Origin of the sequence: Pseudomonas sp. EL_65y_Pfl2_R96 (assembly GCF_963970905.1) — a bacterium.
Classification (GTDB): domain Bacteria; phylum Pseudomonadota; class Gammaproteobacteria; order Pseudomonadales; family Pseudomonadaceae; genus Aquipseudomonas.
This window is the reverse complement of the sequence record NZ_CAXAQH010000011.1, coordinates 57,672-113,946: the sequence shown is the minus strand read 5'-3', so window position 1 is coordinate 113,946 and position 56,275 is coordinate 57,672. Positions and strand designations below refer to the sequence as shown.

Here is a 56,275-nt window from a genome sequence, read left to right as displayed (position 1 = left end):
CGGGCGGCGATGTGGTTGCACCTGACGAACAGTCGTGACCGCTTTTCGGCTGATCGGTAGTCGCCGTTGGTCTCCTCGATAGCACCCTGTTTGCGGGCTCGTTTCCAACCTGTACGGCCCAGATTCGCGATTGGCCTACCGCAACGAGCGATAGGCAATGGGGTCGATGTAAGCCGACTGCAGGTCCCGTTCCGGGATTTCCCAGATGATTTGCTTTGGCGGCGTTTCCTTGTAGGCCGGGTTGTTGAGGTAGCTGTTCGCCGCGCCAGAGAACGCGCCGCCGTCTTTGGCGAAGTTACCCACGGGGGCGCCCAGTGCCTGCTGCACAAACCCTGCGAAGTTGGAGTTGCGCGAGAATGAAGTGCCGATGAGTGCGGTGTTGGGGAGGTCGGCATCGCCAAAGAGGTCGGCCTCAGTGTCAGGGCTGTCGGCTGACGCAACGGGAAGTTCGTGGGTGCTGGTTTGGGCGACCATTTCGGGTGCGGGTTGCCATTTGAGCGGCAGCCAGTCGATGCCCGCCAGATGGACCAGGTCGCCAGGTCGCACCGCGAGCGGCGCATGACTTTCGTTGAACGACCTGCGTGGCATTGCGCTGATACCCAGGGTCTTCAGGCGCTGTGTGATGGCATCGGCCGCCGCCTTCGCGCCGGATTCGCTCCAGTGCGTATCGGTGCGCAGATAGGCACTGGCCCCCAGTGGCGTCAGCGCACCGGTGAGGTCCAGATTCGCCACACCACCCACATCCAGCTTCGAGGTCCAGGCCTGGATTCGCCCCTCGAGAGCGGCGGGGCGGAGCAGTGCGCAACGCTGCTCGGAAGCAATGCGGCTCTTGTCTGGAACGATGACCACCAGCAGGCTGATGTCACGTAGGGAGAGCTGCTGCTTCAGATCAATCACTGCCTGGACTTTGGCATCGGCATTGCGCTGCGCTTGATGATTGACCTTGAGCTCATCGACCAAAAACAACCAATCAGGACAACCCGAGCGAACCCTCGGCCCGGTGTCTTTGAGCAGCAGCCAACTGACACCGCGCTCCAGCTTGGCGAAGGTCGTGGGGAGCTGAGCGTTCGACAGTTCCTTGGCGATCCGATGCGTGATATCGCCGTCAAAAATCTGCGGGGTCAGCACTTTATCGGGTAACAGCGAGATCTGCCCTGAAACGATCAAACGGCCAGAGGACAGCAGTCCGACGAACAGGAATATCAGCAGCGCCACGCCGGCCAACCGACTGCTGCGTGTCGCCAGATCATCTGCCTGAGTGGGGGGCGGGGTGTGCTTTAGGCTCGTCATCAGAATTGGAAGTACAGGAAGGGTACGGTTTCGCGACTGGCAATCAGTGCGAACGACAGCATGAAACCGGCGATGGGCCAAAGGGCGCCGGTGTAGAACACAAGGCCGCCCAGTCGTTTCTCACGGTAAGGGCGCAGCAGCGGTGCGATGACACCGAACACACCCAGCAAACCCGCAAGGCCATGTACCGGGCGCAGGGTTGCGGACAGTTCGTCACCGAGGGCGATGCCCTGCAGGCCGAACTGTCCGGCATACAGGCTCAGCGCGCTATGAAAGTCGGGGGCGCGGAACAGTGTCCAGGCCAGGCAGACGAACAGCAGTGTCAGCCCATGGGAAAGCACCGGCGGTACCGGGGGCAGGGTAGAGCTGTTCCAGACACGGTTCACACACAACGCAATGCCATGGGCGCTGCCCCACAGCAGATAATTCCAGCTGTCGCCACCGTGCCAGAGACCGGCGATGGCCATGATCAGGAACAGGTTGCGATACGTTTTCCAGGTGCCGTTGCGATTGCCGCCCAGCGAAATATACAGATAGTCACGTAACCAGCTGGACAGCGACAGGTGCCAACGACGCCAGAAGTCCTGGATGTTGTTGGCCAGATACGGACGGTCGAAGTTCTCGGGAAAGTGAAAACCCAGCATCAGTCCCAGCCCAATGGCCATGGCACTGTAGCCGGCGAAGTCGAAGAACAGTTGCAGGGAGTAGGCAAGGCAGCCGATCCAGGCGTCAGAGAAACTGGGGTTCGGCAAACTGAACGCCACATCGACCAAGGGCGACAGGGTGTCGGCCACCAGGACCTTCATGCACATCCCGACCATGAACCTGCGTGCGCCCAGCGAGAAATTCTGCAGGTTGAAGTAACGCTGATTCAGCTCGCGCCGAACCCAGTCATAGCGAATGATGGGGCCGGCGACCGAATGGCCGAACATCGAAATGTAGGTGGCGTAATGGATGAAGCTGCGTTCGACGGGCACGGTGCGGCGGTGCACATCCACCAGATAGGAAATCGCCTGCAAGACGATAAACGATAGCCCGGCCGGCATGATGACCCGCTGCCAGTCCAGCGGCATGGCGCCATACCCGGCGACGGCATCGATCAGCGTGCCGGCGACGATGTTGGCGTACTTGTACCAGCACAGCACCGCCGTGTTGAGCACGATCAGCATCGCGAGTAGCCGCACGCGGTCCTTGCCTTCTTCCCGCAAGGCGTCAATCAGCAAGCCGCCGGCCCACGCTGTGATCGTCAGCAGTACATGCACAGCAAGGAACCGAGGGCTCAACCAGCCATAGAACAGCCAGCTGCCGATCAGTAGCGTGACGTTGCGCCAGGTGGCTGGGCACACTGCATAGGCACACAGGAACAGCGGCAGGAACAACGTCAGAAACTCGAGAGAGGCAAAAACCATGGTGATGGCGCGATCCGATCAGTGGGCCAGGACGTCAGTCGCGAGCAGCAGGTAAGGGCCATTTGCGCCAGGTAGCAGCACAACGCTGTAGCGTTCGCCGGCCTTGAGCTGGCCCAGGTCAAGGGGGGCACCGACGTTGGTTTGGGCGCAAACCAATTGAACCGACAGGCTGACCGGGTTGATCGTTCGGCGTTGCACGCTGCCGTCGGCCACCTCCTTGAACAGGTCGGCGTTCTTCCCCGCTGCGCGCAAACCGGCCTGGGTGCACGCTGGATCGGCGCTGATGAACGCCAGCGAAGCCTTCAGGCTATTGAAGTCGTCGGGCTGCTCACGGATGACGACCTGGCGGATACCTTGAGCGCTGTCTGGCAAAGCGATCACGCTGGCGAATTCGCCTGCTGCCACCTGGATGTCCAGCGGCTGGCTTTTGCCGTTGCGTTCCAGGGTGCCCTTGATCGGCTGGTTGGCGGGCACGGGCAGGTAGTCGGACACGGCATTCGAGCCCTCGAGTCTGAGGCTTGCCCGAGAGCCTTCGGCCAGCAGCTGCAAGGGGCGGTCGGCGGCGTTGATAAAACGCAGGAAGGCCGAGTCTTGATCCGGGCCTGTCGGGTACAGGGCAATGTTGGCGGCCTGGGCGTGCAGGCTCAGCATCAAGGGCGCGAACAGCGCCCAGCCACATGTGGATCGGGTCATTTGCCGGCTCCTGTGCTGCTGACGGTGTTGGTGGGCAGTTTGGCCAGCGCACCGCCAATCGCAGTGCCCCATACTTGATAACCGGCGACGGTGAAGTGCTGCCCATCAGTGGTGATCCATTGACCGGGTTTGGAGAGCGTCAGCGAATCGATATAGGTGCAAGGCGCCACGTTCGCGGCCAAAAACTGCGACATCAACTGGGTGCGCGCATCATTCTTCTGGTACATGCCACCGGCTTTGCCCCAGGCCGGGCCCACCCAGGCGCAACGGGTCCCGGTGGCCGCGATGGCCTTGGCCAGGCCGGTGACGCTTTTCCATGCCCAGGCCTTCGGAAACACCGGCTTGTCATAGGACGCCATGGTGTCGCCGATGACCAGTACCACCAGGTCGGGTTTGTCGGCGGCGATCAGGTCCTGGATCGGTGTGGTGGTTGCCTCGCGCCCTTTGATCACGATCTTGTCGTTGCCTTTGCGCTCGGCGCCGCAGTCGACCTTTTTGCTGATCAGCCAGTCGCCGGCGCTGGCACCGCAGGCACCGATGGAATGAACCTGCGCGCCTTGGCGAGTCAGGTTGTCGTGCAGCGGCTCCAGCAAATGGTCCGCGAGGCTCATATGGCTCTCCCCAAGAACAAGAAGAGTCAGGCCGGCAAGGGCAGAAGTAGGCATCGAAAGCTCCAGAATGATCAGTTGGAATAAGGCGAGGTGTACGGGCTGACCGGCAGGCTCATGGGGCCGCTGATCTCCTCGAACTGGTAGCGCAAAAACAAAGCACCGCTGAGTTGTTGGTAGTCGCGGGCGTTGTCCAGGCCCAGATTGGCGCCCAGCAGGAAGTTCGAAGCGACCTTATATTCAGCCGCCGCAGCGACGCTGTAGCCGATCCCGGTTTTATTTTGCCCTTCGTAGCGCAATCCCGAGGCCGCCTGCAGGGCTTTGTCGTTCGGGAAGTAGTCGGCGCTGTCCTGCTCGAAATGCTGCACGCCGACCGAGCCCTTGACTTGATACTTCAAGCGCCCGGTGCGTTGTGCCCAGGTCACTGGCACGCCCAGGGCGAAGAACGTCTGCGGGCTGAAATAGCCGCCGTGGCCATAGGTGAAATAGTCCTGATTGTTGGCGTAGCTCATGCCGGTCATGCTCAGGCCGACGGTCAGCTTGCTGTCCGTCGCGTTTTGCAGATACCAGTACACACCGCTGCCCAGTTCACTGCGGTTGTTGGACTCGACATGGTTGCCCAATAGCTTGTGCCAGGAGGCGTAGCCATAGACGCCGACTTCGTTGTCGTCATAGCTCAACTGTCCACGCCCGCCGTTGGCGCTCACGCCGCCCCAAGACTGCCCGCTGCGTTTGTCCGTGGTGCCGGCAAACGAGGTGACGCTGTCAGTCACCGGGCGCCGGGAAACGCTCACGCCGTAACGGACATTTGAAGTGTCGCTCACCGGGCGATCAATGCTGATGCCGCCGGTGGCGGTGGTGTACTTGAAGCCGAGCGGGGTGGTACCGAGATCGGCTTTGAGCCCATCGGCGGGCCGTTGAATGGCGACGGAAAGGCCGACACCCTCGGCTTTTTGCGAGCCGACGCCGTCGCTCTGCGCACCGCTACCGAAACGCTGCAGTGCCTCGCCGCTGGCACTGCCGGCGTTCAGCGAGACCGGCGTCACGCGCAGGGCGACGCGGCTTTCATCCAGCGGGATATTGATTTCCAGCGGTGTTTCAATGTCGGTCAGTTTGCTCAATCCCGACTCACTGTTGTTGCTGCGAATGCTCACGCCCTGGGTGACGTAGGCACTGCGCTCTTGAAGGATTTTATTCAGCGCCAGTTGCGCGGGGCTGATGTCCTCGCTCACCAGTGCTGCGCGCGGCAGCTGCGACTCGAATGCATTGCTCGCCTGCTGCGGCCTTGGCGGGGCGTCGATGCCAAAAGGGGGGTGAGACCTCACGCTGCCCGGCATCGCTTGAGCCGGTGGCGGGATTGCTGCCAGCAAGGTATCGCGACTGACTTCGTTACGTGAACCCGACACCCCGGCAAAAGGGTTGGGCGCCACCGTCGAACCGGCCAATTGACCGCCCTGGCTTCTGCGTTTCTCGCTCTGTTCAATGGCCACCGCTTTGCGCAGCAGATCGGTCGCCGTGCCGGTCTTGCCCATGTTCTGGTAGAGGCGGGCGGCCTCTGTCAGCGTTTGAGGGTTGCCGGATTCGGTCTTGAGCAGTTGTTGCAGTGCCTGTTCGACAAAGGCAGTGTCATGTGCCAACACCGCCGCGTTGGCGGCACCCAACAGCAGTTGCGGGTCATTTGGCTGACGTTGTAACAACGGTTTGTAGAGTTCGAGGGCTTTTGCCGTGTCGCCGTTGGCCGAGTACATCCGCGCCAGCGCCGCGACGGCAGCGCTGTCACCGGGACGTTGCGCCAGTGCGGGCGCCAGCGTGTCATAAGCGCTGGCCAGATTGCCTCGTTCACGCAGCTGGTCAGCCTGGCGGATGCGATAGAGATAGAGCAGGTCGTCGAAACGCTTGCGAGCCGGCGCGTTCAAGGGCCTGTTCTGAAGGTCGCGCAGAATTTCGTTGACCTGTGCGTCATCTCCGGTTTTTAGCAGGACAGCGGTGTATTGCAGGATGAAGTCCGCCGAGGGCGCCGTGGTGTGTTGCAACTGGCCGCGCATGAGGGCCAGTGCACGGGTCGGTTCGCCGATGTCGACATAGGCCGAAGCCAGGCTCGCCGTGCGATCCGGACTGTTATTGGCCATCGGCTGAATACGATCGAGCAAGGTCAGGGCTTCCTGGCGCTGTCCGCGCTTGCCCAATTCGATCGCCTGGCTGAGTTGCAGGTTGAGGCTGACATCAGCGGCCAGCGCTTCCATGTCCGGGGTGCGCTGGTCGGGGCGCAAGCGTCCCAATGTTGTCTGGGCGGCTTTCCACTCACCCATCTGGACCGACAGCAAGGCGCTGACGTAAAGCGCATCGGCATTGTCGGGGTGGGCCTGGAGCATGGCGTTGATCAGGTCCCGAGCCTTTTGCGGTTCGCCCATCGCCAGGTTCAGGCGGGCCAGGGCGAAACGCGTCCAGACGTTGTCCGGCTCAACGCGCAGCGCGTCTTGCAAGGCGTTGCGGGCAGCGGGCAGGTCGTTGCGTTGTTCGGCGAGCGCGGCCAGTTGCGTCGTGCGCAAGGCTTGCAGGCGTGCGGACTGGCCGATCTTTACCTGTCCGGTGGCGGGCAGGCTGTTGATCAGTTGCAGGGCTTCATCGTTCTTGCCGCTCTTGAGCAGCACATTGACCAGCCCTTCCAGTGCTTGAAGGTCGTCACGGCGCAGGTTCAATATCTGGCGATAGGTGCGCTGAGCATCATCGAACTGCCCCGCGCTGGCCTGAATATCCGCCAGGGCGAGGCGAGCGTCCATCCCGTTTGGATTGAGCCGCAGCGCCTGGTTGACCAAGACCTGTGCCTGGGCTGTCTGGCCTTTGGCCTGGGCGTCGCGGGCCTGCTGCAACGCAGACCAGTAGCGCACTTCGTTCAGCGCAACTTGCCAGTGGCTGCCGTCGTGTTGTCGTGTGGCCTGACTCAAGAGCTTTTCCGCTTCGACCAGTCGGTGTTGCTGCTGGCGAACAACCCCAAGGCCGCCCAGCGCGTCAGCATCATCGGGCTGGCTTTTCAAGCGTGCTTGAAAAGCCTGTTCGGCGGTGGCCTGATCGCCTTCTTTGAGCGCCTTCAGGCCGCGCGCGACTTCGGCGGGCGGTTGCCATTCCTTGCTGGCCGTCGTTGCCAGCTGTTGCTTGCCCTTGTTCATCTGCGCCCGGATTTCCACGTCATCCGGATGCGTCTTGAGGTACGCCTCGAACAACGGCACTTGTGCCGGGTTGGGCGGACCGATCCAGGTCAGCGCCAGGCGCCAGCTTTCGTCGGCATCACCGGCAATGTCGGTACGCTGGGTCAGCGCCGCCAGGGCGCGGATGCCCTCGGCACGGCTGTCTTCATGACGGACCAGATGCTTGGCGTAAAACAGCGCGACGATCGAGTCGTTGGGCATCTCACGTTGCAGGCGCTGAAATCCACCGCGTGCTTCAGCCCAGTCCGCCTGATTGAAGGCAAGGTTGTTGTAGTACTCGCGGCCGATCGTACCTTGGGGTGGACGGCTATCGAACAGCGAGCGAAATACGGCGGTCGCCTTGTCGCGCTCACCGGCATCGACGAGACGCCGAGCCTCTTCCAGACGCTGCTGGTTCTGCGGTTGGGCCACGCTGATGTCCTGCGCCAATTGCAGTGCCTGCCTGGGCGGTGGCTGGATGGCCTGCAAGCGGGCGAGGTATTGCTGCGCCTGTTGTGGCTTGCCCTGTTGCACGCCGATCAAGCCCAGGCCATACAGTGCGTCAACCTGGACCGGGTCCAGCAGCAGGACTTTCAGCCAGACTTCCGCCGCGCGTTGAGGGTTGTTGTGCAATTGCCAGTACTGCCCTTGTTCGACGAGTAATGTCTGTGGTGTCGGACTTTGAGCGTGGGCAGCAGCGGCCGTCCATGCGCTCATGACGGCGATGGCTAACGTGAGGTGGTGCGCGTGCATGCGGTCTCCCAGGAGAGTTTCAGCGTTCCGTCTTCCCGGAATCGGTAATGTTTATCTGCCCAGCCGAGCGCGAACAGGCTAAGCATGAAGTTGTAGTAACGCGGCGCACCGGCATTGGCATCAGGCCTGGCCAGCGCCTCGTGCAAGGCGAGTTCCACGCGGCGTCGTTGTTGATCGGCCAACCTGGGTAGCCCCTTGGCCTCAAGGTAGGGAATCAGTGCAGCCCGGAATCCGAACGGGCTCTGACCCTGAACACTGCCGTAGAGAACCTGGACTGTTTCCGGAGGAGAACCCGTCGCGACCGTGCTGCGGGCCATGCCGCCCAGCCGTTTGAGCAGGAGCGCCGCCAGCGGTTCGGAGGTATCACTCATGCCCAGCCAGAGGTACACGCGAACGGCATCGTAGCTGCCCGTGTCGCCGTTGATCGGGTCGTTTACGAAGGCACCCGATTGCGCTGAAGTGCCTTGATAGCCGACCCAGTCAGCGACAAAACCGTGGTGGCTCGATTGGGCAATCATAGTCGCGGTGTTGTTGGCAATCGCTTGCCAGGGCCCGGCGGGTGCTTCCTTGGCCAGCCGCCGTAACAGTGGCAGTGGCAGGTAGCTGGGGTTCAGCCGCCAAAGAGCGTTCGGCTGGACGAAGCCCTGTGGTCCGGGCAATACCATCGGGCCCAGCCCGGGCAGTTTGACGACCAATTGCGCTTCAATCGTCGCCATCAGGTGCAGGGCGTCCTGGTGATAGTCAGGCCGATGCCACAGGCGCGCGGCTTCGAGCAGGGCGTAGGCGATCCACAGGTCGGCGTCGGCGGCCGAATTGGCGTCTTGCAGGCGCCACTGACCGTCCGTGCCTTGCCCCCATAACCAGCCCGGCAGGCGTGTAGCGGTGGCCGAGCCTGCGAGGTTGGCCGAGGTCCAGCGCCAGAGTTTGTCAAAGCGTGGCTGATCGTTGCCGATCAGTGCGAAGAGCATGCCGTAGGCCTGCCCTTCAGAGGTGCTGTGATTGTTCTCCAGGCTCGATTCCAGAACACGACCGTCGTCTTGAACGAAGCGCGTTGCGTAGGTTTGCCACAGTAGCCAGGCTGGCGACTCGCAGGATTTCCCGGCCGCTATCGCAGGCGCCAGCAGGGCAAGCGCAAGCACGGCGCTCAACCTGCGCGCGTTACCGCGCAGGCACTGGCAAAGTGAAACACCTCGGCCGCTCATGGATGACACAGGCATGCGCGGCTCATTGACCAAGACGACGTTTGGCCCGTAAGCGCAGGGCCAGGTAGGCTAGCGAAGCAAGCAGCAGGACCCCGAGGAGGGTGAACAGCATGAGCGCTATTACGTTTTGCGAGAGGTACCACTGCAGATAGCGCAATGGGCCCAAGCTCCCGACATAGTAATCCTGCTCGGCGACCAGGGATTCGACATGCTTGCCCCTGACCACCACCAGACTGCCTTGCAACTCGTGGGCATTTTCTTCGCTGCTGAGCAGGGCGTTGGTCACGTCGGTCAAGCCGTTGGGCCTTGCGCTGGCGATAAACACCACACTGCGCCCGCTCTTGAGCGGCGATTCGAATCCAGTCAGATACGCACTGCCGCCCTCAGCGGTAAACCTGAGGCTGCTGCGCGCTTCACGCAGATTGGTTTTCGTGTCCGGGCTGATCCAGTTGCGCAGACGCAAGGGCAGGTCAGACAGTTCAAAGTACTGCGCAGCTTCTTCGTCCTTGGCCGGCAGAAGGCTTTGCCATTGCTCCAGCAGCGGCTGATTGTTGCCCGAGGCGAGCACCAGCAAATCCCGGTCGCGTTGCTCGGCCACCTGATCGGCGTGGACCACCTTCAAGCCGGTGGCCGGATAACCGGTGGAGTCGCCGAAGCGGCCCAGCAGGGTCAGATAGGCGCTCAGCTCGGCCGGGTCTGGCTCGTTGGCCAGGATCACCGATGTTTCAGAAAGGTCGGCCATGCGGGTGAACGGGAAGCCACTGTCCTTGAACACCCCGAGGTTGGGCATGGCCATGAAGTGTTCGTATTGGCTGAGGTCCAGGGTCGAGTCCGGGTCGATCACGCCGCGCATGTTGTCGATGATGATGTCGCGGCATTCGCCCTGTTTGATGTAGTCATACATAAAGCGAAATTGCAGGCGCGATTGCAGCGCTACGGAATTGAGCGGTAACAGCATGCGCGACGTGCGGGCCAGGCTGTCGTCGGTTTTGAGCATTGCCAGCAGGCTGTTGCTGTTGCCGAGTTTCTCGATCGAAGGCAGATCGATCGACTTGATGAAGGTGTCGTTGAAGTTGACCAGCAATGAGGCATTGGTGGAGACCGGTTGCGGCGTATAGCGGTATTTCAGGTCAAGTTGCGCGCCGGGCTCACGCCAGTTGAACAGGTCGGGTGGCAGGCGTAGCGCAACCGTCATTTGTCCCGGGTTATAACCCGACACATTGAGTTCTGCGGGCCTCGCCAGTTCACCCAGGCGAACCGGGCGATCGGAGGGCAGCCAGTTAGGCGCGTCGTACGGTCGGCGTGGCTTGAGCGAGTTGATCCGGTCGATCACCACGCTCTGCCCGGAAAAGGCCGAGCCACCGAGGGCCAGCGCTGTCGCGGCGACCTTGAGATCGGCGCCATCACGCCCGGAAACGATCAATAGTTTGCCCTGAGCATCATTCGGGTTGCTCACGAGTGTCAATGTCGGCCCCGTGGCCTCTTTGATCGGCAAGCCACTCAAGGTCGTTGATTCGCTGCCGCTGACAAACACCACGGCGTTGCCTTTGGCCGGCAGGCTGGTGAGGCTGGCGGGGAAGGTTGCGCCGCGGTAGCTGGCCAGGGCGCCAAACCAGGACGACAGGATACCGGCGGCCTCAAGCTCAGGGCCGCCCGGGCGCCCGGCGAACACGAAGGGCAGCTTCAGGAGCGAGGCGTCTCGACGATCGAACAAGGGAAGCGGCAGAGCGGACAGGTCGTTGGGCTGTTTAATCGAGGACACCTGGAGACTCAGCTGGCTCTCGTTGCCGATCCTGGCCCACAGGCTGGAGTGCAAAGGGTCTTCACATTGCATCGTGTAGTGACCGATGAACTGGAGGCTGAGCCGGTTGAATTCGGTGATGGTCTGCGGCGGAATCTGCACGGTCCGGGTCTGCAATTTACCGGCCTCTTCCTTCGGGAGGGGCAGGCTGGCGGCCACTTGATCGTTGATCAGCACGTTGATTTGCGAAAGATCGGCCAGCAGCGCCGGTGAGTAGCTGTACTGCAGTGTGACCTGCGCAGCCGTGACGACTTCATCGGCGCGCACATCGAAATTCACACTGTCGGTAGCTTCCGCGCCTTTAAGGGTCATCGAATAGCTTTTGCCCAGCTCCTTGAGGGTGCGGGTATAGTTGTTGCTCGGGGCATCGGTCCCGGGCAACGATGCGACCGGCGTCACCGCCGGCTCTGTGGCGCTGATTTGGGCGACAGCACTCAACGCCCAGCCGCTCCAGCCCATTAACGAGCAGGCGATCAGCATGAGTGAGTGACGAGGAAGAAAGGTCCGGCGAGTGGAAGGATTCAAGATCGTTGCGCGTCCGCGGTGGAGTCGATAGGTGATGGAGCGTCCGGGCGTTTACGCAGCAGCGCCTGGCTGTCCTTTAGAGTTGCAACGAACAAGCGCAGGATGGCGCGCAAGCCAATGCTGCTGACCTCGCGCAACGCCGACATGGGCGCGTCGAGGCGGCCGTTACCCCACGTGTTGGCCCAGGTGTCGGCCCGTGAGAAGGTCAGTCGCACCAGCTCGCTTTGCTGGCGCAGGGTCAGAGCCTCGAATTGCACGCCCGCCACGTTGTCGTTGCTGAAAACCGTTTTTGCGGGGAAGAGGCTCGAGGGAGGTGTGCGCAGAATGCACAGCCGCAGCTTCTCATTGACGCTGAGCTGAACCTGCGGTGGCAGTGCCAGACCCACGCCGTTTTGTGAGAAGTCCCGGGTTGTGCAATCGAACCAGGTATCGTCTTTGCGATAGGCGCGCACGGGCAGATCCGCGGGCACCCTGGGTTCGTTGCGCACCTGAGAGGACTCAGTGGCCACCGCCACGGCGGTGCTGACGATGACGATGTTGTACACGGTCCAGGCCAGGTTGATCAGCAGGGTAGTGGCCTGGGCCGAATCACTCCCGATCAGTTTCACCATGCCGATTGCCAGACCGATCATGTTCAAGGTCAGCAGGACGATGTAAGGCCGCGCGAGCTTCCAGTTGAAATAGTCCTTTTCAATGGTGCCGCCCTTGTCGGTCACATTGAATTTTCCCAGCGATGGGCTGATCAGGGCCAGCAGCACCGGTCGCATGATGTACCAGGCCAATACCGACTCATATACTTCGTTCCAGAAGGAATGGCGAAAGCGCCTCTGGATGCTGGAGGTGGTCAGGCTGGAATGGAAAATATGCGGCAGTACATAGACCGTGACCATCAACGCCGAGGCATGGAAAATCTGCGCATCGAAAAACAGGTAGGCCAAGGGTGCGGTCAAGAACACCAGACGGGGCAGGCTGTAGAAAAAGTGCATCATGGCGTTGAGGTAGCAGATGCGCTGCCCCAGGTTCAGTCCTTTGCCAAACAACGGATTGTCGGTCCGAAAAATCTGCGCCATGCCCCGCGCCCAGCGTATGCGCTGGCTGATGTGTCGGGAAAGGCTTTCGGTGGCCAGGCCCGCCGCTTGTGGAATGGCAAGGTAAGCGGTATTGAAACCACGGCGATTGAGCTTGAGTGCGGTGTGCGCATCCTCCGTCACGGTTTCGGTGGCGATGCCGCCGACCTCCAGCAAATGAGTCCGCCGGATGACCGCGCAGGAACCACAGAAGAAGGCCGCGTTCCACAGGTCGTTGCCGTCCTGCACCAGGCCGTAGAACAGCTCACCTTCATTAGGTACCGAGCGAAAGGTATCAAGGTTTTTTTCAAACGGATCGGGTGAATAAAAAAAGTGCGGCGTTTGCAGCAACGCCAGGTTAGGGTCCTTTAAAAACCAGCCCATGGCGATCTGCAGGAAGGAGCGGGTCGGCACATGGTCGGCGTCGAATATGGCAATGAACTCGCCATCGGTGACTTTGAGTGCCTCGTTGAGGTTGCCGGCCTTGGCATGTTGGTTGTTGTCGCGGGTGATGTAGTTGACACCAATCTGCTGACAGAAAACCTTGAATTCCTCCCGGCGCCCGTCATCGAGCATGTGCACCCGCAGTTTGCCCTCGGGCCAGTCAATGGCCTGAGCCGCGAGCACCACCAGTTTGACGATGCCCAATGCTTCGTTATAGGTGGGAATGAAGACGTCTACCGTTGGCCATTCAGCGGGCGGCTGTTGCAGAAACTGCGGTTTGCGGTGCAGCGGCCAAGCGGTCTGTACATAGCCGAAGACCAGGACGAGCAAGGCATACAGTTCGGCCAGCACCAGTCCGTAGCCAAATACGGCATCCTGCCAGTTGTCGAAATCCAGGGTGTCGGACAGGCGCCAGTACATGTAACGCAGCGAAGCGATCAGCGAGAGGCTGATCAGGGTCAGGATCGCCAGACGCCCGGCTTGCTTGCGGATGATCAGGCTGGCGGCAAAACAGACGGCGGCGAACGCGGCCTGGGAATACAGATTCAGCGGCGCAGTGAGGATACCCAGTACCAACAATGCCGCGATCAGCCCGGCTGAGATCTTCAGGCCTTGGCGCCAATGCAGGGGCCATCGACTGACGCGAGCCTGGACAGTATCCAGTAGCCCCTGCAACCACCACGTCTTTGCAGGTAACTGATTCAGCTGGGCGGTCATGGCGTGCCCTGCTGGCTGGAAGTATCCGCGAAAAGCAGGGCATGGACCGCGCCTGACAGCGAAAGAATATCCTGACAGCCACTGCTCTCAGGTGCGTACTGCAGCAGGTCCCGACCATAGGCCAGCGACTCGTTGAACTGGTGATCGAGGCGGATCGTCCCGATCAGGTTAGCGCCGAGCCGTCGCAGAAACAGCACGCCCATGTCCCTGTAGAACGAACGCGAGTCATCCCGTTGGTTGAGCACATACCGGTGCTGCTGCGCGCGCCGTCGGCTGCTCTCCAGCCACTGGGTCATGGTGTCCAGTGCCAGGTAGGAGGCCGCGTCGGCCACCGTCATCACCAGCACCAGATCGGCGGCGTCGAGGGCCTGTTGCGAATAGATGGTGGCACCCGAAGGCGTGTCCAGGATCACGGTATCGTTTTCGCTGAGGTTCATTGACGCAAGGTGTTGATTCAGCCAGTCAGAATCTTCAAGCATCAACTGCTTGAGCAATCGGCGATCATTCACCTCGCCAGTGCCGAAGGGCAGGCACTCACTGTCACTAAAGCCCGGCAGGCGATGGGCGCCCCAGTCTGCTTCCTGTTCTTTGAGCTGGAGCAGCCCAGGAACCTGCCTGGTGATACCCAAGTGGCTGGACAGCGCGTTCTGAGGGTCCAGATCAATCGCGATGGTTCGCCCGCCAGGGCGCCGAAGTGTTTTCGCCAGGCCAGCGGCGAGGGTGCTTTTACCCACCCCACCGTTCGCCGAAACGATAGCAATGACCTTCGCCTGGGTCCGCTTGCGAGTCGTTTCTGGCAGACCGTCTCTACGAACTTGATTGAGTTCATGCAACAGGTCACCCAATCGCTGACGATCACCCGTAGCAGAACTCGCAGGTGGCTCGGTCAGGGGAGGGGCTTTGGACGAAGGTAGCGGGAGGACAACATTCCTCACAGGCTCGACCGGCGCGCCACTCAATAAAGAAGGCGGTGGTTCATCGAGTAGAAACACAGGGGGCGCTGGTGTTGGGGGAGGCAATGTCACCTCCGGCTCTGGCTCAGCCACCGTAACCGGGTCGTTTTTGAAATCTTTGTAGTTCGGTTGTATTTCCTGATAACTCTCCGCATTGGCGCCAAAACGTGTAAAGAGTTTCGTAATGTCGTCTACATATTTCATGCGTTGTACCGGGAATGAAATAACTTAGAAACTCAGCATTCCATTAACTTAATAAGGTTTATGCGTTGTCTTGTCTGGGTGTTGGCAGAGTGCCATAAATCTAGGGTGTCTGGGTTTGAGAGTCAATGATTGTTATAAAACGTCAGTAAGGGTTGTTAAGTGTTATTAAGATGTTATGTATTGGTGGGGAGTGTGAATGTTAGAATGCGTCCACTAATGATTGGACAATAAGGTGTAGTGTGATGGCAGGTGATGGGGGTGTTTGTCCGGAGAAATAATTTCCGCCGCAATGGAGCGTGAGTATTGATTGCCTTTGATGATTTGATGCTGGGCTATATATTAAAGAAGTTGACTGATGTATTTGAGGAGATCGTGGCGGTTTCAAAAAATACATTTCCGGATACGGCGACGGGTGTCGCGGATGTCAGGCAACGTAAAATCGAAAAGGAACTTCCCGTCTGGCTACAGCGCCTGAAAATCAGCCCCCCTTATCAAGTGACCCATGTGTTGCTGGATCAAATGCACGCAGCGCGAAAGCTTAAGCGTGGGCTGCGCTTCGAGGCGCAGGCGGCCTTGCTGGAGGCGCTGGTAGAGGCCGATCTGGCGATGGACGTGGCGAATTATTCGGCGGCCGTTTTAGAGGGGCGTTTGAAATGCTTATTGGATCGCTGAAGGCTATCTTTACTTTGCTGCGCAGCGAGGCGTATTCGAGGCGGTGAATTGGATTCAATACGTACATCACTCAATTGCATTCGATTTCAAACGTATTCCGTGCGCTCTATCTATGGTTTGGCCTGGGTGGTGACACCGGGTCTGTCGCCACCCCTATGCATTCGGCCTCCGGTTTGTTCACTGTTTGCTCTTGAAACGTGAACAGTTGGATCTCGCCGGATTCTCTCTCGACATAAAACCAGCCTAGTTGCGCGTCGTCTTTCCAGGCTTAGACAAGCAGTTGTCATTGTCCTCGCGGGCAAAGAGCGCGAGTCGGGATGCCGCGTTGATGTATAAGCCATGATTTACTTCGGTCTTGGCAAATCCATTCGTGCTATTACCTCACTTATTTGTCGCGCACCTAGGCGACAGTATCGTGACAGTGTTTGATACACAGTTGTCACAGGGTTGGCGCCATGTTTTTGACGGTCTTTAACTCGCACCCACATCCCGCATCAACAACCCGAAACGCAAATCCACCGCATTCGGTATCGGCAGATACACGGTGTGCCCATCCCCCGGCGCCACTTCAACCGCCTCGCCTTTGACGTTCTGCAGCTGATGCAAATCGAAGTGGAAGTTGCCCTTGGGCGTCATCAGTTCCAGATGATCGCCCAAACCAAAGCGATTCTTCACCCGCACCTCGGCCAGCCGATCACGGCGTTCGCCGGTCAATTCGCCCACGAACTGTTGGCGCTCTGACACCGAGCTGCCGTTCTGGTAGTTCTGGTATTCGTCATGCACATGTCGACGCAGAAACCCTTCGGTGTAGCCGCGCTGGGCCAGGGACTCCAGGTCGCTCATCAGGCTGCGATCGAACGCTCGGCCAGCCACCGCATCATCGATCGCACGGCGATACACCTGGGTAGTGCGCGCGCAATAGAAGTGCGATTTGGTCCGGCCTTCGATTTTCAGTGAATGCACGCCCATTTGCGTCAGGCGCTCGACGTGCTGGACGGCGCGCAGGTCCTTGGCGTTCATGATGTACGTGCCGTGTTCGTCCTCGAAGGCTGGCATCGATTCGCCGGGGCGATTGGCCTCTTGCAACAAGAACACTTGGTCGGTCGGTGCGCCGATGCCCAGGGTCGGTTCGGGCTGGAACGGCTGAACGATTTCGCCGAGCTGATTTTCGCTGGCCGGTGTCGCCGAGTATTTCCAGCGACAGGCGTTGGTGCAGCTGCCCTGATTGGCGTCGCGTTTGTTCAGGTAGCCCGACAACAGGCAGCGCCCGGAATAGGCCATGCACAACGCACCGTGAACGAACACTTCCAGCTCCATCGCCGGGACGTGCTGGCGGATTTCGGCGATTTCTTCCAGCGACAGTTCACGGGACACGATGATCCGGCTCAAGCCCTGCTGCTGCCAGAACTCGACACTGGCCCAGTTCACCGTGTTGGCCTGCACCGACAGGTGGATCGGCATCTGCGGGAAGTGTCGGCGCACCAGCATGATCAGGCCGGGGTCGGACATGATCAGCGCGTCCGGCGCCATGGCGATCACCGGTTCCAGATCCTTCAAGAACGTTTTGAGCTTGGCGTTGTGCGGGGCGATGTTCACCACCACGTAGAAGCGCTTGCCCTGAGCCTGGGCCTCGGTGATGCCGAGCGCGAGGTTGGCGTGATCGAATTCGTTATTGCGCACCCGCAGGCTGTAGCGCGGCTGACCGGCGTACACCGCGTCGGCGCCGTAGGCGAAGGCATAGCGCATGTTTTTCAGGGTGCCGGCAGGGGCGAGCAGTTCCGGGGGCGTGAGCGTCATGGTGCGGGGCATGGCAGTGTCGATCGCAAAAGCCGGCAAGGGTAAGCGGCCTGCCCACGGGGTTCATTGATCTGGATCTATGCTTGATGAAAAACCGGATGGCACTCGCGCGAACCGTGGCGGACTAAATATAAGGACGCGAATTTGCGCCCCCTGCGCACTGACATGGATCGGACATGAACGAAACGACACTACAAGACAAGTCGCTGATGGTCTTGCTGGCGCTGGTGACCGTCGCGTTTCTCTGGATTTTGCTGCCGTTCTACGGCGCGGTGTTCTGGGCGGTCATCCTCGGCATCGTCTTTGCGCCCATGCAACGTCGGTTGCAACTGAAATTCGGCTGGCAACGCAACCTGACGGCGCTGTGCACGCTGAGTATCTGTCTGGTGATCGCGATCCTGCCGGTGACCATTGTCAGTGCCTTTCTGGTTCAAGAAGGCACGGCGATATACAAAAACATCGAAAGCGGCGAATTGGACATCGCCGGTCATGTGGTGCAGTTCAAACACAGCCTGCCACCGTACTTCCAGCACCTGCTCGATCGTTTCGGCATGGGCGAGTTGAGCGGTCTGCGGGAGAAAATCATCAAGAGTGCGATGCAGGGCGGCCAGTTTTTCGCGACTCAGGCTTACAGTTTTGGCCAGGGCACCTTCGAATTCGTGGTGAGCTTTTTCATCATGCTCTATCTGTTGTTCTTCTTTCTGCGCGACGGGGCCGAACTGGCGCGCAAAATACGCGCCGCCATACCGCTGGAGGACAACCAGAAACGCCGTTTGCAGCTCAAGTTCAATCACGTGGTGCGGGCGACGATAAAAGGCAATCTGCTGGTGGCGATCACGCAGGGCGCATTGGGCGGTTTGATTTTCTGGTTTCTGGATATCCCGAGCGTGTTGCTTTGGGCGGTGCTGATGGCGTTTCTGTCGCTGTTGCCGGCGGTGGGTGCGGGGATTGTCTGGGCACCGGTGGCTGCGTACTTCCTGCTCACCGGCGCGATCTGGCAGGGCACGGTGCTCGCGTTGTTCGGGGTGTTCGTGATCGGGTTGGTGGACAATGTGCTGCGTCCGATCCTGGTGGGTAAGGATACGAAGATGCCGGACTATTTGATTCTCATCTCAACCCTCGGCGGCCTGGCGATTTTCGGGCTCAATGGCTTCGTCATCGGGCCTTTGATCGCAGCGTTGTTCATGTCGAGTTGGGCAATCTTCATCGAAACCAAGCCGCATGTTCAGCTGCCTTAAGCGCTGAGCTGGCCTGAGTCGATACGTTGCGACAGGGCCTGGGCGGCGGGTAGCGAGGAGAGCGGACCGCTGATCGGTTCGCCGTCCTGCACCAGGTACCAACAGGCGAGCAACCCCAGCGCTCTGAGCGGTGCGGGAACGGCGCTGCCGATGACGGACATGATTTGAACCTGGGCCATAAGTACCTCCATCAATCTATGGAGCTACCTTACGGATCGGACGCTTGAACGGACAATCAACGCTTTCGATAGTCGTCATTGACGCCAATGAGTCCTGCGGTCAATCCACCACTTGATCGAGCATATGCATCACTTCCTGCTCGTTGAGCAGGCCTTTTCGCACCAGGTTTTCCGCCAGCAGCGAGAGAAACTTGGCGCTGCGATGACCTTCCAGGTGCTTGAGTTCGGTCAGTGCGTTGTACACCTTGCTGGAAGTGCACAAGCCGACAATGCGGTGCGGGTTTTGTGTGGGCATGAGGTCGTCCTTGTTTTTATCAACCTGTTGTTTACGGACAGATCCAAGCTTGCGGGCCTGTCATGACATAAATATGACCAACTTTAGCTGCCGGCACTGTCCCGACAGCGACCTTGGCGAGATTTATCCAGACTTCGCCCGATCGGCGGCCACAAAAAAGGCCCCGCTGTTGAGGCGGGGCCTGATGAGTCTGTTACCAGCGGTCGCCACGGTAGTAACCATGGGGAGGGCCGTAGTAGCCGCGTGGCGGTCCGTAGTAAACCGGCGCCGGACGGTAGTAGATCGGTTGTTGCACGTACACCGGAGCGGGTTGGTAGTAGACCGGCGGCGGTTGCTGCACATACACCGGCTGTGGCTGAACGTAAACCGGTTGCTGCTCCACATACACTGGCCGGTCGCGGCCGATAATTGCTGAGCCGATGATTGCCGAGCCGACGATCGCACCAAACACAGCCGGGCCTTCCCAGCCACGCCCATGTGCTTCTGCCTGCCCTGCGATAGCGAGAGCACCGATCAGCAAAGCTACTGTGGGGATTTTACGGATCATGATAATTCCTCGGTTCTTCGACCCGGCGCTTGCGTCTGCAATAGACACAAGTTGTTGCGGGGATACTTCTAAGACAGCGTTTTTTTGAAAATCAGCACAGCCGTTGGGTAAATTTTGTGTAAGGTCTGTACCGCTTTCTTTACCGTGCTGTGTGGGGGGCGTTCCCCTTGGTACAGACAGACCTTTATGATCGACCACAATCCGATGGAATGGTTATTTCCGTCCATCTGAAAGTGCTATTGAAGGAGATTCGGATGCAGATGAACCCCAACAAAGACACCCAGCTGTGCATGTCGCTCTCAGGGCGCCCCGGCAATTTCGGCCTGCGGTTTCACAATCATCTGTATGAGCAACTGGGCCTGAATTTTTACTACAAAGCCTTCAGCAGCCAGGACCTGACGGGCGCTGTCAGTGGCATCCGCGCTCTGGGCATTCGGGGTTGTGGCGTGTCGATGCCGTTCAAGGAAGCCTGTATTGCGCTGGTCGATGAGCTGGACGCATCGGCTGAGGCCATTCAATCGATCAACACTATCGTCAACACCCACGGCCACCTCAAGGCTTACAACACCGATTACATTGCCATCGCCCAGTTGCTCGAAACCCATCAGGTACCCAAAGACTCGACTTTTGCCCTGCGCGGCAGCGGCGGCATGGCCAAGGCCGTGGCCAGTGCCCTGCGCGATGGCGGCTACAAAAACGGTCTGATCGTGGCCCGTAACGAGCGCGCCGGGCGTGCTTTGGCCGAGTCGTTGGGTTACTCATGGCAGGCGGAATTGGGGGGCCAGCGCCCGCAGATGCTGATCAACGTCACGCCGATCGGCATGACCGGCGGGCCGGAAGCCGATCAACTGGCGTTCGACCCTGAAGCCATCGCTGCCGCCAAGACTGTCTTCGATGTGGTAGCGATTCCCTCGGAAACACCGCTGATCGTGCGCGCACGCGCCGAAGGCAAACGAGTGATCACCGGGCTGGAAGTGATTGCCATCCAGGCGCTGGAACAGTTCGTGTTGTACACCGGCGTGCGGCCGACCGATAAGCAGTTCCAGAAAGCCGTGGCGTTTGCCCGGAGCTGAATTCCGATTATTGGTTGGACCTGTGGCGAGGGAGCTTGCTCCCGTTCGGCTGCGAAGCAGTCGCAAAACCGGCAAACCCGGCCACTTCGCGACCCAACGGGAGCAAGCTCCCTCGCCACAGGGAGCTCGGCACAGCGGGAGCACGGGTCTATTCGAGGCGTGCCAGTCGCTCTTCCAGCGCCGCAATCCGCGCTTCAAGCTCTTCGATTCGCTCAACCGACACGCCGCCACTGACGCCACGCTCCACCGGATTCTGCCGGGCCGCCAGGATGGCTTCGATATCCGCCGGATCGCCCAGTGCATGCATGTAACGGTCTTCGCGCTGGCCGGCCTGGCGCGGGATCAGCAGCGCCAGACCTCTGGCAATCAGGCGTTCGAGCTGATGCACCACCTGCTCGGCATCTTCGAAGTCATGCATGCGGCCACTGCGGGTCAGCAGCTCGTTGACTGTCTGCGGACCGCGCAAGAACAGCAGCCCGGTCAGAATCACCTGCGCCGGCACCAGTTCCAGTGCCTTATCGAGCCGATGTTCCCAGCGGTCGGCACGGCTGCCCATCACCAGTCGGGTGAAGCCGCGACCTTCAAGGGCCCGCAGGCTCTGGCCGACCTGGCCCTGGCTGAGGTTCATCACCGGTTCACGGCTGGTTTTCTGGTTGCAGGCAATCATCAGGGCATTGAGGGTCAGCGGGTAGGTTTCCGCACTGGTGGCCTGTTTCTCGATCAACGAGCCCAGAATGCGGATTTCCGTGCTGTTGAGCCGTGGTTCGTCGAAGGTCGTTTCTTGCTCAGTGCTCATCGCGCTATTCCCTAGGCAGTCGAGCCGCCTAGCCTAATCCTTGCTGAATAAAAGACAAGTCGCAGGGCGCGCCAGCATGGCTATAATCGCCCCACGCTTTTTTACTCCTGTCACTACATGAGATTGCCATGACCATTTCTCTCTATGCCGCTTCCGTTCCGGTTTTCCAGCAAATGCTCAACGCCCTGAGCAACAACCTGAGCAAGGCTGAAGCCCACGCCACCGCGAAAAACATCGACCCGAACGCGTTTCTGCAAGCCCGCCTGTACCCGGACATGTTCCCGCTGGTGCGTCAGGTGCAGATCGCCGTTGATTTCGCCAAAGGCGTTTCGGCGCGCCTGGCTGAAGTCGAACTGCCGAAATACGATGACACCGAAACCACCTTCGCCGAACTGCAAGCGTTGATCGCCAAGGTCCTGGCCTTCATCGGCGAGATCAAGCCTGAGCAGATCGATGGCAAGGAAGGCATCGAAATCGTTACCCGTCCAGGCACGCCTAAAGAGAAGCGCTTCACTGGCCAGGCTTACCTGCTGAGCTATGGTCTGCCGCAGTTTTTCTTCCATGTCACCACCGCTTACGCACTGCTGCGTCACAACGGTGTGGAAGTAGGCAAGCGCGATTACATGGGCGCGTTCTAAACCGCTCAGGTACAAAAAAGCCCGCCAAGGTTTACGCCTTGGCGGGCTTTTTCGTTTTGCCTTCTGTAGGCGCCGGCAAGCCTGGCGCCTACACGTGTGTTTTACGCCAAACGCTGCGCTTTCAGCTCTTCACCCTGGCACGCGGCTGCGGTGAACAGCACGTCGGTGGAGGAATTCAGCGCGGTTTCCGCCGAGTCCTGCAACACACCGATGATGAAGCCGACCGCCACCACTTGCATGGCGATTTCGCTGGGGATGCCGAACAGGCTGCACGCCAGCGGAATCAGCAACAACGAACCACCGGCCACGCCCGAAGCGCCACAGGCACAGATCGCCGCGACAATGCTGAGCAGAATGGCCGTCGGAATATCCACGGCGATGCCCAGGGTGTGCACGGCGGCCAGGGTCAGCACGGTGATGGTGATCGCTGCGCCGGCCATGTTGATGGTGGCGCCGAGCGGGATCGATACCGAATAGGTGTCTTCGTGCAGGCCCAGACGCTTGCTCAACTCCAGATTGACCGGAATGTTCGCCGCCGAACTGCGGGTGAAGAAGGCGGTGATGCCGCTCTCGCGCAGGCAGGTGAGTACCAGCGGATACGGGTTGCGACGCAGCTTCCAGAACACGATAGCCGGGTTCATCACCAGCGCCACGAACAGCATGCAGCCCAGCAGCACCGCCAGCAGGTGCATATAACCGATCAACGCGCCGAAACCGGAGGTGGCGAGGGTCGAAGCCACCAGGCCGAAGATCCCCAGCGGCGCAAAACGAATCACCAGGCGCACAATCACGGTCACGCCATTGGACAGGTCGCCCAGCACTTCGCGCGTCGTCTCGCCAGCATGGCGGATCGCAATGCCCATGCCGATCGCCCACGCCAGAATGCCGATGAAGTTGGCGTTCATCAGTGCGCTGACCGGGTTATCGACCACGCTGAGCAGCAGGCTTTGCAGCACTTCGCTGATGCCGCCCGGTGCGGTCACCGCAACATCCTGGGTAGCCAGCACCAGACTCGACGGAAACAGCGAGCTGGCAATCACCGCCACCGCGGCCGCCGCGAAGGTGCCCAGCAGGTACAGAAACAGAATCGGCCGGATATGGGTTTCCTGGCCGTGCTTGTGGTTGGCAATCGACGCCATGACCAGCACGAACACCAGAATCGGCGCGACAGCCTTGAGCGCCGAGACGAACACTTTGCCAATGAAAGCGGTGGACTTGGCCAGCTCAGGCGCGAACAACGCCAAGGCAATCCCGGCGATCAGGCCGATGATGATTTGCGTGACCAGGCTGCTGCGTTGCAGTCGTTGCAAGAGAGAAGGGGATGAAGCGGTCATAACGGCATCTCTGATTTTATTAGGGTGCAGGGTTCTGCTCATGCAGCAAAAAGCCGGGCAGGCCACATGGAGGGAACCGAAGGGGTCGCCGCATCAATGCCAATGAATGGCCGATGAGCAAAGTGTAAGTACCGCAGGCCGCGGACTTTATCACAGCGTAGCCGCGATCCTTCAGACCTGTGACGATCTGCCACCCGATTGTTCAACGAGATTTGCAGGTTCGTGCAACTTCGCCCGGAAACACTCTGTTAAGCTTCGCCATCCTCATTTTCATGTTCTGCCAGTGGGCCTCTGGGTTGTCGCTGGTGTCGTCGTTTTCCTGGAGTTCTGCATGCTGTTGCCCATTCTTCTGTTGTCCGCCGCCGGTTTCACGGTGCTGACCACGGAATTCATCATCGTCGGCCTGTTGCCGGCAATCGCCCGTGATCTGGACGTCAGCATTCCTCAAGCGGGTTTGCTGGTGACCCTGTTTGCGTTCACCGTGGCCGCGTTCGGGCCGTTCCTGACGGCGTACTTCGCAAGGTTTGAACGACGCAAACTGTTCATCAGTGTGTTGATCATGTTCGGCCTGGCCAACACGCTGGCGGCATTTGCGCCGAATATTTGGGTGATGGCCATCGCCCGGTTGATTCCGGCGCTGGGGCTGCCGGTGTTCTGGGCGTTGGCCAGTGAAACCGCGGTGGACATCGTCGGGCCGGACTACGCCGGGCGGGCCATCGCCAAGGTCGGTTTCGGCATCGTCTGCGCCACGGTGTTTGGCATTCCTGTCGGCACGCTGATTTCCGACGCGTTCGGCTGGCGCAGTGCTTTCGGCATTCTGGCGGTGATCGCGTTTGCCAAGGCGCTGCTGCTGTTTATCTACCTGCCGAAAACCAGCCTGCACCAGCACCAAGTGAGTTTCCGTTCACAGTTCAAGATCCTGCGCAGCCCGCTGATGCTGGGGCATGTACTGCTGTCGATCCTGGTGTTCAGCGGCATGTTCACCGCTTACACCTACCTGGCGGACATCCTTGAGCGCCTCGCCGGTTTCAATGGCACGGTGGTCGGCTGGTGCCTGATGGGCTTCGGTGCGGTCGGGCTGATCGGCAACTCGCTGGGCGGCCGCGCGGTGGATCGTCACCCGCTGATTGCTTCTGTGACGTTTTGCGCGTTCATGATTGCCGGCATGGTAACGCTGGTGCCGAACATTCATTCGCCGCTGGGGCTGGCGGCGGCGATGGGGATTTGGGGCGTGACCCAGGCGGCGTTGTTCCTGGTCAGTCATGTGCGTTTGATGAAGGCTGCGCCTGAAGCGCCGGCCTTTGCTGCGTCGCTGAACATTGCCGGGGCCAACCTCGGGATCGGACTGGGCGCGATGGTTGGTGGTCGGGTGATCGACAGTGTCGGCCTGGGCGGACTGGGTTTCGCAGCCGCCGGTTTTATCCTTGTCTCGATCCTGTTGGCGATGGCGCTGATGACCTTCAAACCTCGGGAAATCTGCGCCTGAGGCGTCACATCTCGGTGAACAGCTCGCGTCGGGCACCTTCGGTAATGGCGACAATGCCGGGGTGCTTGACCTTGCGTTCAACTGAAATGGCATAGAACGATTCGCTCACCGCGTCGGTCTGGCCGATCAACTCCACGCTGCATTGGCGTTTCACTTCGTCGGCAATCACGCTCGGGCCGATGAATATCCCGCTGCCGGATTGGCCGAAGGCCTGCATTAAAGCGCTGTCGTCGAACTCGCCGACGATTCGAGGCTGAATCTGCTGTTCGGCAAACCAGCGTTGCAAGCGACTGCGTACCACGGTTTCCGGCCCGGGGATCAGCAGCGGGGCGCCGTGCAGGCTGCGGGGGAAGTCCTGGCCATAACGCGCTGCCAGTTCAGCGGTGGCGAAGAAGCTGATGCCGCATTCACCGAGTTTCTGGCTGTAGCCCCTGATGTCCAGATGCGAGGGCATCGGGCTGTCGGAAATCACCAGATCCAGGCGCTGAATCGCCAGGTCGGCAAGCAAACGTTCCAGTTTGTCTTCGCGACAGGTGATACGCAGCGGTTCGCTCAACTCCATGGTCGGTGCAATCAATCGATAAACGATCGATTTGGGCACCACATCGGCGACGCCCACCCGAAACAGAATCTGTTGCTCATTAGGCTGCGCCCGCAGCATCAGCTCCAATTCGCCACCGAGTTGAAATATCTGCTCGGCGTAGGGCAGGGTCTGACGCCCGGCTTCAGTGAGTTCCAGCTGCCGGCCGACCCGGCGAAACAACTCGATGCCATAGGTTTGCTCGAGCAGGGAAATCTGCCCGCTGATGGTCTGTGGTGTCAGGTTCAACTGCTCGCAGGCGCGCACGATGCTGCCGGTCTTGGCCACCACCCAGAAATAATGCAGCTGTCGGTAATTCAGCATTCATGTTCCCCGCAGCGTATGTTTTGCTATGGATTCGTAAAAACCGAAGTATAACCGCTTAAAATACGAATTTTCCTGAAGTATTTTCCTCTTTAGACTGCCTCGCTATCGACGGAGCGCCATTTGGGCTCTGTCTGTTCTATCGAGGAAAGCATCATGAAGCTTAAAACCCCCGCGCTGCTGATCACCTCTTTATTGGTGTTGGCCGGCTGCGACCAGGCCGAGAAGAGCGCGCAGCAACTGATGGGCAAGGCTGCCGAAACCGCCAAACAGGCGATTGACGATACCCACAAAGCCGCCGAGCAAGCGTTGAGCGATGCCACCGATGGCCTGATCAGCAAGAAAGAACAACCGGCCAAAGAGTCGGACAAAACCGAATCTTCGTCCCAGGAAATCTAAACCGGCTACAACCAGTCAGGACTGACCCATGGAATACCTTTTAGAACTTGCTGCAAGCCCCACCGCCTGGGTCGCCCTGGCCACGCTGGTGGTGATGGAAATCGTGCTCGGCATCGATAACCTGATCTTCATCTCGATCCTCACCAACAAGCTGCCCGAACAGCATCGCCAGAAGGCGCGGCGCATCGGCATCGGCATGGCGTTGATCCTGCGCCTGGCGCTGTTGAGCACCATCGCGTTCATCGTTCAGTTGACGGCGCCTGTGATCGAGATTCTTGGCCATGCGTTCTCCTGGAAGGACATGATCCTGATCGCCGGCGGCCTGTTCCTGTTGTGGAAGGCGACCACCGAGATCCATCACAGCATGGACCCGTCGCCGGAAGATCCGACGTCGGCCACCTCGACCGTGACCCTGGGCTTTGCCGCCGCGATCGGTCAGATCCTGATGCTGGACATGGTGTTCTCCATCGACAGCATCATTACTGCTGTCGGCATGACCGAGCATTTGCCGATCATGATCATCGCGGTGGTGGTGTCGGTACTGGTGATGTTGTTGGCGGCTGATCCTCTGGCCAAGTTCATCAACGACAACCCGACGGTGGTGATGCTGGCGCTGGGCTTCTTGATCATGATCGGCATGACGCTGATCGCCGAAGGTTTCGGCGCCCACGTACCAAAAGGCTACGTCTACGCGGCCATGGCATTCTCGGCGACGATCGAAGGCTTGAACATGCTGTCGCGGCGGGCCAGGCAGAAGCGCGTAGCCGCTGAAGCTTAACCTTCATTAAACGAAACGGCCGCCTGAACTCGAAAGAGTCCAGGCGGCCAGTTTAAGGCGCTCCCACATGGATTCGTTTTTGTATGACTGAAAAGCGCCAGTCAGTGCGCAGTGGCGGGGTGTCCAGCCGGCTGATCGGTTTTCGTTGCAGGCGCTGATTGAGCCGGGTGGTGATGGTGCCGGCGGGTAATACGCAAAACGCCCCACAGCATGGCGGCAGCCACCGCCATCCAGCCGGAAATCAACATTACAATGGTCATTGTCAGGCTCATCAGTGCCTCCTCTTTGCCCTGCAGCGGGCGCACACTCTTCCTTGGTAAATGACAGTCTAGCCGCTGCTGTGTTTCAGGCTATTGAACAAAGGTCGCCTGTCATCAACCCGTTCGCTCTATCGAATGCAATCAACTGCCGGTTAAGGCTATACCGCTGTCGCGCGGCATCCTATGATCGGCGGCCAAGCCGGGAGTTCGATTGCCTGGCGTCTGAACAAGAGAGTGATGATGGTGCGGGTATTTTCTCGAATTCGATCTTTGGTGCTGATCGTTGGCTGCGTTGCCGGCCTGGCTGGCTGTGCGGGGAGCGTAGCGCCCGAGATCAAGCGTCTGCCGGAACGTGTCGAACTCAGCGGTACGTTCTATCGCGGGCAAAGTTATCAAAGCGGGCCTCAGGTGCTGGCCAGCCTGTTGTCCCAACAGGACATCGTGATCACCCCGGGGTTGCTCGAAAAGCCCCTGCATTTACCGGGTGCCGAAGACCGGTTGCAGCAGAACATGCAAAACCTCGCCCGCGAGTACGGGATGGTGGTTTATCCCCTCGACAGCCATTTGCCGGCGCTGTTGGCCCAGGTCGCGGCCGGTTACCCGGTGATGGTGCGCTTCACCGAAGGTTCGGCGTTCTGGGCGGGGCCCCGATACGCCATTCTCGCTGGTTACAACCGTCAGAAGCAGACCGTGTTGCTGCGCACCGGGATGGATCGTCGGTTGCTGATGGGGTTCGGTTCCTTTGAGTCGGCGTTCGAGAATGCCGGTGGCTGGGCTGTATTGATCCAGAAGCCGGAGCAGATTCCGGCCAATGTCGATCAGCCGCGCTGGCTGAAAGCAGCGAGCGATCTTGCCCAGTCAGGCCAAGAGCAGGCGGCTGCCCGGGCGAAGAAGGCGCTGACCGCGAAGTAAGTTTGCGCTCGTCATCGGCATGGCACCGCCGCGCTATGCTGGAGTCTCATGTAGAGGGCCCGGATTTTTCCGGGACCATGATCAGGAGGCGCCATGGCACATTCCAATACTCCCACCGGCCCGCACTCGTCTGAGCATTCGTCCGATAATGAGTTGGGGTTCGACCCCGATTCTCCGGATGTAGCCGATCCACAGGTCGACCCCATCGGGCCTGCAAAGGCGCCCAGGGATGTAAAACCGGGTGAGGAGGGCAAGAAGGCTCCCGCGAAGCCTTACGACCCACTCGGTAATCTGAAACCCAAGTCTTAGTGAGGTGTATATGTCTACCGACTCGAGCTTTGACGACAAGCGTCCAGATCCTCCAGACAGTGTTCCAACAACCCCTGAATCGGACCTGGACCCCGTGATGGACCCGGACAGCCCTTTAAGGGACCCCTTGGCCAGACCGACAGTGGTGCCGACAAAACATCCGCAGGGTTGGAAAGACCCGAGCGCCGGGGATGGCATTCCGGATGACGATCAGATGCCGCTGCCCAATGATTAATCCTGGACAAAAAAAGCCCCGAATATTCGGGGCTTTCGTTTAGAGGCGTTTCGATTTTATTTCGAAGCTTCAATCACGCCGCTCTGGCGATGCTTGAGGTTCTTGTCGGACTTGTACTGCAGGGCTACGGACGGCACGTTGGCGCTCTTGCCAGTTTCGACCCAGTCGCGAATACGGCTGGCATCGGCAAAGTGCGTGTACTTGCCGAAGGCATCGAGAATCACCAGCGCAACCGGACGATTACCCATGCTGGTCACCAGCACCAGGCAGTGGCCTGCTTCATTGGTGAAACCGGTCTTGGTCAGTTTGATGTCCCAGTTCGGCTTGTTGACCAGGTGGTCGGTATTGTGGAAACCCAGGCTGTAGTTGGGTTTACGGAACGAAACGGTTTTTTCCTTGGTGGTGCTCAGCTCAGTCAATAACGGGTACTTGTGCGCGGCGATCAGCAGTTTGCTCAGGTCGCGGGCGGTGGACACGTTGCGAGGGGAGAGGCCCGTTGGTTCGACGAAGTGGGTGCTGGTCATGCCCAGCGCCTTGGCTTTGGCGTTCATGGCGGCAATGAACGCGACATAACCGCCCGGATAGTGATGCGCCAGCGTCGCGGCGGCACGGTTCTCCGAGGACATCAGTGCAATCAACAGCATCTCGCGGCGCGACAATTCGCTTTTGAGTTTGACCCGGGAGAACACGCCTTTCATTTCCGGTGTGTCGCTGATGTTGACGGGAATGTATTCGTCCATGTTCTGCCGCGCTTCCACGACCACCAGGCCGGTCATCAGTTTGCTGACGGACGCGATGGGTACGACGACATCAGGATTGCTGGCATAGATGACTTTGTTGGTCTGCAGATCCATCAGCAAAGCGCTGCCGGACGCGATCTTCAGTTGTGAATTGTCTCGTGGCGCCGCGGTGGTGTCAGCGGCGTTGACCGTTGGCGCGATGAAAGTCCCTGTAACTGCAAAAACTAGGCTCAGGATGGAAAGACGGATTTTCACGCTGGCAGACTCATAAAGGGTGGATATGCCGTTTTGTAACGGGCTGTTTCTTAAAAACGACGCATTTTAGGAGTATGTGCCAGGAAAGCCATAGGCGCCTGTAATACAGGGGGTAAAAGTGAAGAATATTTAATGCTGTCCCCATTTTGTACCCCCTCCGGCTTTCCAGCTTCCCGATTGCTGAGCCGTTGATGGTCGAGCTTTTTTTTGCGGGCAAAAAGAACCCCGCGATGAGCGGGGTTCTTTATAGGCGGCGCTGTGTGCAAGCGAGAACTCAGCTATGCAGTGTTTCCGCGGCGTACAGCGTGTTTTCCAGCAGGCAGGCGCGGGTCATCGGGCCGACGCCGCCCGGTACCGGAGTGATCCAGCCGGCGCGGGGCAGGGCGGTTTCGTAGGTCACGTCACCCACCAGTTTGCCGTCTTCCTGACGGTTGATGCCGACATCGATCACGATCGCACCTTCCTTGATCCACTCACCCTTGACCAGTCCCGGCTTGCCGGCGGCAACCACGACCAGATCGGCGCGGCCGACATGGCCCGCCAGGTCCTTGGTGAAGCGGTGGGTGACGGTCACGGTGCAGCCGGCCAGCAGCAGTTCCATCGCCATCGGACGACCAACGATGTTGGACGCTCCGACAATGACCGCGTCCATCCCGTAAAGATCGACACCGGTGCTTTCCAGCAACGTCATGATGCCTTTAGGCGTGCACGGACGCAGCAGCGGAATGCGCTGGGCCAGACGGCCGACGTTATAAGGGTGGAAACCGTCGACGTCCTTGTCGGGACGAATGCGTTCCAGCAATTTGGAGGCGTCCAGGTGTTCTGGTAAAGGCAGTTGAAGCAGAACGCCGTCAATCGCCGGGTCGTCGTTCAGGCGATCGATCAGATCGGTCAGTGCTTCTTGAGTGGTTTCGGCAGGCAGGTCGTAGGCTTGGGAAAGGAAGCCGACCTCTTCACAGTCTTTACGCTTGTGCGAGACATAAACCTGAGAGGCAGGATCGCTACCGACCAGGATCACCGCGAGGCCGGGTGTGCGCAGGCCTTGCTGGCGACGCTCGGCGACTCGTTTGGCGATCTGCTGGCGCAGGCTGGCGGCGATCGATTTGCCGTCGATTAGTTGTGCAGTCATTGCGCGTGATTAACCATCGAGAGGGGAAAAAAAGAGAGCGCATTCTCGCATGTCATGAGGTGAGGGCAAAGGCGCTTGGTCAGCAAATTCCCCTAACTCCTTTAATTAAATGAATTTTTTTTAAAAAGGATTTGACGACCTTCGGGTCGCTCTATACTATTCGTCGCACTTGTCGGGTACAGCCTAGCACTGGTTGAGAAGGTTGAGCAGAATCGAAGTTCTGCAGGACTGAAAAGCACTTAGTTTGTAGTCCTTCAAGGTTACAGCTAACAAGGCGCCCGTAGCTCAGCTGGATAGAGCATCCGCCTTCTAAGCGGATGGTCGCAGGTTCGAGTCCTGCCGGGTGCGCCATTAGGCAGCTTTGGCACAAGTAGCGCGATATGGTGGGCGTAGCTCAGTTGGTAGAGCACGGGATTGTGACTCCCGTTGTCGTGGGTTCGATCCCCATCGTCCACCCCATATTTCGAAAGGCGCCAGATTTTACAGTCTGGCGCCTTTGCTTTAACAGCTTCAATCCGCGGATGTGGTGGAATTGGTAGACACACTGGATTTAGGTTCCAGCGCCGCGAGGCGTAAGAGTTCGAGTCTCTTCATCCGCACCAAATAAAGCTTCACTCATGCCGGTTGGCTTGGTTGGGCTCAACAAAGAAGTTGTTTGGCTTCTTTGTCACGCAATATGGTGGGCGTAGCTCAGTTGGTAGAGCACGGGATTGTGACTCCCGTTGTCGTGGGTTCGATCCCCATCGTCCACCCCATATTTCGAAAGGCGCCAGATTTAACAGTCTGGCGCCTTTTTTGTTTCAATGGTTTGAATGTTCAGCGGCTGCAGGTTGTGGGTCGCAGGGGTAGGTCGCTTCGTCGTATTTATGTTTCTCGATGATGCTCGATTCGCCCGCCGATCCCTTCGCGGGGTTGGCTGTCAGGGATGGATTGCCGATTCCTTCTATATATAGGAGGGTTGGTGCAGGGCCCTGGCTGTATTTGCTAACAGGGCGAGGCGCAACCGTTTGTCCCCGCCTATAAATTGCCTGCTGCTTTTTTACCCGTTTTCAGTAGGGTGACTTCTTGAGTTTGACCCACTAGAATGCATGCCCTTGATTCTGGGGTCGGAAACGGCCGGCTAACGTCTGTGCAACGAGGAATATCCATGCAAGTTTCTGTTGAAAATACTTCTGCTCTTGAGCGCCGCATGAGCATCACCGTGCCGGCTGAGCGCATCGAGACTCAGGTCAACAAGCGTCTGCAGCAGACTGCCCAAAAGGCCAAGATTGCTGGCTTCCGTCCAGGCAAAGTGCCAATGAGCGAAATCAAGCGCCGTTTCGGTGCCGAAGCTCGCCAGGAAGCGGTAGGCGACGTGATCCAGTCTTCCTTCTACGAAGCTGTCGTCGAGCAGAAGCTGAACCCGGCTGGTTCGCCTTCGATCGAACCTAAATCCCTGGAAGCGGGCAAGGACCTGGAATACGTAGCTGTATTCGAAGTGTTCCCTGAGTTCACCGTTGCCGGTTTCGAAGGCATCACTGTCGAGCGCCTGAGCGCTGAAGTGGCTGACGCCGATCTGGACAAAATGCTGGAAGTCCTGCGTAAGCAGAACACCCGTTTCGAAGTGGCCGATCGCGCTGCTCAAAACGAAGACCAACTGAACATCGATTTCGTTGGCAAGGTCGACGGTGAAGTGTTCGCTGGCGGTTCCGCCAAAGGTACTCAGCTGGTGCTGGGTTCCGGTCGCATGATCCCTGGTTTCGAAGACGGTCTGGTTGGCGCTAAGGCCGGCGAAGAGCGCGTTCTGAACCTGACCTTCCCAGAGGACTATCAGAACCTCGACCTGGCAGGCAAAACCGCTGAGTTCACCGTGACCGTGAACACCGTTTCCGAGCCTAAACTGCCAGAGTTGACCGAAGAGTTCTTCGCTCAATTCGGCATCAAGGAAACCGGTCTGGAAGGCTTCCGCACCGAAGTTCGCAAGAACATGGAGCGTGAACTGCGTCAGGCGATCAAATCCAAGGTCAAGAATCAGGTGATGGACGGTCTGCTGGCCACCAACCCGATCGAAGTGCCAAAGGCTCTGCTGTCCAACGAAGTGGACCGTCTGCGCGTGCAGGCTGTTCAGCAGTTCGGCGGCAACATCAAGCCTGACCAACTGCCGGCCGAACTGTTCGAAGAGCAAGCCAAGCGCCGCGTTGTGCTGGGTCTGATCGTGGCTGAAGTGGTCAAGCAATTCGACCTCAAGCCTGACGAAGCCCGCGTTCGCGAGATGATTCAGGAAATGGCTTCGGCTTATCAAGAGCCTGAGCAGGTTGTGTCCTGGTACTACAAGAACGACCAGCAACTGAACGAAGTTCGTTCGGTTGTGCTGGAAGAACAAGTTGTGGATACTGTTCTGCAGAAAGCTAGCGTGACCGACAAATCGGTCTCTTACGAAGAAGCAGTCAAGCCGGTAGAAGCTCCACAAGCCGACTGATTGTTTTTGCGGTAAGAAGCACACACCATAAGCCAGCCTTCGTGCTGGCTTATGCGTATTCAAGACATAACTATTTGGGAGTGACTGCAGAGCATGTTCCGTAATTCGTATATTCAGCAGAACTCTGATATCCAGGCCGCAGGCGGCCTGGTCCCGATGGTTGTCGAGCAATCTGCTCGTGGCGAGCGCGCCTATGACATCTACTCGCGCCTTCTCAAGGAGCGAGTGATCTTTCTGGTTGGTCCGGTAGAGGACTACATGGCCAACCTGATCTGTGCGCAACTGCTGTTCCTTGAAGCGGAAAACCCGGACAAGGACATCCATCTCTATATCAACTCGCCGGGCGGTTCGGTGACGGCGGGCATGTCGATCTACGACACCATGCAGTTCATCAAGCCAAACGTGTCGACCACCTGTATCGGTCAAGCGTGCAGCATGGGTGCGTTTCTACTGACGGCCGGTGCCCAAGGCAAGCGTTATTGCCTGCCGAACTCGCGTGTGATGATTCACCAGCCACTGGGCGGTTTCCAGGGCCAGGCCTCGGATATCGAAATCCATGCCAAGGAAATCCTCTTCATTCGTGAGCGTCTCAACACGCTGATGGCCAAGCATAGCGGGCGCACTCTTGAAGAAATCGAGCGCGATACCAACCGCGATAATTTCATGAGTGCAGAGGCAGCGCGTGAATACGGGTTGATCGATGAAGTGATCAACCAGCGCCCCGCTTAAAATAAGCAGCTCAAAATAAGGTTGGTCGGCAGGTCCGATCACTAGCGGGCTTGAAAAAGCCCGCAATAGCCTTCATCTTGTGTTGCAAGCCTATCGGATTTGGATCGAACGAATGACTGACACCCGCAACGGCGAGGACAACGGCAAGCTGCTCTATTGCTCCTTCTGTGGCAAAAGCCAGCATGAAGTACGCAAATTGATTGCCGGCCCCTCGGTCTTTATCTGCGACGAATGCGTCGACCTGTGCAATGACATCATCCGTGAGGAGGTGCAGGAAGCCCAGGCCGAAAGCAGCGCGCATAAATTGCCTTCGCCTAAAGAAATCAGCGGCATCCTTGATCAGTACGTGATTGGTCAGGAACGTGCCAAAAAGGTTCTGGCCGTAGCGGTGTACAACCACTACAAGCGTCTGAACCAGCGCGACAAAAAGAATGACGACGTCGAACTCGGCAAAAGCAACATCTTGCTGATCGGCCCGACAGGCTCGGGTAAAACCCTGCTTGCCGAAACTCTGGCCCGCTTGTTGAACGTTCCGTTCACCATCGCCGACGCAACCACCCTCACCGAGGCGGGTTATGTGGGTGAAGATGTCGAGAACATCATTCAGAAGCTGCTGCAGAAGTGCGATTACGATGTGGAAAAGGCCCAGATGGGCATTGTCTACATCGATGAGATCGACAAGATCTCGCGCAAGTCTGACAACCCGTCGATCACCCGGGACGTTTCCGGTGAAGGCGTGCAGCAGGCCCTGCTCAAGTTGATCGAAGGCACGGTCGCTTCCGTTCCGCCTCAAGGTGGTCGCAAGCATCCGCAGCAGGAATTCCTTCAGGTCGACACCCGTAACATCCTGTTCATCTGCGGTGGTGCGTTCTCCGGTCTGGAAAAGGTTATTCAAAACCGTTCCACCAAGGGCGGCATCGGTTTCAACGCAGAAGTTCGTAGCAAGGAAGAAGGCAAGAAAGTCGGTGAATCCCTGCGTGAAGTCGAACCTGACGATCTGGTCAAGTTCGGTCTGATCCCGGAATTCGTTGGTCGTCTGCCGGTACTTGCCACGCTGGACGAGCTTGATGAAGCTGCATTGATGCAGATTCTCACCGAGCCGAAAAATGCTCTGACCAAGCAGTATGCCAAGTTGTTCGAGATGGAAGGCGTGGACCTGGAATTCCGGACCGACGCGCTGAAATCGGTCGCCAAACGCGCTCTGGAACGCAAAACCGGTGCTCGTGGACTGCGCTCGATTCTCGAAGGTGTGCTGCTCGACACTATGTATGAAATTCCCTCGCAGTCCGAGGTGAGTAAAGTAGTGATCGATGAAAGCGTTATAGAAGGCAAGTCCAAGCCACTGTATATCTACGAAAACAGTGAGCCGACTGCCAAGGCAGCGCCAGACGCTTAAGCGTCACACTGCTGGAATAAAGAAGGGGCCTTCGGGCTAATGCTGGTCAGTTAAGGAGCGGAATCTGTGGGAGCGGGCTTGCTCGCGAAAGCGGTGTGTCAGGCGACATCAATGTTGACTGTACTACCGTCTTCGCGAGTAAGCCCGCTCCCACATGGATTGCGCTTAACTGACTGGCATTAGGCCTTCGGGCCCCTTTGCTATTGTGGGAGCTGGCTTGCCGCATCGCTGCGAAGGCGGCATGACAGCCGACCTTTTTGGATGCATCCGGACCCATGCAGGCGCTGCCGTAAGCGGCGATCTTTAAAGTGGTTCTTTTATCCGCTTGTTTTTTTTGAAAGCAGCCCCCATCTTGGTTTCAAGCTTACTTCCATCTGTTTACGGCCTTATGGCCGCCGTAGAGGCGAAATCATGAAGACGACCATCGAATTGCCTCTCCTGCCATTGCGTGATGTCGTGGTTTATCCGCACATGGTTATCCCGCTGTTCGTGGGGCGCGAGAAATCCATCGAAGCCCTCGAGGCTGCGATGACGGGCGACAAGCAGATCCTTCTGCTGGCTCAGCGAAATCCTGCTGATGACGATCCCGGTGAAGAAGCACTTTATCGCGTAGGCACCATTGCTACCGTTCTGCAGCTGCTCAAGCTGCCTGACGGCACGGTCAAGGTTCTTGTAGAAGGCGAGCAGCGGGGCGCCGTGGAGCGCTTCAGCGAAGTCGACGGCCACTGCCGAGCCGAAGTCTCGCTGATCGACGAAGTCGACGCGCCTGAGCGCGAGTCGGAAGTGTTTGTCCGCAGCCTGCTGGCTCAGTTCGAACAATATGTACAGCTGGGCAAGAAAGTCCCCGCTGAAGTCCTGTCGTCGCTCAACAGCATCGACGAGCCAGGCCGCCTGGTCGACACCATGGCCGCGCACATGGCCCTGAAGATCGAGCAGAAGCAGGAAATCCTCGAAATCATCGATTTGTCGGCCCGGGTCGAGCACGTTCTGGCGTTGCTGGATGCCGAAATCGATCTGCTGCAAGTCGAAAAACGCATTCGCGGTCGCGTCAAAAAGCAAATGGAGCGCAGCCAGCGCGAGTACTACCTGAATGAGCAGATGAAGGCCATTCAGAAAGAGCTGGGCGACAGCGACGAAGGCCACAACGAAATCGAAGAGCTGAAAAAGCGTATCGATGCCGCCGGCCTGCCGAAAGACGCGTTGGCCAAGGCTCAGGCTGAACTGAACAAACTCAAGCAAATGTCGCCAATGTCTGCGGAAGCGACCGTGGTGCGTTCGTACATCGACTGGCTGGTTCAAGTGCCATGGAAAGCCCAGAGCAAAGTGCGCCTGGACCTTGCCCGTGCCGAAGACATTCTCGATGCAGACCACTACGGTCTGGAAGAAGTCAAAGAGCGGATCCTCGAATACCTCGCCGTGCAGAAGCGTGTGAAGAAGATTCGTGGTCCGGTGCTGTGCCTGGTCGGTCCTCCAGGGGTGGGTAAAACCTCTCTGGCAGAGTCGATCGCCCACGCCACCAACCGCAAATTCGTCCGCATGGCCCTCGGTGGTGTGCGCGATGAGGCGGAAATTCGTGGCCATCGCCGGACGTATATCGGTTCGATGCCAGGAAGATTGATTCAAAAGATGACAAAGGTGGGGGTCCGCAACCCGTTGTTCCTGCTCGATGAAATCGACAAAATGGGCAGCGACATGCGTGGCGATCCGGCGTCGGCGTTGCTGGAAGTGCTCGATCCCGAGCAGAACCACAACTTCAACGATCACTATCTGGAAGTCGACTACGACCTGTCCGATGTGATGTTCCTGTGCACCTCCAACTCCATGAACATTCCACCGGCGCTGCTGGACCGGATGGAAGTGATTCGTCTGCCGGGTTACACCGAAGACGAGAAGATCAACATCGCCGTCAAATACCTTTCGCCGAAGCAGATTACGGCCAACGGTCTGAAGAAAGGCGAGCTGGAATTTGACGCCGAAGCGATTCGCGACATCATTCGCTACTACACCCGCGAAGCCGGTGTACGTGGGCTGGAGCGCCAGATTGCCAAGGTTTGCCGCAAGGCGGTCAAAGAGCATGCGATGGAGAAACGCTTCTCGGTGAAGGTCACTGCCGACATGCTGGAGCACTTTCTGGGCGTGCGCAAATTCCGCTACGGTCTGGCTGAGCAGCAGGATCAGATCGGTCAGGTTACTGGCCTGGCGTGGACCCAGGTGGGCGGCGAATTGCTGACCATCGAAGCCGCAGTCGTGCCGGGTAAAGGCCAGCTGATCAAGACCGGTTCTCTGGGTGACGTGATGGTCGAATCGATCACCGCGGCCCTGACCGTCGTCCGCAGCCGTGCGAAGAGCCTGGGGATTCCCCTGGACTTCCACGAGAAGCGCGACACGCACATCCACATGCCTGAAGGGGCGACCCCGAAGGACGGCCCTAGCGCCGGTGTAGGCATGTGCACGGCCCTGGTGTCGGCATTGACTGGCATTCCTGTACGAGCGGACGTCGCCATGACCGGCGAAATCACCTTGCGTGGTCAGGTGCTGGCGATCGGCGGCTTGAAGGAAAAACTGCTGGCTGCTCACCGTGGCGGAATCAAGACGGTGATCATTCCTGAAGAGAACGTACGCGATCTGAAGGAAATTCCTGACAATATCAAGCAAGATCTACAGATTAAACCAGTTAAATGGATTGACGAGGTCCTGCAAATTGCGCTGCAATACGCGCCGGAGCCCTTGCCAGATGTGGTTCCGGAGATCGTTGCAAAGGATGAAAAGCGCGAGTCTGACTCTAAGGAAAGAATTAGCACGCATTAGTACGCATTTGCCTGGGAGGCTTCCTTGACAGTTTTTTAGAGCCCTTGATATAAAGCGGCTCTTAAGTGTCTGTAGGCCATTCAGCACTCGTTTTTTTGCTTTCACCAAAAAACTTAGAATCAAACTCAAATAGATATAAGGGGACTTAGAGTGAACAAGTCGGAACTGATTGATGCTATCGCTGCATCCGCTGATATCCCGAAAGCTGCTGCTGGCCGTGCGCTGGACGCTGTAATCGAATCCGTCACTGGCGCTCTCAAGGCTGGCGACTCTGTTGTTCTGGTTGGTTTCGGCACCTTCTCCGTGACTGATCGTCCAGCTCGCATCGGTCGTAACCCACAGACCGGTAAGACGCTGGAAATCGCAGCCGCCAAAAAACCAGGTTTCAAAGCCGGTAAAGCACTGAAAGAAGCTGTCAACTAAGTTCGATTCAGGTTTTTGCCTATCCGGGTCGGGGTCATTCCTGACTTGGCAGCGGAGCGGTAGTTCAGTCGGTTAGAATACCGGCCTGTCACGCCGGGGGTCGCGGGTTCGAGTCCCGTCCGCTCCGCCAGTTACGAGAAGGCGCATCCTCGGATGCGCCTTTCTTCTATCCGGATTCTACCCACGCTCCACGGTTGCCTAATTTTGAAGTTCAACCGTTTCTGGGGGACGCATGCTGCAGAATATCAGGGACAATTCACAAGGCTGGATTGCCAAGACCATTATCGGGGTCATCGTTGCACTGATGGCTTTGACCGGTTTCGACGCCATTTTTCGGGCCACGACGCACAGCAATGAGGCGGCCAAGGTCAATGGCGAAGAAATCAGCCAGAACGAGCTGAGCCAGGCGGTCGATATGCAACGCCGTCAGCTCATACAACAGCTGGGCAAGGATTTCGATGCTTCCTTGCTCGACGAAAAAATGCTGCGCGAATCGGCCCTCAAGGGCCTGATCGATCGCAAACTGCTGCTGCAAGGCGCAGAAAAATCGAAATTCGCTTTCTCCGAAGCCGCTTTGGATCAGGTGATCCTGCAAACGCCTGAATTCCAGGTGAGTGGCAAGTTCAGCGCCGAGCGTTTCGACCAGGTGATCCGTCAACTGGGCTACAGCCGTCTGCAATTCCGTCAGATGCTGGCTCAGGAAATGCTGATCGGTCAGTTGCGTGCTGGCCTGGCCGGTAGCGGTTTCGTCACCGATGCACAGGTTCTGGCCTTCGCCCGTCTGGAAAAACAGACCCGCGATTTCGCCACCCTGAACGTCAAGGCAGATCCTGCGGCTGTGAAGCTGACCGACGATGAGGTCAAGGCCTACTACGACGAACACGCCAAGGAATTCATGACGCCGGATCAGGTGGTCATCGATTACCTCGAATTGAAAAAGGCTTCCTTCTTCGATCAGGTCAGCGTCAAGGACGAAGACTTGCAGGCGGCGTATCAGAAAGAAACCGCAAACCTGTCCGAGCAACGCCGGGCTGCGCACATTCTGATCGAAGTGAACGACAAGGTGACCGAAGCACAAGCCAAGGCCAAGATCGAAGAGGTGCAGGCGCGTCTGGCTAAAGGCGAGAAGTTTGAAGCCCTGGCCAAGGAGTTCTCCCAGGATCCAGGCTCGGCGAACAATGGTGGTGACCTCGGTTTCGCGGGGCCAGGCGTCTACGATCCAGTGTTTGAAAAAGCCCTGTATTCGTTGGCCAAGGATCAGGTGTCGGAGCCGGTTCGCACTGACTTCGGTTTCCACCTGATCAAGCTGTTGGGTGTTGAAGCGCCTGAGGTGCCAACGTTCGCCAGCCTGAAAGACAAGCTGACCCGCGAGCTGAAAACCCAGCAGGTCGAGCAGCGTTTCGTCGAGGCGACCAAGCAATTGGAAGACTCCTCGTTCGAAGCGTCCGATCTGGCCCAGCCGGCACAGGACCTGAAGCTGACCGTCCACACTTCCGCGCCATTCGGCCGGGAAGGTGGCGAAGGTGTTGCGGCCAACCGTGCCGTGGTGACCGCTGCATTCAGTCCTGAAGTGCTGGATGAGGGTGCCAACAGCACCGCCATCGAGTTGGACCCGGAAACCGTGATCGTGCTGCGCGCCAAGGAGCACCGCAAGCCTGAGCAACTCCCGCTGGAAAGCGTGGCTGCCAGCATTCGCGTGCAATTGACCAAGGAGCACGCCAGTGCTGCCGCCAAGACCAAGGCCGATCAACTGGTTGCCAGCCTGCGCGATGGCAAGACTGCGCTGGACAAGGCGATTGACGGTCAGAGCTGGAAAGTCACCGCAGCAGCCACTCGCGCTCAGGAAGGGACCGACCCAACCGTGCTGCAAGCGCTGTTTCGCATGCCCAAGCCGGCCTCCAAAGACAAGCCGACCTTCAGCAGCGTGACCCTGGCCGATGGTAGCCTGGTGATTGTGCGTCTGAACGGCGTGAACGAAGCCGCGGCGCCGACCGAGGAAGAGAAGGTTCAATACCGTCGCTTCCTCGCCTCGCGCATTGGCCAGCAAGACTTTGCGGCCTACCGCAAACTGCTGGAACGCGAGGCTGAGATCAAGCGTTTCTGATGCCTGACTGAGTTTTGCGCGACACAAAAAACCCCAGCCGAAAGGCTGGGGTTTTTCATGGGGGAAGCAAAAAGATCGCAGCCTGCCGCTGCTCCTACAGATGAACGCGATCCCCCGTAGAGGCTGCCGCAGGCTGCGATCTTTTGATTTTTGCTCCGGCGGGACTTTCTCCTGATATGACGGTCAATGAATCTGTAGCCGTTTTAAGACACAATCGATACTCCGCTAAGCATTAATCTGTTGCACAATACGCCCCGAACCGTTTTCCTCAGGATGTTCAATGTTTAAATCAATTCCCATGCGTGTTGTCGGGCTGGCCTTGGTGCTGGCCGCCGCTGCCGGTTGTTCGTCGAAGAAAGCCGCCGTCTATGAGCATGAGAACTTCGACGACTCCGGGACGTTTTCGCGCAGCTACCCGGTGACCGATGCACAAACCTGCGAAGCCGCCCGTCGGGCTTTGCTCAGCCAGGGTTACATCATCACCAGCAGTGATCCGAAACTGATCAGTGGGCACAAGAGCTTCCAGCAGACCGGCGAGACCCATATGGAGATCAGTTTCAATGTGGTCTGTGCCGATGACGGCAGCGAGGGGCATCATGCGACCATGTTCGCCAACGCCCTGCAGGACCGCTATGCGCTGAAAAAGACCAACAACTCCGCCAGCCTCGGCGTCGGCGTGTTGGGCTCGGTATCGATGCCGATCGGCTCGTCCGACGACTCGATGGTCAAGGTCGCCAGCGAAACCGTGTCTTCGGCCAAGTTCTACGAGCGCTTCTTTGCCCTGGTCGAATTGTTCCTGCCGCCTGAAGCGAAGAAGGCCGCGCACATCATCGAGAAGCCGAAAACCGAACTGGGGGTGCCTGAAGCCAAGGCTGCACCGGCTCAGTTGGCGCCGACCCCGACCCCGGCGGCAGAACCTGCTCCGGCAGTCGCACCAGCTCCTGCACCTGCCGAAGCCGCTCCAGCCACTTCGGAGCCTGTTGTGCCGCCTGCTGAAACGGCGCCAATTACTCCTGCCGCGAGCAGTGAGCCGACTTCGTCCACGGAAGCGGTCACGCCAGCGGCGGATTCAAGCACGCTGCCGGCGCCGACCGAGCCGATTTCGGCGCTGCCTGTCTCCAGCCAGTAATTGGTTCCCGTTGTTACGGAGGCGGGTCAGACGATACCGCCTCCGTAATGCCTTTCAAGATTGATCCACATCACGCCGGGCCGTATTCCTACGGCTTATATCGAAAAAAAACTGTGATAAATTCCTGACCACCTGCTACGTTTTATTCAGTAGCGGCATCGTATCGTGCTCGAGTCATTTTTCTTTCATGTGGGCACTTTATGCTCGGGGCGCTGGACATTTATTCAGACGATTTTTTCAATAAGCGATGGGGGTTTAATTATGGATGATTATCAAGAAGAACTGCTCGAGTATCAGGCGTTTGAACTGGACCCGCTGGAACCGGCCGAAGACGCTACGGAGCTGTAATTACGCGGATTGGCGATGACTGCGGCGAAACTCGCCGGGGGTCTGGCCGTTCCAGCGTTTGAAGGCCCGTTGAAAGGCTTCGGCTGAGGCAAACCCCAGCAGGTAGGCGATTTCGCCGAACGCCAGTTCGGTGTCGCGAATGTAGGTCATGGCGAGGTCGCGGCGTGTGTCGTTGAGGATTGCGCGAAATTGCGTGCCTTCCTCGGCAAGTTTGCGGCGCAAGGTCCAGGTTGGCAGCTTCAGGCGTGCCGCGACTTCTTCCAGGTCGGGTTCCCGGCCGCCATTGAGCAACGGCCCCAGTAACTGAGTGATACGTTCACGCAGGCTGCGGGTGCGTGTCAGTTGCTCCAGTTCCCGTTCACACAGTTGCAGCAGGTGCCGCCAGGTGCTCGGGCAGTGCTCCGGGTTGCGCTGAGCGAGGCTGTCCAGGCTCAGGCGCAGCTGATTCTGTTCGGCGCCAAACTGAACCGGACAATCCCCCAGCACGGCATAGGCCTCACGGTAATCCGGCGCCTGGAACTCGATCTCGATCCGTTCGGCGCGTAGCGGGGCAGGGCTTACGCTGGACAATTGCTGCAACCAGCCTGCGATGATCGAGTCCACCACGAAGCGGTTGTAGGCGTTGTAGGGGCTGATGGAATAGAAACGCAGCCAGGCACCTTGAGCGTCTTCATGAAAGCTCGACTGGCCGCGATAGTTGGAGCCGTACAGCGCTTCGAAGCGAATCAGGCAGCGCGCCGCTTCGCGCACGGTGGGTGCCTGGGCGGCGGTGACGCCGGCCAGTCCGGCCTGGCTCAGGCGACTGAGCTGGCCCATGCGCAAACCCAGTGCCGGGTCGTCGGTCAGTTGAATGGCGCCGTGGCCCAGGCGCATGTAGCGCGGGATCGAGAGGCGTGCACCGGCTTCGGCCAGTCGCGCGGCGTCGAGGCCGTACTGTTCGAGCAGCGGTTGTGGGTCCAGGCCATGGCTGCGTACGGCGTCGGCCAGGCTATGGACGAAGCCCACCGACAGATCCCCGAGGCGCATCGGCTGCGGTTTCATCGGCTTACAGCCAGAGGTTCAGCAAACGCGCGCCCCGGGCATCGCCGTCGGCGAATTGTTGCCCGTTGCTGCTGAGGAAGCTTTGACCGGCGCTGCCCTTGTCCCAGAACTGGCCGCGCAGGAACACGCTCATGCCGGCGATGGCCTGGCTGCCGGACGGTTGGGCAATCAGCGTCAGCCGATGCCAGGCCTGACCTTCGCTGAGTTCACCGGCCTTGAGGCTGACAGAACTCGGCGTGGGTTGGCCCTTAAAGCCGCGCCACGGTTGATCCCAGACCCCGCGCCCGACGACGAACGCCGGGACCGCCACCAATTGCGCGCCCTGATCGTCGAGTTTGCGGTAGTTGTCGGGGTACCAGCTGTCGCTGCCGATCAACACGCCCAGGCGCCCGGCCGGGGTGTCGATGACGTTGATCGTAGGATCGGAATTGGCTTCGAGCGTGTCGCGCTTGGCGAAAGTGGGGTGTACTTGCCGCTGGGGTTGGCCGATCGGCAGGCCATCGCGACCGAACACCATGCTGCTGTTGTACAGCGCGCCGTGGCCGATGTGCAGGACGCCGTCGCTGACACTCGGCTCGGGTAACACGATGGAGCCGGCCACCAGGGTCACGTGGAATTCTTTCGCCAGGCCCCCGAACAGCGCCTGGTAATCCTTGGCCATGCCCTTGGCTTTCATTCGCAAGTGCGCGTCGTCGAGACGGCTGGCGCCCTCGGCGCCGATCAGGGCGCGGATGAACTGCAACGGGTTGCTCACCGCCAGCCAGTTCATGGCTTCCTTGAGCGTGGTGGCCTGGTACAGCTCGTCTTTCTCGCCGCTGACCATCAGCCAGGTACCGATATGTTCGGGCAGCACGACAATGGTTTTTTCATTGAGCAGGCCCTGGTCCTGGGCTTTCTGCAAATAGGCCGCGAGCTTGCGATGCAGGCGCTCGGGGCTTTGATAGTCGGTGGGGAACAGCTCGGGCTGGATGCCCAGCAAGTTGCCACGATCGGCGGGGGTACCCTGATCGACCGCAAGATTGATGCGCAAGTCTGACAGGTAATGACCCACCGGACGGTCCGCGGCCCACATGGCGTAGGTCGTGAGGGCGGCGATCAACGCCATGGAGAGGGTCAGGTACAAAAGTTTGCGCATGGAAAACAGTCAGCGGCCGTGTGCAGGGTTCGCGACTAGGGTAGGGCCCATGCCTGCGCTTGCCAAGGGGCACTGCGCATTTGGATCAATAAGTTGTCAGTTACGGTCATTGAGTGACAGCAGTACGACTCTTAGTCTGTCGAACATGACTGACGGGAGCCGAAGAGTTCCTGCATTTTTTCCGTGATCGCTCGTTGTGGAGTTACCGATGGCCGCCGCTCATTACCCGCACCTGTTGGCCCCGCTGGACCTGGGTTTTACCACGTTGCGCAACCGCACCCTGATGGGCTCGATGCACACAGGCCTTGAGGAAAAGCCCGGCGGTTTCGAGCGCATGGCCGCGTACTTCGCCGAACGTGCCCGTGGCGGCGTTGGCCTGATGGTCACTGGCGGTATCGGTCCGAACGATGAGGGCGGGGTTTACTCCGGCGCAGCCAAACTGACCACCGAGGAAGAGGCGCTCAAACACCGGATCGTCACCCGAGCGGTGCACGAGGCGGGCGGCAAGATCTGCATGCAGATTCTTCATGCCGGGCGTTATGCCTACAGCCCGAAGCAGGTGGCCCCGAGCGCGATTCAGGCACCGATCAACCCGTTCAAGCCTAAAGAGCTGGACGAGGAAGGCATCGAGAAGCAGATCAGCGATTTCGTCACGTGCTCGACGCTTGCGCAAAAAGCCGAGTACGACGGTGTCGAGATCATGGGTTCCGAAGGTTACTTCATTAACCAGTTCCTCGCGGCCCACACCAACCACCGCACTGACCGCTGGGGCGGCGCTTACGAAAACCGTATGCGCCTGCCGGTGGAAATCGTCCGCCGGGTGCGCGAAGCGGTCGGCCCGAATTTCATCATTATCTTCCGCCTGTCGATGCTCGACCTGGTGGAAGGTGGCAGCACTTGGGAAGAAATCGTGCAATTGGCCAAGGCCATCGAGCAGGCCGGTGCGACGATCATCAACACCGGTATAGGCTGGCACGAAGCGCGGATTCCGACCATCGCCACCAAGGTGCCGCGTGCGGCGTTCAGCAAGGTCACGGCGAAACTGCGTGGTTCGGTGAGCATTCCGCTGATCACCACCAACCGCATCAACACCCCCGAAGTCGCCGAGCAGATCCTGGCCGAGGGCGATGCCGACATGGTGTCCATGGCCCGGCCATTCCTGGCCGACCCGGATTTCGTCAACAAGGCTGCGGCCGGCCGTGGCGATGAAATCAACACCTGCATCGGTTGCAATCAGGCGTGTCTGGATCACACCTTTGGCGGCAAGTTGACCAGTTGCCTGGTGAACCCGAGGGCCTGCCATGAAACCGAGCTCAATTACCTGCCGGTGCAGCAGATCAAGAAAATCGCCGTGGTCGGCGCAGGCCCTGCCGGTCTGTCCGCCGCCACTGTGGCCGCCGAGCGTGGCCATCAGGTGACGTTGTTCGATTCGGCCAGCGAAATCGGCGGCCAGTTCAACATCGCCAAGCGCGTGCCGGGCAAGGAAGAGTTCTTCGAGACCCTGCGTTACTTCAACCGCAAATTGCAGACCACCAATGTCGAGCTGTGCCTGAGCACCCGTGTGGATGTGGCGCAGCTGGTCGAGGGCGGTTACGACGAAATCATCCTGGCGACCGGCATTGCGCCACGGGTGCCGGCGATTCCGGGCGTCGAGCACGCCAAGGTGCTGAGCTACCTGGACGTGATCCTGGAGCGCAAACCAGTGGGCAAGCGCGTCGCGGTGATCGGCGCCGGTGGTATCGGTTTCGACGTGTCGGAATTCCTCGTTCACCAGGGTGTGGCCACCAGCCAGGACCGCGAAGCGTTCTGGAAGGAGTGGGGCATCGATACGCAGCTTGAAGCGCGCGGCGGTGTCGCGGGCATCAAGGCTGAGCCGCATGCGCCGGCCCGTGAAGTGTTCCTGTTGCAACGCAAGACCTCCAAGGTCGGCGATGGCTTGGGCAAGACCACTGGCTGGATTCACCGCACCGGTCTGAAAAACAAGCAGGTGCAGATGCTCAACAGCGTCGAGTACCTGAAGATCGACGACGAAGGCCTGCACATCCGCATCGGCGAAAGCGGCGAACCGCAGGTATTACCGGTGGACAACATTGTGATCTGCGCCGGGCAGGATCCGTTGCGTGAGTTGCAGGATGGCCTGATCGCGGCCGGGCAGAACGTGCACTTGATCGGTGGCGCGGATGTGGCGGCGGAGCTGGATGCCAAGCGCGCGATCAACCAGGGTTCGCGGTTGGCGGCTGAGTTGTAATACGCAGGTTTAACGTGCCAATGGCCATCGCGAGCAGGCTCGCTCCCACAGGTTTGTGGTGTTCACGTATTTTGTGACCGACGCAAATCCAAGGTGGGAGCGAGCCTGCTCGCGATAGGGCCCTTTGAGCGACTAGAATGCTGGCTCTTTCTGAGCACAATCAGGCGCCAATGCTTTTTCCTCCTGCCAACTGGCTACCCCAAGCCCCCCTGGAACCCCTTCACCTCGACTGGCTTACCCCCTTCGGCATCGAGGTCGCGATTCTGCGTCTGGACCAGATCGACCCGCTGATCAGCGGCAACAAGTGGTTCAAACTCATCGAACATCTGAAAGCCGCCGACCGGAACGGCGCCCAAGGCATCATCAGCCTGGGTGGCGCTCACTCCAACCATCTCCACGCATTGGCCGCTGCGGGCAAACGCTTCGGTTTCACCACGGTCGGCCTGCTGCGCGGGCATCCGCAAGACACTCCGACGGTGAAGGATTTGCAGGCGTTCGGCATGCAGTTGCACTGGTTGGGTTATGGCGGTTATCGAGCGCGGCACGAACCTGGCTTCTGGCAGCCATGGCTGGAGCAGTATCCCGAGCTACAACCAGTGCCGGAAGGCGGCGGTGGTTTACGTGGGGCGAAGGGCTGCATGCCACTGATGGCTCAGGTTCGCGAACAACTGAGCGGTCTGGGTTGGAGCCATTACGACGGCTGGTGGCTGGCCTGCGGAACGGGCACGACCCTGGCCGGCCTGGCACTGGCCGAGGCGGGTGAACACCCGGTGTATGGCGCGCTGGCGGTGCCCGAGGATCATGGCGTGGCGCAGCAGGTCGAGTCGATTGTCCGCGAGACAGGTTTGCAGGCTCCGGCTTATGAGCTGTTCGACGCCAGCCGTGGCGGTTTTGCCAAAGTCGATCCGCAGTTACTCAAGTTCATCGAGCAGACCGAACAGGCCAGCGGTATTCCTTTCGAACCGCTGTACACCGGCAAGGCGCTGATGGTACTCAAGCAACAAATCGAAGCCGGGAAGTTTCCCCTGGGCACGCGCCTGATCTTCATCCACACCGGCGGCTTGCAGGGCCGCCGGGGTTTTGAGCAAAGCGGTCGCGACTAACCGCGTTTGGGCGTCATCCGCAGCAAGGTGTTATCGCGCACCACATAGTGATGATAAAGCCCGGCCACGGCGTGCAGTCCGATCAGCCAATAGCCGATGGTCCCGCCGAGCACATGCCAGCCCTCGAATTGCTTGGCCAGCGTTTTGTTCTCTTCGATCAGCAACGGCAAGTCAATGCCATAGAACATCACCCGATGGCCCTCGGCGCTGGTAATCAGCCAGCCCAGAATCGGCATGGTGATCATGAAAATATACAGCGCCCAGTGCATCAGTTTGGCGAGCACGCTTTGCCAGCGAGGCGAGGCGGGGAAGATCTGTGGCGCCGGCCCCAGGCTGCGGGCGAATAGCCGTAGCCAGACCAGAATGAACACGGTCAGGCCGAGCATGAAGTGCGCTTCCTTGATCAGCGTCCGGCCGCCACTGCCTTTGGGAAAGATCCCGCGAAATTCGATACAGGCGTAGACCAGTATTAACAGAACCAGCATCAACCAGTGCAGCGCGATCGATACGGTGCTGTAGCGTGATTCGGAATTCTTCCAGGGCATACGGTGTTCCTCACAGGACTGGTCTGAAGTCGCCGTTCTTGTTCGACGGCGTGGGCTAACTGTAATCCTGTTTCACTGGATTTGCCCGAGATGAATTGGCTGATGAATGCTCTGGATCAAGTGAATCGGCCACAAAAAAGCGCCGCAGGGAGCTGCTTTTGTGGGAGCGGGCTTGCTCGCGAAGAAGCCGGAGCTGCCTACACAAAACGCTCGCGAACCCTCTCCACAAACGTCGCCACCACCCGCCGTGTGCAATGGGTAATCGACAACGGCGTCACGGCATGAGATCCGAGCGGTTGATCAACCAATCGAGCAGCATATTGGCATCGCGGCGTGGCTCGGGAGCGGGCCGGGAAGGCTGGAGATGGTCCATGCCGGCACACAGCACCGGCCGGTCCGGGTCGCTATCGAGGAAACTGATCAACACGTTGGTGCCGGCCATGGGCAGCCTGGACGGATCGATCTGGCCGTCCGGTGTTGCAAGGGCTACCGGTAGCCAGAATCCGGCGGATTCATCCGCCTCGAACTCCGACGTTGGCCACAAGCAGATCTGTATTCGGCCCTGGTCATCGAGCGCCGCCGGTTGCCCGACGGGACCCAGCACCCGGGCGGTCTGATAGCCCGGAACGCTCGGCCTGGCCTGTTTGAGCGCTGGCCTGAATACCGTTGACCAGGGAATGGCAGTGAACTGATTGCGATAGTGCCGGGCAATGTCGGGCGGGTCCTGGGCGAGAATCGACGGCTGCTGTCCCTGGTGCTGGATGTCGGTGAGCAGCCACTGATCGTTGAAACTCGAGAGCGGATGTTCCGCCACTTGCAGGATTCGTCCGCTGCGCAGCTCACGTTGGGTGCTTTGGCCGTGGATCTGCCGGTGCCGGCAGCGCAGACGCTCCAGCAGGCGGCGGCTGAGCTGATCGCGATGACACTGTTCGGGCGCGGGGTGTGCCGTCACCGGGCCCGTTCTGGCGAGCGGGTGGTTGGCCGCGCCGTCGCCGAGCACCTGCGCGCCGCGATTTCTCGCGTTCCATTGTGCAGGTGCAGGTGCAGGTGCAGGTGCAGGTGCCGGGGCATGGTGCTGGAACAGTTCGCTGATCACTGGCGAGGTGGGGGCGTTGGGTGCGTCGTCATGGAACGGCATCAACAACGGCTCCTGGGGAAAACTCAGGCTGTCATCGGCCAGCACCAGCACGTGCCCGTCGGGCTGATGCTCGAAGTGATAGTGGATACCTTCTTCTTCACACAGCCGCTGCATGAAGGCCAGGTCGCTTTCTTCGTATTGAATGCAAAAAGGCCGCAGAGGGTAGCGCCCGCTTGTCAGGTCGAAGCGATAACTGTGTTCGGGCAACTGATGCTCCTCCAGCAACTGGAGCACGATCGCTGGCACGCTGAGGTGATGAAACACCCGCCGCGCGCGGTGCCGGTCCAGTCGTTGAAGATGGGGCGTCAGCACCAGAGAGTAGCCGACCCGGTGCGGGCCGCGATGTTCGCGACTGACGCTGTGGAGCACACCGTGAATGCCCTGATCACCCGCCAGCCTCAGGAACGCCGGTTGTTGCAGCCATCGCTCGAGGTTCGTCGACGGTGCGAGGCCGATCACGTCGATGTCGAATCGATAGGGCTGGTTGAGGCCTTCATGGCCACTGAACTGCAACACCTGCAAACTCAAACCACCGTCGAGAAGCGTCAGGGTGAAGGGGCTTTCCTTGTCGTTGTGCATCGAACGCGCTTCTGCCAGGGAGGACGGATGCAGAGGATACGAAACCACAGCCCGGAAGCGTTACCGCAAATCGACTTTTCAGAATCGCCCTACAGACGCTGCTGAAGATGTCGATCCGTCATGGGGTGAAGATCTTGGAATTTTTGGTCGATTGGCATCTTTAGGCCGTATAAACTTGCGCAACGCGTCGGCCAATAGATGTCTCGGCGCCACAGATCAAGAGAGTGAGTAATGGGCGCACAGTGGAAGGTTAAACACAAAGAAGCGGCAGCCAACGCCAAGGGCAAGATCTTCGGCAAACTGGTGAAAGAAATCACCATTGCTGCGCGCAACGGTGCCGATACCGCCACCAACGCACACCTGCGTCTGGTGGTCGAACAGGCGAAAAAAGCCTCGATGCCCCGCGAAACCCTGGAACGCGCGATCAAGAAAGGCTCCGGCCAGCTCGGCGAAACCGTGCAATACCATCGCGTGACCTATGAAGGGTTCGCACCGCATCAGGTGCCGCTGATCGTTGAATGCGTCACCGACAACATCAACCGCACCGTCGCTGAAATCCGCGTCGCGTTCCGCAAGGGCCAGTTGGGTGCTTCCGGTTCGGTGGCCTGGGACTTCAACCACGTCGGCATGATCGAGGCGTCCCCGGACAGCCCTGACGCCGATCCGGAAATGGCCGCGATCGAAGCCGGTGCCCAGGATTTCGAGCCGGGTGAAGAGGGCGCGACGCTGTTCCTGACCGAGCCTGCGGACCTGGATTCGGTACAGAAAGCGCTGCCGGAGCAGGGTTTCACGGTGTTGTCGGCCAAGTTGGGTTACCAGCCGAAGAACCCGGTCAGCGGCCTGAGCGATGAGCAGATGGCGGAGGTCGAAGCCTTCCTCGAAGGCCTCGATAACCACGATGACGTGCAGGACATGTTTGTCGGGTTGGCGGGTTAAGCGGTTCCGGCAGTTTGTGATCTGACTTGTGGCGAGGGAGCTTGCTCCCGTTCGGTTGCGCAGCAGCCGTCGCTTTTGGGACGGCTTCGCCGTCCAACGGGAGCAAGCTCCCTCGCCACAGGTTTTATAGTTGCCGCTAGTTGAACGCAGTCAACTCCCGCACCACCTCGCTGAACCCCGGCCGCGCCAGCACATCCGGCTGACAGCAGCGCTGGTGCAACGCCTCCAGCTGCTCGCGACCTGCCTCGCTCAACCCCGAGTCGATCCGCTCCAGCAATTCCCCCAGCAGCACCCCGAACGCCCGTACTTCGATCCGTTGCAGCGCGCGGCTTTCAAGGTTGTCCGAAGTGGCATGAAAAGATGCCGCGCCAAAGTCCCCCAACAGACAGTCACCGTGCTCGTTCCACAGAATGTTGTGGCCATAGAGGTCGCCGTGGGTGATGCCTTGGCGGTGCAAATGTTCAGCCACTGAAGCAATGCCACTGGCGATGCGCAGCGCCACGCCAGCGCTGAAGCGGGTGTCGTCGGTGTAGATGTCGCGGGTGCAGGACGCCAGGCTCGGCAGCCCGGCCAGGTTGCGGTAACTCGGGTCGATCAGCTGCATCACCAGGCCGGCCTGCGCCTGCGGATGCCCGACAATCCGCCCTTCGACCCGGATCAGATTGGGGTGGATACCGGCGGTGATGCAGGCGTTCATTTCGTGCAACGGCGAGCCATCGCTGGTCATTTCGCCTTTGTAGAGTTTTACCGCGACCTGTTTCGTCTGCTCCCACAACGCCTGATGAATGATCCCCGACGCACCTTCGCCGAGTTTTTTCTCCAGGCTCAGTTGGGACCAGGGGATACTCGCCGTAGCTTCGAGGGCGGCGGCATCGGCTTCGGTTTCCAGCGGGTTACCAGCGTACGCCAGCCAGGTCAGGCTCGGCAGGGTCAGCAGCCACTCGGGAAGCTCGGTGAGCTGATTGGCGGCGATGCGGATCAGTTCGAGTCGATGGCAATGGCTCAGGCTCTTGGGCAAACGCTGTAACCGGTTGCCGGCGAGCATGAGCTTTTGCAGGTGCGGGCGTTCCCCCAGTTCGGTCGGCAGATCCGTGATGTGGTTGTCGGTCAGGATCAGCCAGCGCAACTGCGGCGGCAGGGCGGCGGCCGGTACGTTCTCGATGGCGTTGGCCTTGAAGCCGATCATCGTCAGCGCCGCGCACTGGCCGAGGCAGGCGGGCAGTTCGGTGAACCGGTTGTCCGAGCAGAACAGCACGCGCAAACGGGTCAGGCGGTGCAGGTCGTCCGGCAGGCTGCGCAAGGCATTGCCGCTGAGGTTGAGCACTTGCAGCGAGTCCGCCAGGTCGAAGATTTCCCGGGGGAACTCGGTCAGGCCGCAGGACAGATCCAGACGGGTGATGCCCGACAGTTGGCCGGCGCGCAGTTGTGCGAGGGTGTGCATGGGCAGGTTCGCTATTGATCGGAAGGAGGGCGCGGGGGCCTGGAAATGGGCGACATGATAGCGGGAAATTAGCGGTGCTTGTCAGGGGCTCTTCGCGAGCAAGCCCGCTCCCACAGGGGGCTGCGTCGTTCACAAAACCAATGTGTGCGGGCTTGCTCGCGAAGGGGCCGGCAGCCCAAACACAATCTCTCGGTCAGGCGGGGTCCCTGACCTCCACCAACTGTCCCAACCGGCTACGCGTACGCGCCAGGTCGATGGCATCGCCGCCCAGGCTTTCGCGCAATGACTGGTGGCCGAGCAGAATCAGGTGCTTGTCCTGGTCGTACAAGACGTCGATCAGGCTGATGAAGCGCTGCTGGGCGGCGATCGAGCAGTCGGCGAGGCTGGGCAGTTTGTCGATGATCCAGCGGTCGAAACGTCGGCACAGTTCCAGGTAGTCCATGACAGCGGTGGGGTGTTCGCACACGTCACCGAAGGTAAAGCCGATGGTTCGTCCTTCGCAGTATCGGGCTTGAAGGTGTCGTGTCCCGACGGGCAGCTGAATGGCCGGCGCATCGTGTTCGGGCAGGTGCAACGCCTGGCGCTGCGCCATTGTGGCTGGCCAGACGTATTGACCCTGGGTGAATAGCTGCTGTGCGTGGGCTCGCGCCTGACTGCGGTAATCATGGGGGCCGTCGACTTCCATCACCTGCATGCGCGCGTGAATCAGGTCGATCACCGGTTTGAAACGTGCATGATAGAGCGGGTTGGGCAACAAACCTTCCGGCGGGTAATTGGAGGTCACCAGCAGCAGAACCCCACGGCGAAACAGCGCTTTGAACAGCCGCGTGATGAGCATCGCATCGCCGATGTCATGCACGTGGAATTCATCGAAACACAGCACCCGGCAGTCTCGCAGCAGTTCATCAAGGGTGACTGCCAGCGCATCGGGCTGATCGCGATGGCTGAACATGCCCTGGTGCAATTGTGCAAAAAACTCATGGAAGTGCAGGCGCTGTTTTTCCGCGATGGGGATGGCCTGGAAAAAACCGTCGAGCAACCAGCTCTTGCCGCGCCCGACTGCACCATGGAGGTAAAGACCGGGGAGTGTTGATGCCAATGTGCCCTGCAGCGCCGAAGCGTGCTGCGCCATGCAGTCGATCACTCGCTGCTGGCTGTGGCTGAGGGTGTAGCCCTGGGCATGGGCCTTGTGGTGGAAGTAGTCGTGGATCACCCGGCCCTGCGCGCTGGCACTGGCCGGCGCCGCGAGTGCCTTGCCGAACAAACGGCGCAGCGCGGGCCAGTGTGGTGTGAGTCGCGGACGGTTGGGCGGTCGAACGGCCACTGTGATGTCACCCCGTAGTCTTAAGGCCGGCTCCCAAGCTGCGGCGGCGTAGTGTAACCAAATGGGGAATAACCCGACCACTTCGGCAAATGTGGGGTGGCGCAGGCTGCGATCTTTTGATCTTCGAGACTACCGCTCGATACTGCGATTCAACCGGGCATTCCACGCCGGGTGCTGTTCGTTGACCTGATCCCAGTCGATGGCAATGGCAGTGTTCAGATACTGTTTCATCGCCTCGACCGACCGCTCCCACATTCGATTGGTGTTGTCCTCGTTTCCGAGATCAGAACTTCAGCATCTGCGCCGTCGGGGTGTCACTCGGGCTGACCATCGCGTAGTTGTACCCGCCCCCCGACCAGTACTCGGCCTGCAGTTCACCATCGCTGCGGCTACCGCGGGGCAGCAGGGTGTTTTTCGGCCCGGGTGGCCGGACGTAGAAGCTGATCTTGTGCCCGCTCCTGTCCTCATACACCACCATTGCCGCCGGCCCTTGCTCGGTGCTGAGCAAACGACCGCTGACCGGTTTGTAGCCAGCCGTCGCCAGGTTTGGCAAACGCTGGGCCTGGCTGAAATAACGGTCGAGCCAGCCCTGCATATCGCCGTCGTCGCTGACTTGGTAATCCGCCGGCAGGATGCCTTGCTGGGCAATCAGCCGGTAGGCCTGCATCGCATCGGTCATCGGCAGTGGGGCGCTGGCCAAGGTCATTTCCCGTGCCTGCCAACCGCCCAGCCCGCCGACGCTGACCGCCATCAACAATATCGCGGCACTGGCCAGATAACGCCGGGATTGACGTTTGAGGCGCTGGCGAATCAGCGCCGGGTCGAGTTCCGGGTTGGTCGGTTGCTGCAAGGCGCCGCTCAGGGCCGCGCGCAATTGTTGGGCATCGTGCTGCCAGGCGCGTACTTGCGCGGCCACTTCGGCGTGGCTGGCCAGATAAGTGTCCACCTGATGTCGGTCGGCATCGCTGAGTTGGTGATCGACGTAGGCGTGCAAGTCACGCTCGCTGGGCGGCATGCTGATCATTTGAGTCTCCGCAGAGAAGGGCGGGTGATTTCGCCGTCGCTGAGCTGGCGCAAGGCCTGGCGCGCGCGGGAAAGGCGCGACATCACGGTGCCGGTGGGGACGTCGAGAATCTCGGCGACCTCTTTATAACTCAAGCCCTCCACCGACACCCAGAGCAGCAGCGCGCGCTGTTCGGTGCTGAGTTGGTCGAAGGCTTGCAGGGTCGATTGGGCGATCACCGTGCGTTCTACCGAAGGTTGCGCATCGTCACGCCCGGCAAAGAATTCGAGCATCCGCGCATAACGCCGGGAGCGGCGGTGGGCGTCGAGAAACTGCCGATAAAGAATCGAAAACAGCCAGGCCCGCAAGTCGCCCTCGGGGCGTTTGCCGCCCCAACTCGATAGCGCTCGCTCAAGGCACGCCTGCACCAGATCGTCGGCGCTGCTGGGGTTGCGCGTCAGCGATACGGCGAAACGCCGTAGCCTTGGAATGATTTCACGCAATTGTCCGTCGATGTTGTTCATGGAGAAGGCGTGTTCTCTGGCTGTGATGAGTGGCACTGACAAGAAGGACGCCGACCACAGCAGGTTATTCCCACATCGGGAAACCGTTTCTCATTTTTGTAGGAGGTTTCTGATGGATTTGTAGTCCATGTAATGGCATCGAACTTCGTGGCTCAACCCATGCGGCAGCACAGGCAATCAGCCCAGCCTTTCACCAGGCTGCGCAAACCCACCCGTGCTTGAACGTTGATATTGAGCCTGAAGAGACTTTTTGACATGCAAGAGTGCGAAGTTACCCTTGAATCAGCACCGATTTGCTCGCTGCTTCCGACCAATGCCCAGGACGTGTGGCAGCGATTCGGTCGTGGGCCGACGGTCGAGCCTGAGTATCTTCTGATCCATCACGCCGTCGAGGCGCAAGCCGCCGCCAGACCTCAGGGCATTGCCGCCCATTGTGAGGGCGAAACCATCACTTATGGTGAACTGAACCGGCAGGCCAACCGACTGGCCACGATGTTACGTCGGCAGGGCGTGATCCCGGGCGATCATGTGGCTTTGTTTGTGGAACGTTCGATCCCGATGCTGGTGGGAATACTGGCCGCATTGAAAGTGGGCGCGGCCTACATCCCTCAGCACGTAGGGATTACTCCCGCCGCGCAATTGCGCCACATCATGGACGTGGCTTCGACGCGGGTGGTGCTGACGCTGTCGAGCCTTGAGTCGCGAATTCCCCTGACGTCGCAGCAATACAGCATTTGCCTCGATGAGTTCATGAAGGTTGCGTCAACACCCGCTGATGACTTGAATGTGGCCTGTTCGCTGTCGTCGGCTCCGGACCGACAGTGTTTCGTTCTGTTTACCTCCGGCACCACCGGCCTGCCCAATGGGGTTCGGGTGACCCAGCGCAATGTGTGCAATATTTTGCTGACAGCCCCAGGCAATCTCGGCATGCAGCCTGGGCTCAAGGTCGGACAGATACTTAACATTGCCTTTGACATGGCGGCCTGGGAAATACTCGGTTGTCTGGCTCATGGCGCGACCTTGATGATCCGTGGCA

50 protein-coding genes, 5 tRNA genes and 1 pseudogene (2 of these 56 only partly in view) are annotated in these 56,275 nt (G+C 59.4%); 28 read left to right on the top strand and 28 right to left on the bottom strand.

The annotated features are described in order from the left end of the window. Positions 1 to 60 carry the 3' portion of a FadR/GntR family transcriptional regulator gene (locus AACY49_RS14015; protein ID WP_339524479.1) on the top strand. The gene continues 654 nt to the left of window position 1, outside the view, so the window shows 60 of its 714 coding nt (coding positions 655-714); its start codon lies beyond the left edge, outside the window; the stop codon is at positions 58 to 60. Positions 61 to 135: 75 nt separating this feature from the next. Here the strand turns inward: AACY49_RS14015 and AACY49_RS14010 are convergent, their stop codons facing one another. From AACY49_RS14010 to bcsQ, 9 genes are read right to left on the bottom strand one after another with little or no spacing between them, the layout of a single operon-like run. Then, on the bottom strand, positions 136 to 1,290 hold the full coding sequence (locus AACY49_RS14010) for an alginate O-acetyltransferase AlgX-related protein (RefSeq protein ID WP_339524477.1): 1,155 nt from the start codon (positions 1,288 to 1,290) through the stop codon (positions 136 to 138). Further along, positions 1,290 to 2,699: an MBOAT family O-acyltransferase gene (locus tag AACY49_RS14005; RefSeq protein ID WP_339524475.1), complete on the bottom strand. Its 1,410-nt coding sequence runs from the start codon at positions 2,697 to 2,699 to the stop codon at positions 1,290 to 1,292. Before AACY49_RS14005 ends, AACY49_RS14010 begins: the two co-directional genes overlap by 1 nt. Before the next feature lie 18 nt (positions 2,700 to 2,717). Next, positions 2,718 to 3,392 (bottom strand): alginate O-acetyltransferase AlgF, encoded by a 675-nt coding sequence (locus AACY49_RS14000; RefSeq protein ID WP_339524473.1) that lies wholly within the window; start codon positions 3,390 to 3,392, stop codon positions 2,718 to 2,720. Then, the gene (locus AACY49_RS13995) at positions 3,389 to 4,057 is read right to left on the bottom strand and encodes an SGNH/GDSL hydrolase family protein (protein WP_339524471.1); all 669 of its coding nucleotides are present in this window, start codon (positions 4,055 to 4,057) and stop codon (positions 3,389 to 3,391) included. Before AACY49_RS13995 ends, AACY49_RS14000 begins: the two co-directional genes overlap by 4 nt. Before the next feature lie 17 nt (positions 4,058 to 4,074). Further along, positions 4,075 to 7,938 (bottom strand): cellulose biosynthesis protein BcsC, encoded by a 3,864-nt coding sequence (locus tag AACY49_RS13990; RefSeq protein ID WP_339524469.1) that lies wholly within the window; start codon positions 7,936 to 7,938, stop codon positions 4,075 to 4,077. After that, positions 7,914 to 9,155 (bottom strand): cellulose synthase complex periplasmic endoglucanase BcsZ, encoded by a 1,242-nt coding sequence (gene bcsZ, locus AACY49_RS13985; protein ID WP_339524467.1) that lies wholly within the window; start codon positions 9,153 to 9,155, stop codon positions 7,914 to 7,916. The genes AACY49_RS13990 and bcsZ overlap by 25 nt, the downstream gene beginning before the upstream one ends. A gap of 7 nt (positions 9,156 to 9,162) precedes the next feature. Beyond that, positions 9,163 to 11,421: a cellulose biosynthesis cyclic di-GMP-binding regulatory protein BcsB gene (bcsB, locus tag AACY49_RS13980; protein ID WP_339524549.1), complete on the bottom strand. Its 2,259-nt coding sequence runs from the start codon at positions 11,419 to 11,421 to the stop codon at positions 9,163 to 9,165. A 41-nt stretch (positions 11,422 to 11,462) separates the two neighbouring features. Next, positions 11,463 to 13,694 (bottom strand): UDP-forming cellulose synthase catalytic subunit, encoded by a 2,232-nt coding sequence (gene bcsA, locus AACY49_RS13975; protein ID WP_339524464.1) that lies wholly within the window; start codon positions 13,692 to 13,694, stop codon positions 11,463 to 11,465. After that, complete coding sequence (gene bcsQ, locus AACY49_RS13970) at positions 13,691 to 14,851, bottom strand: cellulose biosynthesis protein BcsQ (protein WP_339524463.1); 1,161 nt, start codon at positions 14,849 to 14,851, stop codon at positions 13,691 to 13,693. The genes bcsA and bcsQ overlap by 4 nt, the downstream gene beginning before the upstream one ends. A 303-nt stretch (positions 14,852 to 15,154) precedes the next feature. Here bcsQ and AACY49_RS13965 point away from each other — a divergent pair, with 303 nt between their 5' ends. Continuing rightward, positions 15,155 to 15,523 (top strand): hypothetical protein, encoded by a 369-nt coding sequence (locus AACY49_RS13965; protein ID WP_339524461.1) that lies wholly within the window; start codon positions 15,155 to 15,157, stop codon positions 15,521 to 15,523. A gap of 471 nt (positions 15,524 to 15,994) precedes the next feature. On the opposite strand, the gene trhP is transcribed toward AACY49_RS13965, so the two are convergent. After that, the gene (gene trhP, locus AACY49_RS13960; protein WP_445262641.1) at positions 15,995 to 17,332 is read right to left on the bottom strand and encodes a prephenate-dependent tRNA uridine(34) hydroxylase TrhP; all 1,338 of its coding nucleotides are present in this window, start codon (positions 17,330 to 17,332) and stop codon (positions 15,995 to 15,997) included. 164 nt (positions 17,333 to 17,496) lie between these two features. Between trhP and AACY49_RS13955 the strand changes: the two genes are divergently transcribed. Then, the gene (locus tag AACY49_RS13955) at positions 17,497 to 18,558 is read left to right on the top strand and encodes an AI-2E family transporter (protein ID WP_258699952.1); all 1,062 of its coding nucleotides are present in this window, start codon (positions 17,497 to 17,499) and stop codon (positions 18,556 to 18,558) included. Here AACY49_RS13955 and AACY49_RS13950 read toward each other — a convergent pair. The 3 genes from AACY49_RS13950 to AACY49_RS13940 all read right to left on the bottom strand — a co-directional run bounded on the left by AACY49_RS13950 (position 18,555) and on the right by AACY49_RS13940 (position 19,579). Further along, positions 18,555 to 18,737, bottom strand: a complete 183-nt coding sequence (locus tag AACY49_RS13950) for a hypothetical protein (protein ID WP_258699953.1) — start codon at positions 18,735 to 18,737, stop codon at positions 18,555 to 18,557. The two genes, AACY49_RS13955 and AACY49_RS13950, sit on opposite strands and share 4 nt — an antisense overlap. Positions 18,738 to 18,837: 100 nt before the next feature. Then, positions 18,838 to 19,032, bottom strand: coding sequence for a hypothetical protein (locus tag AACY49_RS13945; RefSeq protein ID WP_320393915.1), 195 nt, complete (start codon positions 19,030 to 19,032; stop codon positions 18,838 to 18,840). Between the two features lie 193 nt (positions 19,033 to 19,225). Next, positions 19,226 to 19,579 carry a hypothetical protein gene (locus AACY49_RS13940; RefSeq protein ID WP_320393916.1) on the bottom strand — a complete coding sequence of 118 codons (354 nt, stop codon included), beginning with the start codon at positions 19,577 to 19,579 and terminating at the stop codon, positions 19,226 to 19,228. Positions 19,580 to 19,833: 254 nt separating this feature from the next. On the opposite strand from AACY49_RS13940, the gene AACY49_RS13935 reads away from it, so the two are divergent. Further along, positions 19,834 to 20,652: a shikimate 5-dehydrogenase gene (locus AACY49_RS13935; protein ID WP_339524459.1), complete on the top strand. Its 819-nt coding sequence runs from the start codon at positions 19,834 to 19,836 to the stop codon at positions 20,650 to 20,652. Positions 20,653 to 20,800: 148 nt separating this feature from the next. Here AACY49_RS13935 and AACY49_RS13930 read toward each other — a convergent pair whose 3' ends face one another. Beyond that, positions 20,801 to 21,448 carry a YceH family protein gene (locus AACY49_RS13930; protein WP_339524457.1) on the bottom strand — a complete coding sequence of 216 codons (648 nt, stop codon included), beginning with the start codon at positions 21,446 to 21,448 and terminating at the stop codon, positions 20,801 to 20,803. A gap of 128 nt (positions 21,449 to 21,576) precedes the next feature. Here AACY49_RS13930 and AACY49_RS13925 point away from each other — a divergent pair, with 128 nt between their 5' ends. Next, complete coding sequence (locus tag AACY49_RS13925; RefSeq protein WP_007901777.1) at positions 21,577 to 22,086, top strand: DUF1993 domain-containing protein; 510 nt, start codon at positions 21,577 to 21,579, stop codon at positions 22,084 to 22,086. 101 nt (positions 22,087 to 22,187) lie between these two features. On the opposite strand, the gene sstT is transcribed toward AACY49_RS13925, so the two are convergent. Then, the gene (sstT, locus tag AACY49_RS13920) at positions 22,188 to 23,420 is read right to left on the bottom strand and encodes a serine/threonine transporter SstT (protein ID WP_320393918.1); all 1,233 of its coding nucleotides are present in this window, start codon (positions 23,418 to 23,420) and stop codon (positions 22,188 to 22,190) included. Positions 23,421 to 23,751: 331 nt separating this feature from the next. Here sstT and AACY49_RS13915 point away from each other — a divergent pair, with 331 nt between their 5' ends. Then, positions 23,752 to 24,906, top strand: coding sequence for an MFS transporter (locus AACY49_RS13915; protein WP_258699959.1), 1,155 nt, complete (start codon positions 23,752 to 23,754; stop codon positions 24,904 to 24,906). A gap of 4 nt (positions 24,907 to 24,910) precedes the next feature. Here the strand turns inward: AACY49_RS13915 and nhaR are convergent, their stop codons facing one another. Further along, a complete protein-coding gene (gene nhaR / locus AACY49_RS13910) occupies positions 24,911 to 25,810 on the bottom strand; it encodes a transcriptional activator NhaR (RefSeq protein ID WP_339524453.1) in 900 nt (299 codons plus the stop codon). 156 nt (positions 25,811 to 25,966) lie between these two features. Between nhaR and AACY49_RS13905 the strand changes: the two genes are divergently transcribed. Continuing rightward, positions 25,967 to 26,209, top strand: coding sequence for a hypothetical protein (locus tag AACY49_RS13905; RefSeq protein ID WP_339524451.1), 243 nt, complete (start codon positions 25,967 to 25,969; stop codon positions 26,207 to 26,209). A 28-nt stretch (positions 26,210 to 26,237) separates the two neighbouring features. After that, positions 26,238 to 26,987 carry a TerC family protein gene (locus AACY49_RS13900; protein WP_320393921.1) on the top strand — a complete coding sequence of 250 codons (750 nt, stop codon included), beginning with the start codon at positions 26,238 to 26,240 and terminating at the stop codon, positions 26,985 to 26,987. 101 nt (positions 26,988 to 27,088) lie between these two features. Here the strand turns inward: AACY49_RS13900 and AACY49_RS13895 are convergent, their stop codons facing one another. Further along, positions 27,089 to 27,259 carry a hypothetical protein gene (locus AACY49_RS13895; RefSeq protein WP_339524450.1) on the bottom strand — a complete coding sequence of 57 codons (171 nt, stop codon included), beginning with the start codon at positions 27,257 to 27,259 and terminating at the stop codon, positions 27,089 to 27,091. A 171-nt stretch (positions 27,260 to 27,430) separates the two neighbouring features. Between AACY49_RS13895 and AACY49_RS13890 the strand changes: the two genes are divergently transcribed. The 3 genes from AACY49_RS13890 (at position 27,431) to AACY49_RS13880 (ending at position 28,703) form a co-directional block, all read left to right on the top strand. Further along, the gene (locus tag AACY49_RS13890) at positions 27,431 to 28,159 is read left to right on the top strand and encodes a peptidase C39 family protein (RefSeq protein ID WP_339524449.1); all 729 of its coding nucleotides are present in this window, start codon (positions 27,431 to 27,433) and stop codon (positions 28,157 to 28,159) included. Positions 28,160 to 28,252: 93 nt separating this feature from the next. Further along, positions 28,253 to 28,468 (top strand): DUF6021 family protein, encoded by a 216-nt coding sequence (locus tag AACY49_RS13885; protein ID WP_339524448.1) that lies wholly within the window; start codon positions 28,253 to 28,255, stop codon positions 28,466 to 28,468. A gap of 10 nt (positions 28,469 to 28,478) precedes the next feature. Then, entirely contained in the window at positions 28,479 to 28,703 is a 225-nt protein-coding gene (locus AACY49_RS13880; RefSeq protein WP_123496538.1) for a hypothetical protein, read from the top strand. 56 nt (positions 28,704 to 28,759) lie between these two features. Here AACY49_RS13880 and pbpG read toward each other — a convergent pair whose 3' ends face one another. Both pbpG and folD read right to left on the bottom strand, forming a co-directional pair. After that, positions 28,760 to 29,698, bottom strand: a complete 939-nt coding sequence (gene pbpG, locus AACY49_RS13875; RefSeq protein WP_320393925.1) for a D-alanyl-D-alanine endopeptidase — start codon at positions 29,696 to 29,698, stop codon at positions 28,760 to 28,762. Between the two features lie 274 nt (positions 29,699 to 29,972). Then, positions 29,973 to 30,827: a bifunctional methylenetetrahydrofolate dehydrogenase/methenyltetrahydrofolate cyclohydrolase FolD gene (folD, locus tag AACY49_RS13870; RefSeq protein ID WP_320393926.1), complete on the bottom strand. Its 855-nt coding sequence runs from the start codon at positions 30,825 to 30,827 to the stop codon at positions 29,973 to 29,975. Between the two features lie 274 nt (positions 30,828 to 31,101). Here folD and AACY49_RS13865 point away from each other — a divergent pair. The 13 genes from AACY49_RS13865 to AACY49_RS13805 all read left to right on the top strand — a co-directional run bounded on the left by AACY49_RS13865 (position 31,102) and on the right by AACY49_RS13805 (position 42,222). Beyond that, positions 31,102 to 31,178: transfer RNA gene (locus AACY49_RS13865), tRNA-Arg, on the top strand. 32 nt (positions 31,179 to 31,210) lie between these two features. Next, a tRNA-His gene (locus tag AACY49_RS13860) sits at positions 31,211 to 31,286 on the top strand. 58 nt (positions 31,287 to 31,344) lie between these two features. Continuing rightward, a tRNA-Leu gene (locus AACY49_RS13855) sits at positions 31,345 to 31,429 on the top strand. A 77-nt stretch (positions 31,430 to 31,506) separates the two neighbouring features. Then, a tRNA-His gene (locus AACY49_RS13850) sits at positions 31,507 to 31,582 on the top strand. 392 nt (positions 31,583 to 31,974) lie between these two features. After that, complete coding sequence (tig, locus tag AACY49_RS13845; protein ID WP_033064156.1) at positions 31,975 to 33,285, top strand: trigger factor; 1,311 nt, start codon at positions 31,975 to 31,977, stop codon at positions 33,283 to 33,285. A gap of 93 nt (positions 33,286 to 33,378) precedes the next feature. Continuing rightward, the gene (clpP, locus tag AACY49_RS13840) at positions 33,379 to 34,014 is read left to right on the top strand and encodes an ATP-dependent Clp endopeptidase proteolytic subunit ClpP (protein WP_007901795.1); all 636 of its coding nucleotides are present in this window, start codon (positions 33,379 to 33,381) and stop codon (positions 34,012 to 34,014) included. 112 nt (positions 34,015 to 34,126) lie between these two features. Beyond that, positions 34,127 to 35,410, top strand: coding sequence for an ATP-dependent Clp protease ATP-binding subunit ClpX (clpX, locus tag AACY49_RS13835; RefSeq protein ID WP_008048848.1), 1,284 nt, complete (start codon positions 34,127 to 34,129; stop codon positions 35,408 to 35,410). 411 nt (positions 35,411 to 35,821) lie between these two features. Continuing rightward, positions 35,822 to 38,218 carry an endopeptidase La gene (gene lon / locus AACY49_RS13830; RefSeq protein WP_258699967.1) on the top strand — a complete coding sequence of 799 codons (2,397 nt, stop codon included), beginning with the start codon at positions 35,822 to 35,824 and terminating at the stop codon, positions 38,216 to 38,218. A 150-nt stretch (positions 38,219 to 38,368) separates the two neighbouring features. Next, positions 38,369 to 38,641, top strand: a complete 273-nt coding sequence (locus AACY49_RS13825) for an HU family DNA-binding protein (protein WP_002552737.1) — start codon at positions 38,369 to 38,371, stop codon at positions 38,639 to 38,641. 53 nt (positions 38,642 to 38,694) lie between these two features. Beyond that, positions 38,695 to 38,771 (top strand) — tRNA-Asp (locus AACY49_RS13820). 102 nt (positions 38,772 to 38,873) lie between these two features. Next, positions 38,874 to 40,745 (top strand): SurA N-terminal domain-containing protein, encoded by a 1,872-nt coding sequence (locus tag AACY49_RS13815; RefSeq protein ID WP_339524435.1) that lies wholly within the window; start codon positions 38,874 to 38,876, stop codon positions 40,743 to 40,745. 280 nt (positions 40,746 to 41,025) lie between these two features. Further along, on the top strand, positions 41,026 to 41,874 hold the full coding sequence (locus AACY49_RS13810; protein WP_339524433.1) for a DUF2242 domain-containing protein: 849 nt from the start codon (positions 41,026 to 41,028) through the stop codon (positions 41,872 to 41,874). 165 nt (positions 41,875 to 42,039) lie between these two features. Then, positions 42,040 to 42,222 carry a hypothetical protein gene (locus tag AACY49_RS13805; RefSeq protein WP_258699970.1) on the top strand — a complete coding sequence of 61 codons (183 nt, stop codon included), beginning with the start codon at positions 42,040 to 42,042 and terminating at the stop codon, positions 42,220 to 42,222. Here the strand turns inward: AACY49_RS13805 and AACY49_RS13800 are convergent, their stop codons facing one another. After that, positions 42,223 to 43,263: an AraC family transcriptional regulator gene (locus AACY49_RS13800; RefSeq protein WP_258699971.1), complete on the bottom strand. Its 1,041-nt coding sequence runs from the start codon at positions 43,261 to 43,263 to the stop codon at positions 42,223 to 42,225. Between the two features lie 4 nt (positions 43,264 to 43,267). Next, entirely contained in the window at positions 43,268 to 44,398 is a 1,131-nt protein-coding gene (locus tag AACY49_RS13795) for a carbon-nitrogen hydrolase family protein (RefSeq protein ID WP_339524430.1), read from the bottom strand. Positions 44,399 to 44,606: 208 nt separating this feature from the next. On the opposite strand from AACY49_RS13795, the gene AACY49_RS13790 reads away from it, so the two are divergent. Beyond that, positions 44,607 to 46,646 carry an oxidoreductase gene (locus AACY49_RS13790; protein ID WP_258699973.1) on the top strand — a complete coding sequence of 680 codons (2,040 nt, stop codon included), beginning with the start codon at positions 44,607 to 44,609 and terminating at the stop codon, positions 46,644 to 46,646. 170 nt (positions 46,647 to 46,816) lie between these two features. After that, positions 46,817 to 47,749 (top strand): 1-aminocyclopropane-1-carboxylate deaminase/D-cysteine desulfhydrase, encoded by a 933-nt coding sequence (locus AACY49_RS13785; protein WP_339524428.1) that lies wholly within the window; start codon positions 46,817 to 46,819, stop codon positions 47,747 to 47,749. Here the strand turns inward: AACY49_RS13785 and AACY49_RS13780 are convergent. Both AACY49_RS13780 and AACY49_RS13775 read right to left on the bottom strand, forming a co-directional pair. Beyond that, positions 47,746 to 48,294, bottom strand: a complete 549-nt coding sequence (locus tag AACY49_RS13780) for a cytochrome b (RefSeq protein ID WP_258699974.1) — start codon at positions 48,292 to 48,294, stop codon at positions 47,746 to 47,748. The genes AACY49_RS13785 and AACY49_RS13780 overlap by 4 nt on opposite strands. A 274-nt stretch (positions 48,295 to 48,568) precedes the next feature. After that, complete coding sequence (locus AACY49_RS13775) at positions 48,569 to 50,011, bottom strand: type VI secretion system Vgr family protein (protein ID WP_339524425.1); 1,443 nt, start codon at positions 50,009 to 50,011, stop codon at positions 48,569 to 48,571. A gap of 231 nt (positions 50,012 to 50,242) precedes the next feature. On the opposite strand from AACY49_RS13775, the gene AACY49_RS13770 reads away from it, so the two are divergent. Further along, complete coding sequence (locus tag AACY49_RS13770) at positions 50,243 to 50,947, top strand: YebC/PmpR family DNA-binding transcriptional regulator (protein ID WP_258699976.1); 705 nt, start codon at positions 50,243 to 50,245, stop codon at positions 50,945 to 50,947. 136 nt (positions 50,948 to 51,083) lie between these two features. Here the strand turns inward: AACY49_RS13770 and AACY49_RS13765 are convergent, their stop codons facing one another. From AACY49_RS13765 to AACY49_RS13745, 5 genes and pseudogenes are all read right to left on the bottom strand, one after another. Beyond that, positions 51,084 to 52,388, bottom strand: coding sequence for a leucine-rich repeat-containing protein kinase family protein (locus AACY49_RS13765; RefSeq protein WP_339524422.1), 1,305 nt, complete (start codon positions 52,386 to 52,388; stop codon positions 51,084 to 51,086). Positions 52,389 to 52,581: 193 nt separating this feature from the next. Further along, positions 52,582 to 53,712 carry a cell division protein ZapE gene (zapE, locus tag AACY49_RS13760; protein ID WP_339524420.1) on the bottom strand — a complete coding sequence of 377 codons (1,131 nt, stop codon included), beginning with the start codon at positions 53,710 to 53,712 and terminating at the stop codon, positions 52,582 to 52,584. A 129-nt stretch (positions 53,713 to 53,841) separates the two neighbouring features. Then, positions 53,842 to 53,952, bottom strand: a pseudogene (locus tag AACY49_RS13755) (ABC transporter substrate-binding protein); the annotation flags it as partial. Between the two features lie 43 nt (positions 53,953 to 53,995). Then, positions 53,996 to 54,736, bottom strand: a complete 741-nt coding sequence (locus AACY49_RS13750) for an anti-sigma factor family protein (protein ID WP_339524418.1) — start codon at positions 54,734 to 54,736, stop codon at positions 53,996 to 53,998. Beyond that, a complete protein-coding gene (locus AACY49_RS13745; RefSeq protein ID WP_320393935.1) occupies positions 54,733 to 55,239 on the bottom strand; it encodes an RNA polymerase sigma factor in 507 nt (168 codons plus the stop codon). Before AACY49_RS13745 ends, AACY49_RS13750 begins: the two co-directional genes overlap by 4 nt. Positions 55,240 to 55,494: 255 nt before the next feature. Between AACY49_RS13745 and AACY49_RS13740 the strand changes: the two genes are divergently transcribed. Continuing rightward, on the top strand, positions 55,495 to 56,275 hold the 5' end (the start) of the coding sequence (locus tag AACY49_RS13740) for an amino acid adenylation domain-containing protein (protein WP_339524416.1). It continues 821 nt past the right edge of the window; the window shows 781 of its 1,602 coding nt (coding positions 1-781); the start codon lies at positions 55,495 to 55,497; its stop codon lies off the right edge, out of view.

Bases quoted from the DNA above. Each gene is read 5' to 3' on its own strand.
- AACY49_RS14010 (WP_339524477.1), bottom strand. From the start codon at position 1,290: ATGACGAGCCTAAAGCACACCCCGCCCCCCACTCAGGCAGATGATCTG.
- AACY49_RS14005 (WP_339524475.1), bottom strand. From the start codon at position 2,699: ATGGTTTTTGCCTCTCTCGAGTTTCTGACGTTGTTCCTGCCGCTGTTC.
- AACY49_RS14000 (WP_339524473.1), bottom strand. From the start codon at position 3,392: ATGACCCGATCCACATGTGGCTGGGCGCTGTTCGCGCCCTTGATGCTG.
- AACY49_RS13995 (WP_339524471.1), bottom strand. From the start codon at position 4,057: ATGCCTACTTCTGCCCTTGCCGGCCTGACTCTTCTTGTTCTTGGGGAG.
- AACY49_RS13990 (WP_339524469.1), bottom strand. From the start codon at position 7,938: ATGCACGCGCACCACCTCACGTTAGCCATCGCCGTCATGAGCGCATGG.
- bcsZ (WP_339524467.1), bottom strand. From the start codon at position 9,155: ATGCCTGTGTCATCCATGAGCGGCCGAGGTGTTTCACTTTGCCAGTGC.
- bcsB (WP_339524549.1), bottom strand. From the start codon at position 11,421: ATGCTGATCGCCTGCTCGTTAATGGGCTGGAGCGGCTGGGCGTTGAGT.
- bcsA (WP_339524464.1), bottom strand. From the start codon at position 13,694: ATGACCGCCCAGCTGAATCAGTTACCTGCAAAGACGTGGTGGTTGCAG.
- bcsQ (WP_339524463.1), bottom strand. From the start codon at position 14,851: ATGAAATATGTAGACGACATTACGAAACTCTTTACACGTTTTGGCGCC.
- trhP (WP_445262641.1), bottom strand. From the start codon at position 17,332: ATGCCCCGCACCATGACGCTCACGCCCCCGGAACTGCTCGCCCCTGCC.
- AACY49_RS13955 (WP_258699952.1), top strand. From the start codon at position 17,497: ATGAACGAAACGACACTACAAGACAAGTCGCTGATGGTCTTGCTGGCG.
- AACY49_RS13950 (WP_258699953.1), bottom strand. From the start codon at position 18,737: ATGGCCCAGGTTCAAATCATGTCCGTCATCGGCAGCGCCGTTCCCGCA.
- AACY49_RS13945 (WP_320393915.1), bottom strand. From the start codon at position 19,032: ATGCCCACACAAAACCCGCACCGCATTGTCGGCTTGTGCACTTCCAGC.
- AACY49_RS13940 (WP_320393916.1), bottom strand. From the start codon at position 19,579: ATGATCCGTAAAATCCCCACAGTAGCTTTGCTGATCGGTGCTCTCGCT.
- AACY49_RS13935 (WP_339524459.1), top strand. From the start codon at position 19,834: ATGCAGATGAACCCCAACAAAGACACCCAGCTGTGCATGTCGCTCTCA.
- AACY49_RS13930 (WP_339524457.1), bottom strand. From the start codon at position 21,448: ATGAGCACTGAGCAAGAAACGACCTTCGACGAACCACGGCTCAACAGC.
- AACY49_RS13925 (WP_007901777.1), top strand. From the start codon at position 21,577: ATGACCATTTCTCTCTATGCCGCTTCCGTTCCGGTTTTCCAGCAAATG.
- sstT (WP_320393918.1), bottom strand. From the start codon at position 23,420: ATGACCGCTTCATCCCCTTCTCTCTTGCAACGACTGCAACGCAGCAGC.
- AACY49_RS13915 (WP_258699959.1), top strand. From the start codon at position 23,752: ATGCTGTTGCCCATTCTTCTGTTGTCCGCCGCCGGTTTCACGGTGCTG.
- nhaR (WP_339524453.1), bottom strand. From the start codon at position 25,810: ATGCTGAATTACCGACAGCTGCATTATTTCTGGGTGGTGGCCAAGACC.
- AACY49_RS13905 (WP_339524451.1), top strand. From the start codon at position 25,967: ATGAAGCTTAAAACCCCCGCGCTGCTGATCACCTCTTTATTGGTGTTG.
- AACY49_RS13900 (WP_320393921.1), top strand. From the start codon at position 26,238: ATGGAATACCTTTTAGAACTTGCTGCAAGCCCCACCGCCTGGGTCGCC.
- AACY49_RS13895 (WP_339524450.1), bottom strand. From the start codon at position 27,259: ATGAGCCTGACAATGACCATTGTAATGTTGATTTCCGGCTGGATGGCG.
- AACY49_RS13890 (WP_339524449.1), top strand. From the start codon at position 27,431: ATGATCGGCGGCCAAGCCGGGAGTTCGATTGCCTGGCGTCTGAACAAG.
- AACY49_RS13885 (WP_339524448.1), top strand. From the start codon at position 28,253: ATGGCACATTCCAATACTCCCACCGGCCCGCACTCGTCTGAGCATTCG.
- AACY49_RS13880 (WP_123496538.1), top strand. From the start codon at position 28,479: ATGTCTACCGACTCGAGCTTTGACGACAAGCGTCCAGATCCTCCAGAC.
- folD (WP_320393926.1), bottom strand. From the start codon at position 30,827: ATGACTGCACAACTAATCGACGGCAAATCGATCGCCGCCAGCCTGCGC.
- tig (WP_033064156.1), top strand. From the start codon at position 31,975: ATGCAAGTTTCTGTTGAAAATACTTCTGCTCTTGAGCGCCGCATGAGC.
- clpP (WP_007901795.1), top strand. From the start codon at position 33,379: ATGTTCCGTAATTCGTATATTCAGCAGAACTCTGATATCCAGGCCGCA.
- clpX (WP_008048848.1), top strand. From the start codon at position 34,127: ATGACTGACACCCGCAACGGCGAGGACAACGGCAAGCTGCTCTATTGC.
- lon (WP_258699967.1), top strand. From the start codon at position 35,822: ATGAAGACGACCATCGAATTGCCTCTCCTGCCATTGCGTGATGTCGTG.
- AACY49_RS13815 (WP_339524435.1), top strand. From the start codon at position 38,874: ATGCTGCAGAATATCAGGGACAATTCACAAGGCTGGATTGCCAAGACC.
- AACY49_RS13810 (WP_339524433.1), top strand. From the start codon at position 41,026: ATGTTTAAATCAATTCCCATGCGTGTTGTCGGGCTGGCCTTGGTGCTG.
- AACY49_RS13800 (WP_258699971.1), bottom strand. From the start codon at position 43,263: ATGAAACCGCAGCCGATGCGCCTCGGGGATCTGTCGGTGGGCTTCGTC.
- AACY49_RS13795 (WP_339524430.1), bottom strand. From the start codon at position 44,398: ATGCGCAAACTTTTGTACCTGACCCTCTCCATGGCGTTGATCGCCGCC.
- AACY49_RS13790 (WP_258699973.1), top strand. From the start codon at position 44,607: ATGGCCGCCGCTCATTACCCGCACCTGTTGGCCCCGCTGGACCTGGGT.
- AACY49_RS13785 (WP_339524428.1), top strand. From the start codon at position 46,817: ATGCTTTTTCCTCCTGCCAACTGGCTACCCCAAGCCCCCCTGGAACCC.
- AACY49_RS13780 (WP_258699974.1), bottom strand. From the start codon at position 48,294: ATGCCCTGGAAGAATTCCGAATCACGCTACAGCACCGTATCGATCGCG.
- AACY49_RS13775 (WP_339524425.1), bottom strand. From the start codon at position 50,011: ATGCACAACGACAAGGAAAGCCCCTTCACCCTGACGCTTCTCGACGGT.
- AACY49_RS13770 (WP_258699976.1), top strand. From the start codon at position 50,243: ATGGGCGCACAGTGGAAGGTTAAACACAAAGAAGCGGCAGCCAACGCC.
- AACY49_RS13765 (WP_339524422.1), bottom strand. From the start codon at position 52,388: ATGCACACCCTCGCACAACTGCGCGCCGGCCAACTGTCGGGCATCACC.
- AACY49_RS13750 (WP_339524418.1), bottom strand. From the start codon at position 54,736: ATGATCAGCATGCCGCCCAGCGAGCGTGACTTGCACGCCTACGTCGAT.
- AACY49_RS13745 (WP_320393935.1), bottom strand. From the start codon at position 55,239: ATGAACAACATCGACGGACAATTGCGTGAAATCATTCCAAGGCTACGG.